This window comes from Priestia sp. TSO9, from assembly GCF_021029645.1.
GTDB lineage: Bacteria > Bacillota > Bacilli > Bacillales > Bacillaceae_H > Priestia > Priestia megaterium_E.
Map to the genome: position 1 here is coordinate 865072 of NZ_JAJEKD010000009.1, position 57671 is coordinate 922742.

At 38.0% G+C, this 57671-nt stretch carries 56 protein-coding genes and 1 pseudogene (2 of these 57 only partly in view); 42 read left to right on the top strand and 15 right to left on the bottom strand.

Annotation, left to right across the window (positions count from 1 at the left end; all coding sequences use genetic code 11):
- Window positions 1–1349, top strand: the final stretch of a protein-coding gene (locus tag LJC66_RS07105) for a bifunctional diguanylate cyclase/phosphodiesterase (RefSeq protein WP_230932119.1). It extends 1420 nt beyond the left edge of the window; only the last 1349 of its 2769 coding nucleotides appear in the window; the start codon falls outside the window, past its left edge; the stop codon is at window positions 1347–1349.
- Window positions 1350–1387: 38 nt separating this feature from the next.
- On the opposite strand, the gene LJC66_RS07110 is transcribed toward LJC66_RS07105, so the two are convergent.
- A complete protein-coding gene (locus tag LJC66_RS07110) occupies window positions 1388–2224 on the bottom strand; it encodes a TIGR03943 family putative permease subunit (protein WP_230932120.1) in 837 nt (278 codons plus the stop codon).
- Between the two features lie 16 nt (window positions 2225–2240).
- Window positions 2241–3111: pseudogene (locus LJC66_RS07115) on the bottom strand (permease).
- A 259-nt stretch (window positions 3112–3370) separates the two neighbouring features.
- Here LJC66_RS07115 and LJC66_RS07120 point away from each other — a divergent pair.
- The 4 genes from LJC66_RS07120 to LJC66_RS07135 all read left to right on the top strand — a co-directional run bounded on the left by LJC66_RS07120 (window position 3371) and on the right by LJC66_RS07135 (window position 7200).
- Window positions 3371–4321 (top strand): ABC transporter substrate-binding protein, encoded by a 951-nt coding sequence (locus tag LJC66_RS07120; protein WP_195694968.1) that lies wholly within the window; start codon window positions 3371–3373, stop codon window positions 4319–4321.
- A 90-nt stretch (window positions 4322–4411) separates the two neighbouring features.
- A complete protein-coding gene (locus LJC66_RS07125; protein ID WP_195694967.1) occupies window positions 4412–5419 on the top strand; it encodes a FecCD family ABC transporter permease in 1008 nt (335 codons plus the stop codon).
- Window positions 5416–6396, top strand: coding sequence for a FecCD family ABC transporter permease (locus LJC66_RS07130; protein ID WP_230932121.1), 981 nt, complete (start codon window positions 5416–5418; stop codon window positions 6394–6396). The genes LJC66_RS07125 and LJC66_RS07130 overlap by 4 nt, the downstream gene beginning before the upstream one ends.
- Before the next feature lie 18 nt (window positions 6397–6414).
- Entirely contained in the window at window positions 6415–7200 is a 786-nt protein-coding gene (locus LJC66_RS07135) for an ABC transporter ATP-binding protein (protein WP_230932122.1), read from the top strand.
- Window positions 7201–7222: 22 nt separating this feature from the next.
- On the opposite strand, the gene LJC66_RS07140 is transcribed toward LJC66_RS07135, so the two are convergent.
- On the bottom strand, window positions 7223–7528 hold the full coding sequence (locus LJC66_RS07140; RefSeq protein ID WP_195694964.1) for a transposase: 306 nt from the start codon (window positions 7526–7528) through the stop codon (window positions 7223–7225).
- An 88-nt stretch (window positions 7529–7616) separates the two neighbouring features.
- Complete coding sequence (locus LJC66_RS07145) at window positions 7617–8168, bottom strand: TVP38/TMEM64 family protein (protein WP_195694963.1); 552 nt, start codon at window positions 8166–8168, stop codon at window positions 7617–7619.
- A 494-nt stretch (window positions 8169–8662) separates the two neighbouring features.
- On the opposite strand from LJC66_RS07145, the gene LJC66_RS07150 reads away from it, so the two are divergent.
- Both LJC66_RS07150 and LJC66_RS07155 read left to right on the top strand, forming a co-directional pair.
- Window positions 8663–8980 (top strand): hypothetical protein, encoded by a 318-nt coding sequence (locus tag LJC66_RS07150; protein WP_013056195.1) that lies wholly within the window; start codon window positions 8663–8665, stop codon window positions 8978–8980.
- Between the two features lie 339 nt (window positions 8981–9319).
- A complete protein-coding gene (locus tag LJC66_RS07155) occupies window positions 9320–9844 on the top strand; it encodes a cupin domain-containing protein (RefSeq protein ID WP_050690762.1) in 525 nt (174 codons plus the stop codon).
- A gap of 33 nt (window positions 9845–9877) precedes the next feature.
- Here the strand turns inward: LJC66_RS07155 and LJC66_RS07160 are convergent, their stop codons facing one another.
- The 3 genes from LJC66_RS07160 to desA all read right to left on the bottom strand — a co-directional run bounded on the left by LJC66_RS07160 (window position 9878) and on the right by desA (window position 12785).
- Complete coding sequence (locus LJC66_RS07160) at window positions 9878–10480, bottom strand: response regulator transcription factor (protein WP_013056197.1); 603 nt, start codon at window positions 10478–10480, stop codon at window positions 9878–9880.
- A complete protein-coding gene (locus LJC66_RS07165) occupies window positions 10477–11619 on the bottom strand; it encodes a sensor histidine kinase (protein WP_025749309.1) in 1143 nt (380 codons plus the stop codon). Before LJC66_RS07165 ends, LJC66_RS07160 begins: the two co-directional genes overlap by 4 nt.
- 122 nt (window positions 11620–11741) lie before the next feature.
- Window positions 11742–12785 carry a Delta(5) desaturase DesA gene (desA, locus tag LJC66_RS07170; RefSeq protein ID WP_195694961.1) on the bottom strand — a complete coding sequence of 348 codons (1044 nt, stop codon included), beginning with the start codon at window positions 12783–12785 and terminating at the stop codon, window positions 11742–11744.
- A gap of 223 nt (window positions 12786–13008) precedes the next feature.
- Here desA and LJC66_RS07175 point away from each other — a divergent pair, with 223 nt between their 5' ends.
- From LJC66_RS07175 to LJC66_RS07215, 9 genes are all read left to right on the top strand, one after another.
- Window positions 13009–13404: a ribosomal maturation YjgA family protein gene (locus LJC66_RS07175; RefSeq protein WP_195694960.1), complete on the top strand. Its 396-nt coding sequence runs from the start codon at window positions 13009–13011 to the stop codon at window positions 13402–13404.
- Between the two features lie 157 nt (window positions 13405–13561).
- A complete protein-coding gene (locus tag LJC66_RS07180; protein WP_230932123.1) occupies window positions 13562–14116 on the top strand; it encodes a hypothetical protein in 555 nt (184 codons plus the stop codon).
- A gap of 257 nt (window positions 14117–14373) precedes the next feature.
- Complete coding sequence (gene cls / locus LJC66_RS07185) at window positions 14374–15876, top strand: cardiolipin synthase (protein WP_013056202.1); 1503 nt, start codon at window positions 14374–14376, stop codon at window positions 15874–15876.
- Between the two features lie 35 nt (window positions 15877–15911).
- On the top strand, window positions 15912–16766 hold the full coding sequence (locus LJC66_RS07190) for a DUF1206 domain-containing protein (RefSeq protein WP_195694958.1): 855 nt from the start codon (window positions 15912–15914) through the stop codon (window positions 16764–16766).
- A gap of 84 nt (window positions 16767–16850) precedes the next feature.
- Window positions 16851–17072 carry a spore germination protein gene (locus LJC66_RS07195; protein WP_045294391.1) on the top strand — a complete coding sequence of 74 codons (222 nt, stop codon included), beginning with the start codon at window positions 16851–16853 and terminating at the stop codon, window positions 17070–17072.
- A 217-nt stretch (window positions 17073–17289) separates the two neighbouring features.
- Entirely contained in the window at window positions 17290–18735 is a 1446-nt protein-coding gene (locus LJC66_RS07200) for a glycosyl hydrolase family 18 protein (protein WP_195694957.1), read from the top strand.
- 289 nt (window positions 18736–19024) lie between these two features.
- Window positions 19025–20227 carry a macrolide family glycosyltransferase gene (locus LJC66_RS07205; RefSeq protein WP_230932124.1) on the top strand — a complete coding sequence of 401 codons (1203 nt, stop codon included), beginning with the start codon at window positions 19025–19027 and terminating at the stop codon, window positions 20225–20227.
- A gap of 44 nt (window positions 20228–20271) precedes the next feature.
- Entirely contained in the window at window positions 20272–21180 is a 909-nt protein-coding gene (galU, locus tag LJC66_RS07210) for a UTP--glucose-1-phosphate uridylyltransferase GalU (RefSeq protein WP_230932125.1), read from the top strand.
- A 103-nt stretch (window positions 21181–21283) separates the two neighbouring features.
- Window positions 21284–22498 (top strand): sugar efflux transporter, encoded by a 1215-nt coding sequence (locus tag LJC66_RS07215; protein ID WP_230932126.1) that lies wholly within the window; start codon window positions 21284–21286, stop codon window positions 22496–22498.
- 279 nt (window positions 22499–22777) lie between these two features.
- Here LJC66_RS07215 and LJC66_RS07220 read toward each other — a convergent pair whose 3' ends face one another.
- On the bottom strand, window positions 22778–24001 hold the full coding sequence (locus tag LJC66_RS07220) for an MFS transporter (RefSeq protein WP_116737193.1): 1224 nt from the start codon (window positions 23999–24001) through the stop codon (window positions 22778–22780).
- A gap of 419 nt (window positions 24002–24420) precedes the next feature.
- On the opposite strand from LJC66_RS07220, the gene LJC66_RS07225 reads away from it, so the two are divergent.
- The 6 genes from LJC66_RS07225 (at window position 24421) to LJC66_RS07250 (ending at window position 29955) form a co-directional block, all read left to right on the top strand.
- The gene (locus LJC66_RS07225; protein ID WP_014460871.1) at window positions 24421–24792 is read left to right on the top strand and encodes a thiol-disulfide oxidoreductase DCC family protein; all 372 of its coding nucleotides are present in this window, start codon (window positions 24421–24423) and stop codon (window positions 24790–24792) included.
- A gap of 183 nt (window positions 24793–24975) precedes the next feature.
- Window positions 24976–25893, top strand: a complete 918-nt coding sequence (locus LJC66_RS07230; RefSeq protein ID WP_195694952.1) for an oxidoreductase — start codon at window positions 24976–24978, stop codon at window positions 25891–25893.
- Between the two features lie 180 nt (window positions 25894–26073).
- Window positions 26074–27054 (top strand): DUF3231 family protein, encoded by a 981-nt coding sequence (locus LJC66_RS07235; protein WP_116737189.1) that lies wholly within the window; start codon window positions 26074–26076, stop codon window positions 27052–27054.
- Window positions 27055–27254: 200 nt separating this feature from the next.
- The gene (locus LJC66_RS07240; RefSeq protein WP_230932127.1) at window positions 27255–27995 is read left to right on the top strand and encodes a DsbA family oxidoreductase; all 741 of its coding nucleotides are present in this window, start codon (window positions 27255–27257) and stop codon (window positions 27993–27995) included.
- A 200-nt stretch (window positions 27996–28195) separates the two neighbouring features.
- Window positions 28196–29155 carry a S8 family peptidase gene (locus LJC66_RS07245; RefSeq protein WP_230932128.1) on the top strand — a complete coding sequence of 320 codons (960 nt, stop codon included), beginning with the start codon at window positions 28196–28198 and terminating at the stop codon, window positions 29153–29155.
- On the top strand, window positions 29152–29955 hold the full coding sequence (locus tag LJC66_RS07250; RefSeq protein ID WP_230932129.1) for an endonuclease I family protein: 804 nt from the start codon (window positions 29152–29154) through the stop codon (window positions 29953–29955). Before LJC66_RS07245 ends, LJC66_RS07250 begins: the two co-directional genes overlap by 4 nt.
- A gap of 49 nt (window positions 29956–30004) precedes the next feature.
- On the opposite strand, the gene LJC66_RS07255 is transcribed toward LJC66_RS07250, so the two are convergent.
- Entirely contained in the window at window positions 30005–30466 is a 462-nt protein-coding gene (locus tag LJC66_RS07255; protein ID WP_050690712.1) for a MarR family winged helix-turn-helix transcriptional regulator, read from the bottom strand.
- A gap of 279 nt (window positions 30467–30745) precedes the next feature.
- Here LJC66_RS07255 and LJC66_RS07260 point away from each other — a divergent pair, with 279 nt between their 5' ends.
- The 4 genes from LJC66_RS07260 (at window position 30746) to LJC66_RS07275 (ending at window position 33776) form a co-directional block, all read left to right on the top strand.
- The gene (locus LJC66_RS07260; protein ID WP_114894667.1) at window positions 30746–31384 is read left to right on the top strand and encodes a biotin/lipoyl-containing protein; all 639 of its coding nucleotides are present in this window, start codon (window positions 30746–30748) and stop codon (window positions 31382–31384) included.
- A 33-nt stretch (window positions 31385–31417) separates the two neighbouring features.
- On the top strand, window positions 31418–33043 hold the full coding sequence (locus LJC66_RS07265) for a DHA2 family efflux MFS transporter permease subunit (protein ID WP_050690710.1): 1626 nt from the start codon (window positions 31418–31420) through the stop codon (window positions 33041–33043).
- A gap of 61 nt (window positions 33044–33104) precedes the next feature.
- The gene (locus tag LJC66_RS07270) at window positions 33105–33533 is read left to right on the top strand and encodes a MarR family winged helix-turn-helix transcriptional regulator (RefSeq protein WP_114894668.1); all 429 of its coding nucleotides are present in this window, start codon (window positions 33105–33107) and stop codon (window positions 33531–33533) included.
- Window positions 33534–33578: 45 nt separating this feature from the next.
- Window positions 33579–33776 (top strand): helix-turn-helix domain-containing protein, encoded by a 198-nt coding sequence (locus LJC66_RS07275; RefSeq protein WP_230932130.1) that lies wholly within the window; start codon window positions 33579–33581, stop codon window positions 33774–33776.
- A 29-nt stretch (window positions 33777–33805) separates the two neighbouring features.
- On the opposite strand, the gene ytzI is transcribed toward LJC66_RS07275, so the two are convergent.
- The gene (gene ytzI, locus LJC66_RS07280; RefSeq protein WP_082178527.1) at window positions 33806–33940 is read right to left on the bottom strand and encodes a YtzI protein; all 135 of its coding nucleotides are present in this window, start codon (window positions 33938–33940) and stop codon (window positions 33806–33808) included.
- A 128-nt stretch (window positions 33941–34068) separates the two neighbouring features.
- On the opposite strand from ytzI, the gene LJC66_RS07285 reads away from it, so the two are divergent.
- Window positions 34069–34236 (top strand): YfhD family protein, encoded by a 168-nt coding sequence (locus LJC66_RS07285; RefSeq protein WP_114894669.1) that lies wholly within the window; start codon window positions 34069–34071, stop codon window positions 34234–34236.
- A 165-nt stretch (window positions 34237–34401) separates the two neighbouring features.
- Here the strand turns inward: LJC66_RS07285 and LJC66_RS07290 are convergent, their stop codons facing one another.
- From LJC66_RS07290 to LJC66_RS07305, 4 genes are all read right to left on the bottom strand, one after another.
- The gene (locus tag LJC66_RS07290) at window positions 34402–35409 is read right to left on the bottom strand and encodes a FecCD family ABC transporter permease (protein ID WP_230932131.1); all 1008 of its coding nucleotides are present in this window, start codon (window positions 35407–35409) and stop codon (window positions 34402–34404) included.
- Complete coding sequence (locus LJC66_RS07295; protein ID WP_230932132.1) at window positions 35406–36416, bottom strand: FecCD family ABC transporter permease; 1011 nt, start codon at window positions 36414–36416, stop codon at window positions 35406–35408. The genes LJC66_RS07290 and LJC66_RS07295 overlap by 4 nt, the downstream gene beginning before the upstream one ends.
- 81 nt (window positions 36417–36497) lie before the next feature.
- Window positions 36498–37421 (bottom strand): iron-hydroxamate ABC transporter substrate-binding protein, encoded by a 924-nt coding sequence (locus LJC66_RS07300; RefSeq protein WP_230932133.1) that lies wholly within the window; start codon window positions 37419–37421, stop codon window positions 36498–36500.
- Entirely contained in the window at window positions 37422–38216 is a 795-nt protein-coding gene (locus LJC66_RS07305; protein ID WP_230932134.1) for an ABC transporter ATP-binding protein, read from the bottom strand. It lies immediately after the preceding gene.
- 189 nt (window positions 38217–38405) lie between these two features.
- Between LJC66_RS07305 and LJC66_RS07310 the strand changes: the two genes are divergently transcribed.
- The 6 genes from LJC66_RS07310 to LJC66_RS07335 all read left to right on the top strand — a co-directional run bounded on the left by LJC66_RS07310 (window position 38406) and on the right by LJC66_RS07335 (window position 44129).
- Window positions 38406–39455, top strand: a complete 1050-nt coding sequence (locus LJC66_RS07310; protein WP_230932135.1) for an NAD(P)/FAD-dependent oxidoreductase — start codon at window positions 38406–38408, stop codon at window positions 39453–39455.
- Window positions 39456–39611: 156 nt separating this feature from the next.
- Window positions 39612–40799: a methionine gamma-lyase gene (gene megL / locus LJC66_RS07315; protein ID WP_230932136.1), complete on the top strand. Its 1188-nt coding sequence runs from the start codon at window positions 39612–39614 to the stop codon at window positions 40797–40799.
- Between the two features lie 213 nt (window positions 40800–41012).
- Window positions 41013–42257, top strand: a complete 1245-nt coding sequence (locus LJC66_RS07320) for a Bcr/CflA family efflux MFS transporter (RefSeq protein ID WP_230932137.1) — start codon at window positions 41013–41015, stop codon at window positions 42255–42257.
- A gap of 117 nt (window positions 42258–42374) precedes the next feature.
- Window positions 42375–43217, top strand: coding sequence for an aldo/keto reductase (locus LJC66_RS07325; RefSeq protein ID WP_230932138.1), 843 nt, complete (start codon window positions 42375–42377; stop codon window positions 43215–43217).
- A 139-nt stretch (window positions 43218–43356) separates the two neighbouring features.
- Window positions 43357–43842: a PaaI family thioesterase gene (locus tag LJC66_RS07330; RefSeq protein ID WP_230932139.1), complete on the top strand. Its 486-nt coding sequence runs from the start codon at window positions 43357–43359 to the stop codon at window positions 43840–43842.
- 38 nt (window positions 43843–43880) lie between these two features.
- A complete protein-coding gene (locus LJC66_RS07335) occupies window positions 43881–44129 on the top strand; it encodes a hypothetical protein (RefSeq protein WP_028408089.1) in 249 nt (82 codons plus the stop codon).
- Window positions 44130–44551: 422 nt separating this feature from the next.
- Here LJC66_RS07335 and zwf read toward each other — a convergent pair whose 3' ends face one another.
- Entirely contained in the window at window positions 44552–46066 is a 1515-nt protein-coding gene (gene zwf / locus LJC66_RS07340) for a glucose-6-phosphate dehydrogenase (RefSeq protein WP_230932140.1), read from the bottom strand.
- 164 nt (window positions 46067–46230) lie between these two features.
- Here zwf and hxlR point away from each other — a divergent pair, with 164 nt between their 5' ends.
- The 9 genes from hxlR to LJC66_RS07385 form a co-directional block, all read left to right on the top strand.
- Window positions 46231–46596, top strand: a complete 366-nt coding sequence (hxlR, locus tag LJC66_RS07345) for a transcriptional activator HxlR (RefSeq protein ID WP_028408091.1) — start codon at window positions 46231–46233, stop codon at window positions 46594–46596.
- A gap of 198 nt (window positions 46597–46794) precedes the next feature.
- Window positions 46795–47436, top strand: a complete 642-nt coding sequence (gene hxlA / locus LJC66_RS07350) for a 3-hexulose-6-phosphate synthase (protein WP_013056245.1) — start codon at window positions 46795–46797, stop codon at window positions 47434–47436.
- Window positions 47437–47811: 375 nt separating this feature from the next.
- A complete protein-coding gene (locus LJC66_RS07355; protein WP_230932177.1) occupies window positions 47812–50235 on the top strand; it encodes a GcvT family protein in 2424 nt (807 codons plus the stop codon).
- A 30-nt stretch (window positions 50236–50265) separates the two neighbouring features.
- The gene (gene solA / locus LJC66_RS07360) at window positions 50266–51426 is read left to right on the top strand and encodes an N-methyl-L-tryptophan oxidase (RefSeq protein WP_230932141.1); all 1161 of its coding nucleotides are present in this window, start codon (window positions 50266–50268) and stop codon (window positions 51424–51426) included.
- Between the two features lie 66 nt (window positions 51427–51492).
- The gene (locus LJC66_RS07365) at window positions 51493–52641 is read left to right on the top strand and encodes an aromatic ring-hydroxylating oxygenase subunit alpha (protein WP_230932142.1); all 1149 of its coding nucleotides are present in this window, start codon (window positions 51493–51495) and stop codon (window positions 52639–52641) included.
- A gap of 80 nt (window positions 52642–52721) precedes the next feature.
- Window positions 52722–53975 carry a quaternary amine ABC transporter ATP-binding protein gene (locus tag LJC66_RS07370; protein WP_230932143.1) on the top strand — a complete coding sequence of 418 codons (1254 nt, stop codon included), beginning with the start codon at window positions 52722–52724 and terminating at the stop codon, window positions 53973–53975.
- Window positions 53976–53977: 2 nt separating this feature from the next.
- Window positions 53978–54841 carry an ABC transporter permease gene (locus LJC66_RS07375; RefSeq protein WP_028408096.1) on the top strand — a complete coding sequence of 288 codons (864 nt, stop codon included), beginning with the start codon at window positions 53978–53980 and terminating at the stop codon, window positions 54839–54841.
- A gap of 21 nt (window positions 54842–54862) precedes the next feature.
- Window positions 54863–55744 carry a glycine betaine ABC transporter substrate-binding protein gene (locus tag LJC66_RS07380; RefSeq protein ID WP_230932144.1) on the top strand — a complete coding sequence of 294 codons (882 nt, stop codon included), beginning with the start codon at window positions 54863–54865 and terminating at the stop codon, window positions 55742–55744.
- A gap of 619 nt (window positions 55745–56363) precedes the next feature.
- Window positions 56364–57671, top strand: partial view of a CHASE3 domain-containing protein gene (locus tag LJC66_RS07385; protein WP_195694899.1) — the 5' portion only. 1458 nt of this gene lie beyond the right edge of the window; 1308 of the gene's 2766 nt are visible here — the first part of the coding sequence; the start codon lies at window positions 56364–56366; its stop codon lies off the right edge, out of view.

Sequence of the window (57671 nt, forward strand, 5' to 3'; positions counted from 1 at the left end):
GAGATGTAACGGAACAGAAAAAAGCTCAAGAATCGCTTCAATATATGGCTTTTCACGATATGCTAACAGATTTACCAAACCGCAGTATGTTTTCAAACATTGTAGAGAAATCTATTGATTCAGCAGCTGCTTCAGGAAAAAAGCTTCATTTCTTATTTTTAGACCTAGATCGTTTCAAACAGGTAAATGACACGCTTGGTCATCATGCTGGAGATCAGCTTATGCTTCAGGTTGTCGATCGAATGAAGAGCTGCCTAAGAAACCAAGATGTGCTTTCGCGTTTTGGAGGAGATGAGTTTTTAGTTTTACTGCATGATAGGACGGATGAAGAAGTGAAAAAAATCTGTCAATCATTAAATGACTGCTTATCCACTCCTTTTGTAGTGCTATCGAGAGATGTTTATTTAGGGGTAAGCATCGGAGTTAGTTTATTTCCTAAAGATGGAAATTTACTTGAAGTGCTAGTTCGCCATGCGGATTTAGCGATGTACGAAGTCAAAAAACAAGGGCGTAATCATTATCTGTTTTATCAAAAAGAAATGCAGGTTCATACTACGCGACGAATGAGAATTGAAGATGGTTTACGCAAGGCTTTTGAGCTGGGCGAAATGGAGCTTCACTATCAGCCGAAAGTCAATATTCAAAGTGGCCATATTGTTGGAGTGGAGGCTTTAATCCGGTGGACTCATGCCGAGATGGGCGTCATTTCTCCCGCGGAATTTATTCCGATTGCTGAAGAAACAGGCGTTATTGTTACACTGACGAAATGGGTATTAAAAAAAGCGTGCCATCAAAATAAGTATTGGCAGCTTCAAGGACTTCCTCCCTTAAAAATGAGTGTGAACATATCAAGCGTGGATTTTGGTACAATTGATTTTGTTGATTATGTGTTAGGTGTCTTGCGTGAAGTAGAGTTAGAATCACGATATTTAGAGCTTGAAATTACAGAAAGTGTTACGATGAAGCATGTTGAGCAAACAATCGAAAAGCTACAAATCTTAAAAGATGCAGGAGTATTTATTTCGATTGATGATTTTGGCTCAGGATACTCCTCGTTCAGCTATATTCAGAAGTTGCCTATTCATACGCTGAAAATTGATCGGTCTTTTATTAAAGATTTAGATCCTAATACAACGGAAGTGTCGATTGTCAGAGCCATTATTACACTAGCCAAAAGTTTACAGCTATCCGTCGTAGCAGAAGGTGTAGAAGAAGTTGAACAAGTAGAACTTCTTCATAAAGAAAAATGTGATGAAGTGCAGGGATACTATTTCTCCAAACCGATTTCAGCGGAGGAATTTTATGAGAAATTTCATAAAATCGAAGAAAAAATGGAATTTGTTCATTAATGTAAAAAGCCGTTCTTATTTAAAAGAACGGCTTTTAATTATTGGTTATTTCGATATACATAAGGGTCCTTTGGAGCCTGCTCACGCTTTACTTTTGTTACTTTCACAACAGGGATGGTTTTTTTGAACGGCTGGTAATACATTGTACTAATTTTTCCTGTAACCGTTGCCCAGTCATCATTTTTAAAAGTAATATCATCTGGAAACTCAATAAGCATTCCAAACACCCCTGAATCTGCAATACAATGAATAATACCAAAGCGAAAGAGAAAATACTGATTCTTTTTTAGCTCCTTCGTTTGATACATAAATCCTTTAAAAGAAATGGTTTTGCCACTGAATTGACCAGGATATCGGTAAATAGTCTCCATTGCATTAAAAAATTCCTCATCTTCTAAGTTGATATTTTCTCCTTTAGAAAACTTTTTAAGATCACGATGAATCATTTTATCATAGGCTTCTTCTCCGTAAAAAGAACTTGTGTCAGGCTGTAAAAATTGATGAGAAGAATAAGGATCTTTTTTGTCATAAATAGGAAAATGGAACCCTTTAGCTTCAACAATATTAGAATCAAGGGTTGCGACAGGTAAAAATAAGACAGTGAATACAGGTAAAATATAAATTGGGTACCATGCTCTTCGTTTCCATTTGCCATCTTGATGATTATGGGCGCATCCGCAGCTACAATCATCATCATGTTTTTTAGGGCCTATCATGTAAAAGATTAATTCTGCAATAGTCAAGAACCAAAGGACAAAGATGGTGCAAAATGAAATCCAGGAATATTTCATATTGATATATTTTGAGATATCCCCAGTTGCATGAAGGTGCATGAAGATGAACGTAAACCCTATTAAAATTAAAATACGAATCATGCCAAATTCATCCTTACTAATGAACAATTAAAATCGAAACAATAAGTACTAAAATGAAGACATACGCCAAAAGCGTAAAGACAAATTTAGTCTTAAACTGGCTTAGCCATCATCAGCGTATTCTTGATATCAAACATTGGACCGAATACCAAGAATGAAACAATAGCACTATCTGTAAACATACTGCGAAACGAGGAAGCGATAAACGCATCTGCAGAGGAACAAAGCGATAATACGTAGGCAAGTCCCATCATTACCGTATTTGATGAAACATTTCCTTGTCCCAATGAAAGTAAAGTAGAGGTCTTCACGAACGTTTGCATGCCGGCAGCAATTAATCCGCCAATAATTAAAAATTTCCCAACAGAAAAAAACTCATCAATAGTATGACGAATCGATTGTGAAACTTTCTCACTCATTTTCTTGGGGGAAGTATGCAAATGAACCTCACATTTTGTCTGAGGTGCTTTGAATTGAACACTTAAAATAAGACCTACAAGTAAGGAAACAATAAAAGCTACTCCTGCCCGATAAAACACTATTTTCCAATCGTTTCCGAAAGCTACAAAGGTAGAAAATAAAACAACTGGATTAATAATAGGGCCTGTTAACATAAAAGGAATGGCAGCATAAAGAGGAACCCCTTTTGCCATTAAACGTCTAGTAATAGGCACAATTCCACATTCACAGGCTGGAAAAAGAGCTCCAATCACACTAGCTAATATGACAGCACCTATTTTATTTTGAGGAATAACTCGAGCCATCATTTCATCCGTTACAAAAATTTGAATAATTCCTGAAATGATTACGCCTAGTAATACAAAAGGAAGAGCTTCAATAAGAATACTAATAAATATAGTATTCATTTGTAATAGAGACGAATTCATTATTTTCACTCCAAAATTAAGTTTATCTAAAATGTATTAGTGCAATAAAGTTGGATTTGGTCAACTTGTACATAGTGTATCGTAAAAAGGGGAGGGAATAAAGCTTTTTCAAAAAGCAGTGAAAGGATTTTTTTGTTATTTATTCAAAATATGTCCCGTATTACGAGAAAACTATTGACTCATCTTGAATTAACAGATAACATTGATGATAATGATTATCAGCGTCAAAAAGAGTATATACATAGGAGGAAGCATTAAAATGAAGCAAGTTAAAAAGATTAGACTTCTCAGTATAGCTGCTATTGTTGCTATTTTATTTGTTCTAGCAGGATGCGGGTCAAATCAAAATTCGTCGAAAGAAAATTCAGATAATAACCAAAAGGTGTCTGTTCAGCATGAGCTTGGAAAAACGAAAGTTCCTAAAAATCCTAAAAAAGTAGTTGTTCTTGAACTATCCTTTGTGGATGCTCTGCAAGGTTTAGGAATGAAGCCAGTAGGAATTGCAGATGACAACAAAAAAGATATGATTAAAAAACTTGTAGGTGGAAAGATTGACTACACTTCAGTAGGAACACGTCAACAGCCGAATTTAGAAGTAATTAGTTCCCTGCAGCCGGACTTAATTATCGCCGATGTGCAGCGTCATAAAGCAATTTATAAAGAATTAAACAAAATTGCGCCTACAATCGAATTAAAAAGCCGTGAATCTACATATGAAGAAAATATAGACTCATTTAAAACAATTGCAAAAGCAGTAGGAAAAGAAAAAAAGGCAGAGCAGCGATTAAATGAGCATGAAGAAACAATTTCAAAATTAAAAAATGAGTTAAAAGAAGAAAGTGGTCAGACAGTCTTACCAGCAGTTGTCAGAGATACTTCTTTCCAAGCGCATACGTCTTCTTCTTATGACGGAGAATTTCTTGAAAAGCTAGGGTTGAAGAACGCTGTGCAGAACAAAGAAGCATATGCTGAAATGAATTTAGAGCAGCTGTCAGACATTAATCCAGATATTTTAATCCTAGCAAATAATGAAGGCAAACTTGTAACGGATGAATGGAAAAAAAATCCTCTTTGGGAAAATTTAGAAGCTGTTAAAAATGATAAAGTGTTTGTAGTAGACCGTGATTTATGGACAAGATTCCGAGGGGTGATTTCAGCTGAGGCAATTGGAAAAGATACGGTTAAGTTACTAAACAATAAGCAGCAGTAATATAGCGGAATCTGACAAAGAGGCGAGAATAGTTATTCTATTCTTGCTTCTATTTGTTTAGAAAAGAAAACTGTAGAAAGTGTGTTGGAAATGACAAACCTTGTCCAAAAGCAAAAAATAAATAAATACATTGTGTTGGTAGCTAGTGTTTGCTTGTTAATCATCGGAATGATTTTGCATGTCGCTGTGGGATCCTCTGCAGTTAGTTTTACAGAAGTAATTAAAGCAATTTTTGCTCCTGATGACTCTAAGCAGACAACGATCGTACAGACGCTCAGGTTGCCAAGAGCCGTGCTGGCAGCTCTTATTGGAGCCAGCTTGGCAGTTGCTGGAGCATTGATGCAAGCTATTACACGAAATTCGCTTGCTTCACCCCAAGTGTTTGGGGTGAACGCAGGTGCTTCGTTAGCGATTGTAATAGCTTTTATTCTATTTCCTGACCTTACCTCTCAATCAACTGTTTATATTGCCTTTTTAGGAGCAGCTTTAGGAGGAATAACGGTTTATTTGTTCGCATCGGGCGGAAAGACAACTCATGTGAAACTAGCACTTGCCGGAATGGCCGTGCATTTATTTTTATCGTCGCTTACTCAAGGAGTGATTGTGTTAAATGAACAAGCTACGGACGTTTTGTATTGGCTTGTAGGTTCTATTAACGGGAAAGACTGGACTCATGTGAAAATTTTGTTACCTTGGTCATTTCTAGGTCTTCTTCTAGCTTTTGTATCATCTCGTTCTATATCGATCCTAGTGTTAGGAGAGAATATGGCAACGGGTTTAGGTGAAAAGGTAAAATGGATTCGCTTTTTTGCAGGTATACTAGTCATTATGCTTGCAGGTGCATCTGTTGCCGTTGCGGGGCCAATTGGATTTGTAGGTCTCATTGTACCTCACATAGCTAGAAAATTAGTAGGAGGAGACTATCAGCGGATCCTGCCATTTTCAGCTCTATTAGGAGCTATCTTGCTTGTTTATGCCGATGTACTGTCTCGTTTCATTGCATATCCTTTTGAATCGCCAGTAGGTATCGTAACAGCTCTTATCGGAGCTCCTTTCTTTTTATATCTTGCTAGAAAAGGGAGGAATATTAAGCAATGAAAAGAAAACACCCTTATCAAATATTAAGTATCTTATTATTATGTTTAATCTTCACGGTTGTAATTAGCTTAGGAGTAGGAGCCGTTTATATTTCCCCTGCAGAAATCTTTCAGCAAATAGTAGGTAGTTCCCAAGGTAGTTCCTTTATTTTAACAAATTATCGCATTCCACGTACCCTCATTGCTATTGTGGTCGGTGCGGCTTTAGCGGTAGCAGGAGCTATTTTGCAAGGGATATTAAAAAACCCGCTTGCTTCTCCTGATGTTATCGGTGTAACAAAAGGAGCAGGGCTATTCGCCGTTTTTATCTTAATTGTATTTCCAGCTGCTTCTATGCTTCTGCTGCCGCTTTCAGCTTTTTTAGGAGCATCAGTCATCGCTGTTATACTTATGGTGTTTTCCTATTCTCAAGGAGCTAAAACTCATACGCTGGCTTTAGTGGGTGTAGCTTTAGGAGCTATTTGCCAGGCTGGAATTCAGTATTTTATGATTAAGTTTCCGGATGACGTGAATACAACTCTTCTTTGGCTTACAGGAAGCTTATGGGGAAGAGGCTGGAGTGAGCTTTTGATGTTAATTCCTTGCGTCGTACTTGTGCCTTTTATTATTATATTTGCATCTAAGCTCGATATTTTAAACTTAGGAGATGAGATTGCAGTTGGCCTAGGAGAGCGAACAAAGTACGTTCGTTATACACTATTGAGTATGGCTGTGATATTGACAGGATTATCTGTAGCTGTGGTTGGGTCAATTGGTTTTATTGGTTTAATTGCTCCTCATATTGGTAGGAGGCTAGTAGGAAGCCGTTCGAAGTTCTTGTTACCAGTTTCAGCAGCAGTAGGTGCTTTATTCCTGCTAATTGCTGACAGTTTAGGAAGAGGGGTTATGCCGCCCGTTGAGATTCCAGCTGGAATTGTAACATCTGTTATTGGTGCCCCTTATTTTCTATATTTACTGCGGCGTGAACAGAAAAAATAGGAGAAAGGAGGAAGAGTAATGACAAAGTTAACTGCGGAAAAACTTTCGCTATCATATGATTCAACTTCAGTTATTCGCGATATTGACCTTCACATTCCAGAAGGAAAGATAAGCATAATCATTGGATCGAATGGCTGCGGAAAATCAACAATCCTTCGTTCATTGGCGCGTTTATTGAAGCCAACAGAAGGAAGTATATATTTAAATGGAAAAGATATTCATCGTCATTCATCAAAAGAAGTAGCAAAAAAACTGGCTATTTTGCCTCAAGCTCCTGAAGCTCCTGAAGATTTAACAGTAAAAGAGCTGTGCTATTACGGTCGTCACCCTCATAAGGGCTTATTTGCTCGCTATTCTGCTGAAGATCATCAAATTGTAGAAGAGGCTTTACAGGCAACTAAACTGTCTAATTTAAGTCACCGCACACTGGATGCGCTCTCTGGAGGACAGCGTCAAAGGGCCTGGATTGCAATGGCATTAGCACAGGGTACGGAGCTTCTGCTTTTGGATGAGCCTACCACATATTTAGATTTAGCTCATCAGATTGAGGTGCTTGAACTTCTTCGTTCTTTAAACCAAAAGAGAAATTGTACAATTGTGATGGTCTTGCACGATTTAAACCAAGCAGCTCGCTATGCAGATCATTTAATCAGTATTTCAAACGGTCAGATTTACAAAGAAGGTTCTCCTGCTCAAGTATTTACAGAAGAAATGATAAGAGATGTGTTTAATTTATCATCAACTATCATTCAAAATCCGGTTGATGGTTCACCTCTATGTATACCAACTGGAATCATAAAATAAACTGCACTTAAAAAACAGCGTACTATTTTCCCATAGTACGCTGTTTTACATTTAAGGTCAGAGCTAACAGTTTATACAGTGCATAGATTCCAAGGTACGCTCCGGTTAATAAAAAAGCTGAATTTAAAAAGATTGCATGAATGCTCGTCATAAAAACAGTATGGTTTTTTAAGATACGATAGATAGAAGCAGCGGCTATATTTCCAAATACTAGCGCTGAAAGAAGGGCTAGCGTATTAAAAACTAGTTCTGCTCCTTTCCACTTTAGTGAGAAAAAAAGCATGATAATAGGAATAATGATACTTCCAGAAACCAATAGAAAAATCAATGGACCATCTCCAATACGTTATCTTATTACAGTTACATAAGATAATGTTTTTGCTTATTTTTAGATAGTCTTCCCTTTTTATAGTCTGTTAAGCTTTTTTCTTCCATTTTTTACTTATATAAAAAAGCAAAAAAATGGATAAAACCACTAAAATGATTTTGCCTTGCATAGATCCGTGTGAAATATGATAAACCGAATAAACTTCAATAAAAAGCGCTGGAATTTTTCCAAGTGCGCTAGCAGAAATGAATACCGCAAAGGAGCCTTTTCCTACAGCGCTGAAGAATGTAATGAGGCCTGATGGAACAAAGGGAAGTAATCGCAAAGAAAGAATTAATATAAAACTCTCTTTCCCTTGTACGCGCAGCAGCTTTAGCCACTTGGAGTGAGAAGGTGTTTTGGTATGAACAAGTGTGCGGAACCCTTTCCGATACAGCCAAAAAGAGAGAGCTACACCTAAAACTTCTCCAATAAAAGAAAGTAAAAATCCGTTCCAAAAACCAAATAATTTTACGTTTACGAACGTAAGGGGTGCGCTTGGAAATACGCCCGTAATGCTGATAAGAATGTTCAAGAGAATGCTTATAAACCCAGCTGCTTCTAAATATTCAAGCAGAAATGTTTGAAGATAGTCAGTCATGGTTATACTCCTATTTATGTTTTACCTGTAGGGCTATTTTAGGTGATTTTCTACTATTATATAATTTTCGGCATGAAATAAGTAGGTAGGCAGTTTATAAAAAACAAAACAGGGTAACTACTTACTAATGAAAGATGACTTACTGATTTGAAGGGATGGACAACTCATGTTGAAATTTTTGCTTGTTATTGTAGTTATATTATTAATTATTATGATTTTTAAACGCTTTATCCGAAAATAAAAATGCTAACTAAGCAGCTCGTGAGATCTTTCTCACGAGCTCTTTTGCGGAGCTATTCAGTAGTTCAACAATACACTTTTTACCTGTGATGAATATCACTGCAGCTAGAGAAATGAAGGGGTAAGATAGAAATGGGAGGGAGGTATATGGAATTATTAGTCTATCTCAGCACTTATTTATCAGGAGGAGCTATCGCATTATGGCTAATTAATGCAGCATTTAATGGATTATTAAAATAACAGAGGGAGAGAAAATGAACGATTCTAAAGGTATATTTAACGATAAAGAAAGAAAGCTTGCTCGCTATTTGGAGACGTACACAACTGAGCAGATTTTAACTGAAGCAGGCATGTCTTCGTCTGCTGCGCTATATGAGTTGAAAAAAATAAGATTACCGCGGGCAGTTGCTAATACGATTGTTTATTACGTACTGGCAACAAATAATCAAAAGCTGGTTATGTACAAACTGCTCATGTTAGCTGGCGTTTGTAAAAAGCTTGGCATTCAAGATGCACAGGCAGCCCTCACTTTTATCAAAAAATATTACGTTTGTCATCAGCATTTACACTAAAAAGTACATCTGTCTGAGGGGGGAAAGAGATGAATATTGTCCCGTTTAAGCAGCGTTCATCTGAAAAAAATGATCAAGGCAGAGAACAGCCGTTTCAATGTTTCATTGAGGGAGATCGATTTCAGTTAGATTTGTATATGACATATTTATTTCATCGCTGCCATTCTTGCAGGTATAGATATAGCCGTGCTAACAGAAAGGGTAGGATGTAATGATAAGATACCAGTGGTAAGCGGCTTCATTTTTCCTGATGGAATAATGAAGCCGTTTGTTGTGTTAGAAAGAATGATTTATTATGATGTAGTTAATGATAAAAGAAAAAGGAAGGGAAGGAACGTAATGGATTTACATAAGTGGGAATATTGGATTTCAAAGCTCGAGCTTCAGCCTCATCCAGAAGGAGGGTTTTATAAACAAACCTATCGCTCCAATGATGAAATTTCTGATAAAGAAGTGTCATCGGAGTTTGATGATAAACGATTTCTATATACGAGTATTTACTTTTTATTAAGGTCTCAAGATGTATCGCATTTCCACCGGCTTCAATCAGATGAACTATGGTACTATCATGGGGGAAGCCCTTTAACCATTCATATTATTTACCGCGACGGAACTTATCAAGAAGTAAAACTAGGTACAAACTTAGAAAATGGAGAAGTTCCTCAATTTTTAGTTCCAAGAGATACGATTTTTGGTTCCTCTGTGGCAAATGAGAATACGTTTTCTCTCGTTGGATGCATGGTCGCACCAGGTTTTGATTTCCGTGACTTTGAATTATTCACAAAACAGCAGCTGCTTGATGAATTCCCCGAGCATGTTGTGATCATCGACAAATTAGGGTACGATAAATTGCCAAATGATTAAAAAGCATGCATCTCGGTTTGATGCATGCTTTTTTCATTTGAACCAGCCTTTTTCCTTAAAGCGAGTAATGGCTTCAATGCGGTTCTTTACTTCGAGTTTGTCCAGAATGGTAGAAATATAATTGCGCACCGTTCCAGTCTTAATAGATAGTTCGTCAGCAATTTCTTTTGTGTTTTTTCCATCAGCTACTAGAGCTAATACTTCTTTCTCTCTAGCTGTAAGAGGACTAGTAGATTCACTATATAAGTCATCCACTAATTCTGGAGCATAGAGGCGTCTGCCTGCCATCACGCTTCGAATGGAATTTGCGAGTTCTTCACTCGGGCTATCTTTTAGCAAGTATCCGCTTACGCCGGCTTTCAAAGCTCTTTGAAAATAGCCGGAGCGAGCGAACGTTGTCAAAATGATGACTTTGCAGTTTAAATCTTTCAGTTCCTCTGCAGCTTCAAGCCCAGTTTTAAGAGGCATCTCGATATCCATTACGCATATATCTGGCTGGTGCTGCTTAGCAAGTGATACCGCTTGTTCCCCATTTGAAGCTTTTCCGACAACTTCCATGTCATCTTCTAAATTTAACAAAGAGCCTAAAGCCCCTAACATCATTTGCTGATCTTCGGCAATAACAATTCGAATCATAATTGTTCCTCCTTAATATGTTTAACGATGTTTGGAACTGTAATATGAATAATCGTCCCCCCTTGACTGGAGATATCAAGATGGCCGTTTACAAACTCCAGCCGTTCTTTCATTCCTAAAAGACCGTTTCCTTTCCAGCAGGTTTTCTTCGTATTAATACCAACTCCATTGTCTTCTACCGTTATGCCTACTTCTTTTGCAGACTGATGTAAAGTAATCGTGCAAACGGTGGCTTGACTATGTTTGACCACATTGGTTACTGCTTCTTTTAAGCACATGCTAAGAATATTTTCAATTAGCAACGACACATTCTCTAATGAAATGGCCTCTTCTCCTACAAACTTAATTTCGGCAGCTTCTAAAAGCTCTTGAACGCGTTTTAGTTCTTCACTAAGGCGGATTCCACGCATTTGAGAAACCATGTTTCTCACTTCATTAAGAGCCGTGCGCGCTGTTTGCTGGACATCTTTTAATTCTGATTTTGCTTTTTCAGGATCTTTTGTAATAAGTTTTCTTGCTAAATCACTTTTTAGACCGATAAGAGACAGCTTTTGTCCTAACGTATCGTGCAGATCGCGAGCTATCCGCTGGCGTTCTTCCTGTTTTACAAGCTCAGAAATACGTTTATTTGCATCTTCAAGCTGTTCTTCCAGCCGGTCTCGCTTCTTCCGATTATAAATGCTAAATGGCAGTACAATCACACTGATGGAAATTACAAAAATGAAAGGCAGCTGTTTTAAAAAGATCTCTTCTTGCATAACAACGTTAAAGTTTACCGAAATAACGGTGCTAATTAAATGAACAGCATACAAAGTGAAGAAAGCGAGCCGTTTTTGGATATTTCCAATAAAATAAGCGATAAAAAAAGCAAAGTAAAAGGCAAAGTAAATATAATTAAAAATAGTTGTCAGGGCTAAGGAAATAACGATTAACAAAGCCGTCCATACGTAAACGGACTTGCCTGTTGAAACAAACGCAAAACGATAGAAAATAAAAAATAAGATGGTGAGTAACGAACCAACAATAATGTGATTCATAGATGAAGACTGTAAAATAAAATAAAATGGTAGAATGACAAATACCGTCCATATGTAAGGAGATAGCCCAGTGATTTTTTGGAAAAACGTATATTTTTTCATAAAGAACCTCGTTTACTTGTTAAAATACACTATTAGTTTACCACAAAGTAGAACGAAATAAGTTTAGAGAGATAGATAAAACAGTCAAGCTTTTGAAAGCTTGACTGTTTTGTTTTATTTTATTAAAGTTCCGCTTTTGTTTGAGATGAAATTCTGCTTGCTTTTGGTGCAGCTGAGCGTTTTTTAATTTCTTTAAAGCTCACAAACTTTTTGTTTTCTTCATCCCATAGACGGAATCGAAGAGAGCGAAGACTTGTTGCGAGTGTAATGGTTGGTACATTTTGAAGAGGCTGTGTGTGTTGATGAACAGCTTCAAGCTTATAGTTGGGCACTCTTGGACTTAAATGATGTACATGGTGAAACCCAATATTGCCTGTTAGCCATTGCAATAGTTTTGGAAGCTTGTAAAATGAACTTCCTTCAACGGCTGCTTTTACATAATCCCAGTGCTCATCTTCTTCAAAATAGGAATCTTCAAACTGATGCTGTACATAAAACAGCCAAATTCCAATGGAACCTGAAATGAAGAAAATCGGTCCTTGAATTAATAGGAACGCCTGCCAACCTACCAACCAGCAGGTCGCTGCTGCTAATGCAACGATCAATACATTTGTAAGATACGTATTCATTCTTTCTTGTTTCTTCGCATTTTTTTGATTGAATCGGTTTGTAATCAAAAATACATATATAGGTCCCACGCCGAACATAATGAACGGGTTACGATAGATACGGTAAGCGATTTTTTTCCAAATAGAAGCTTCTTTATATTCTGTTACGGTTAACACCCAAATGTCACCCGTACCTCTTTTATCTAAGTTGCTGCTTGTTGCATGGTGAATTGCATGGCTATGTCCCCATTGACTGTAAGGGAACATCGTTAAGACACCGGTAATGGTTCCGAGAATTTTATTGTGTTGTCTACTTTTAAAGAAAGAGTAGTGACAACAGTCATGAAAAATAATGAATATTCTCACTAAAAATCCTGCTGCGATAACAGTTAGCGGAAATGCTAAAAAATAAGAAATTGAAAGGCTCTCATAAGCGAGAAACCACAGTGTGAAAAAAGGTAAAAAAGTATTAATCAATTGTCTTATGCTGTCTTTCATTACTGCTTTTTCAAAAGGTGCAACTTGTTTTCGTAAATTCTTTTGTTTTTGTATAGTCATATGAAATTCCTTTCATCACCGTATATTACCCTCAGTATAAAGAGATTTTTCTGACTATTTAAGACATACGTGTCATATAGAAACTATGACAGTTGTCATATATACGTAGGGGGAAGCTGTAAAAAATGAAAAAAAGCGGTATATAACAGTCTGCGGTTCTGATAAAATTATACAGTGAAGGCTTATTGCTACGGAGTATTTAAGAAGAAAAAAGGAGTTTGAAATGAATAAAAGAAATAGATGGGTATATCTTCTTCTAGCTTTTGTTATCATGGGAGCAGGGCTTTTATCAAGAAAACTTACCGCGTATCTTCCTCACATCGTAAATATATATGCGGGAGATTCGTTATGGGCCTTAATGATTTTTGTCAGCGCGGGTTTTTTGTTTCCTACATGGAGGATAAAAATGATTGGTATGTTTGCTATAGTGTTTTGTTACTTCATTGAATTTACACAGCTGTATCACACTCGGTGGATTGATGACATAAGAAAGACTGCGCTAGGAGGGCTCACTCTGGGGTATGGCTTCTTATGGAGCGATATACTAGCTTATTCGATTGGAGTCGGGGCAGGAATGAGCTGGGAATATTATAGATATCGATTTAAAAGATCCGCCTAGCAAATACGGTTCAACGAATCTTAGAACTCAGCTGAGGATGGAATAAGCCGTAAGGTTATGAAGCAGGATGTATATACGTAAAAATAAACTTATGCATAAAAATTTTCACTTAAAACCAATTTTCTATTCGTTGAACGAGAGGAAGAGAGGGGATTATTTGAACTTAATAGCCTGGATGATTATTGCATGTGAAATCGCTTTTTGGATAGTCATCATTTTAGGATTAGCAGCAAGGTATATGTTTAAAAAACAAAAGCTTAGTTTTTTTATTTTAGCTCTAACACCTGTTGTTGATTTTGTTCTTCTGATTGTGACGAGCGTAGACCTTTACGGAGGTGCTACAGCGACCTATGCTCACGCTATTGCAGCCGTGTATATTGGAATTTCGATCGCTTTTGGGAAAAGTATGATTCAATGGGCAGACGAACGCTTTCAATATCATGTGATGAAAAGCGGAGAAAAACCTCGTAGGCGCTATGGAAAAGAATATGCAAAGCATTATTTTAAGTCATGGATACAGCATCTTGTTGCTTACGCTATTGGAGCAGCTCTTTTAGCAGCGATGATGTATATAGTACCAAATGGAAAAACCAACGTGCTGCAAAATGTAGTGGAATTTTGGACAGTTATTGTAGGAATTGATTTCTTATTATCTCTTTCTAATTTTGTTTGGCCTAAAAAAGAAAAAGAGTCCGGTTATACCAACTCATAAAAAGACATCGTCATGCGTGTAAAACAAAAAACCTCCCCGTAAGGAGGTTTTTTTTTTTACCATCCAGGGTATAGGTATATGAATGATGCTTGTCTGAGATAGTTCAGTTTAGTTGCTTAAGCGGCTAAACTGCTTTTTGTGCAAATATATGTACATTTTATGTAGCGTGCATGATAAGAATTCTGTGTATTCCATATACTACCTCATATGAAAGATAGACAAGTGATACAATACAGTTTGTTTTTAGGGGAGCTTTTATGAAAAAACGCCGGTTGGACTTTATTTTTTTATTTATTATTTTACTTTCCATTTATGCTTTCTTTTTTACCTCTATTGATGTTCATTGGAAGTATGCCTTAGTTGGATTATATGGTGTCATCATTTTCATTTGTATGTATTCACTTATGCTTGAAAATCGAACGCCTGAAAGTACGTTGGTTTGGATGTATGTCCTCTTTTTCTTCCCTGTTGCAGGTTTTTTCTTTTATTTGTATTCAGGACAGCTCTATTTAAAGGGGCATATGTTCAAAAAAAAGCGTATGCATAACCGAGAGATGCTTAGAAAGATGGCAGATAAAGAAACGACCCCTGATCTATCGCCGCTTCAATCGCATCAGCGTTACTTTGCTCAGTATCTTCAATGTGTATCTTTGACGAAGATGAATGTTCATACAAAAACCTACGTCCTTAAGAACGGGCAAGAAACGTTTAATGAAATCAAAAAGCATTTGCAATCAGCAAAACAGTTTATTCATATGGAATACTATATGTTTCACTCAGATTCTCTAGGAAAAGAAATCATTGATATTTTAATAAAAAAAGCAAGCGAAGGTATAGAAGTGCGCTTTACATTCGATACAATGGGAAGTTTTACACTATCGGGTTCAGATATTAAACGAATGAAAAAAGCGAATATTAAAGTGCATCCTTTCTTACCTATTAAGTATGGATTTTTCAATCAAAAATTTAACTTTCGAAACCACCGTAAAATAGTCGTAATTGACGGGGAAGTAGGTTTTGTAGGGGGATTGAATGTTGGGGATGAGTATCTAGGAAAAAACAAAAAAATTGGTTTTTGGAGAGATACTCATCTGATGCTAAAAGGAGAATCTGTTCAAACCTTGCATTCGATCTTTATGTTCGATTGGGAATACGTTTCTGGAGAATGCTTAATTAACAATGAAGCGTATACAAAGCCTCATCCTGTCGAAGGAGAAGGCTTTGTGCAAGTGGTGGCGACAGGGCCTGATACGCAGGAAAATATGAGTGATTATTACTATACTATGATTACAAGCGCGACGAAATCAATCTGGATTTCAACTCCTTATTTTGTTCCAAATGAAGCCATAAGAACCGCCCTTCGTATTGCGGCTAGAAAAGGTGTAGAGGTACGGATTATGGTACCCGAAATTAATGATGGCTTTCTGACTCAATATGGAACGAGGTCATATTTTGCTGAACTTCTTCGATGTGGAATTGAAGTATATTCGTATAGAAAAGGGTTTTTGCATCAAAAAATTGTGATTATAGACGGAGATATGGCTTCGGTCGGTACTGCAAATATGGATATGAGAAGTTTTCATCTGAACTTTGAAGTTAATGCATTTTTAATTGAAGGAGAGACGATTCAAACGCTCATCAAAAATTACGAAGAAGATATTGAAGACAGTCATTTGATCAAACCAGTAGCATTTTACAAGCGAAGCTTAGTAGAACGTTCGAAAGAGTCATTTGCACGCTTATTTTCAGGTGTTTTATAAAATAAAGTTTGTTTTCAAAAAGCAGGAGGAAACGTATGGGTGAATCTCCATTTGTTAAAAAAGATACGTTGGGCCGAAAGTTACATCGCTTAAAAGAACGTACTAAGCCATTTGTCGTGCGTTTTTCACGGTTTGGTCATGTGGCTCAAGGTGTGGTCTATTTTATCATCGGTATATTAGCGATTCAGACAGCTTTCGGATTAAAAGGCGATTTAGTTACTTCTCAAGGAGCCCTACACACAATTGCAAAGCAGCCGTTTGGATTTTTAATTTTAATTGTTTTGGCAGTAGGTTTAAGTGGATATGCGTTTTGGCAAATCATTTCTGCTATTTTTGATCCTCACCACGTTGGACATGGAGGAAAAGGCGTTTTTACTCGTTTAGGCTATTTAGTTGTCGCCACGTTTTATATTAGTCTTTGTGTGAGTTCGGTGAAAATTTTGCTTCATGCTCACGTTCATACGTCAGGTAAGCATTATCAGACGGTGTCAGCCAAGTTGTTATCTTATCCCTTTGGGCAAACCATCATTGCGCTTACAGGTATCGGTATCATTATCTTTGGTATAGGACAAGTATACTGGGCTCTTTCAGGACGCTTCCTAAAAAAACTAAAGAAAAACGAAATGTCAAAAGAAGAGTGGCGATGGAGCGGGCATATCGGAAAAGCAGGTATTATTGCCCGAAGTATCGTCTTTGGCATTATTGGTTTCTTTCTTATTCGCACGGCTCTTCAAGCGGATCCAGACGAAACGAAAGGGTTAGATGGAGCACTTGCTGAAGTAGCACAGCGTCCTTTTGGGTCTGTACTGCTGGCTATCGTATCAATCGGGCTTATGGCATACGGAGTATATATGTTTGCAGAATCAAGGTATAAACGAATTGATCCTTAATAAAATTAAAAAGATGAAAAAGCTACTTTTTGGCCTTCTGCTCATATCCTATAGCAGATAGATATTGAACAGGAGGAGAGGCAGATGCCATCGGTAGTAGGAGCCGTAAATATCTCGAATGTATTGGTTTCATCTTCAGTGGAGTTTGGTGATTGTCTAGCTATTAAGCCAAAAAGCACAGCTTTTACAACAGTCGGTTCTGGCAGCGGGAACACAGGGAATTTTATGAATATTACAAGCAGTGCCAGTACCGCTAATACAATTGATATGGATATTAAAGATCAAAATGTAGTGGGAAATGCATAAGAAACGAAAGCTTATCGTCATCGGACGGTAAGCTTTTTTATTTGAATTTTACGTATACCCAGACGTCGCTTTACCACAATGTACCTCTAGGATTCTATCTTATAGGAGTAGTAAACTAGACAGGTGATGTCAAAAAGTGGGGAGGCGAAATTATAAAATGAAGAAAATATGTATGAGCCTGATCGTTCTCTGTCTTTTCAGCGGAGGATTGGCCCCGATGAGTAAAGGAGCCGCTGCTTCTTCAGTGGGCACTGTCAAAGGTGACAACGTAAACGTATATCGTTCTCCTTCTTTACATTCTTCTGTTATGCAGACAGTGAAAAAAGGAGAAGAATTTCCTGTCATTTCATCTGAAGCTGGAGATGCAGCTCAGGTTGCTACTCATACGGTAGTGCCGGGAAATACACTATGGCTACTAGCTAAGCAATACGGTGTAACAGTCAGTGATCTAATAAAACAAAATCAGCTGAAAAAGACGGAGCTGATTCCAGGGCAAACGCTGAAAATACCGCCAAAAGGCTTGTTACATAAAGTAGTATCAGGAGATACGCTTTGGAAAATCTCCGTAAAGTACGGTGTAAAAGCAAATGAATTAACAAAGTTAAATCAGCTATCCTCAACAAACATTAAGCCCGGACAAATGCTTATTATTCCTGATTACTATGTACAAGTACAGCTTTTGGAAGGAAAAAAGGGCTGGATCAAAAAATCTGATTTAGCGCAAAAGAAGCATCAGCCTGTAGTTATGGGTTGGAGCTTTAATGAAAAAACAGCAGGCTACACAGAATCGATGAAACAAAAGAATTTAGACGTTGTTTCACCTCGTTGGTTTACGCTAACGTCGAATGACAAAGTTGTTTCATCTTCTATAAATGAATCATATGTTCAAACGGCTCATAAAAACGGCAAAAAAGTCTGGCCGCTCATCGGTAACAATTTCGATGATGTGCTTACAAGCGATGTGCTAAGTAACAAAGCAAAGCGGCAAAAGCTTGTATCGTCAGTAGAAAGTTCGCTAGTAAAAACAAACAGCGATGGGATCAATGTTGACTTTGAAAATATTAATATCAAAAACAAACAAGATTTTGTTTTATTTATTAAAGAATTAAAAGCAGCGTTAAAGCCTCATGGTATGACCGTTTCAGTAGATGTCACACGAGAAAATAATGATCCGTTTTGGTCAGGAAGCTTTGATCGAAAACAGATTGGTCAAGTGGCAGATTACGTCATTATGATGGGTTATGAAGAACACTGGGGAGGAAGTCAGGTTCCAGGGTCTGTGGCTTCGCTGCCTTGGGTGAAAGAAGGAACAGAACTTCTTATGAAAGATGTACCTGCACATAAAATCCTGCTGGGAGTTCCTTTTTATACGCGAGAATGGAAAACGAATCTATCGACCAAAAAAGTTGTCACAAAAGACTTAACGATGAAAGAAGCTGAATCTGTTATCTCTTCTAAAAAGCTGACCAAGAAATGGGACAGCCAAGCCTCTCAGTACTATGTAGAATACACCGAAAATGGTACGAAGCATCAAATATGGCTCGAGGACAAAGCATCTATGCAGCGCCGGGTTAATTTGATTAATGACTATCATTTAGGCGGAGCGGCAGCTTGGTATATTGGTTCAGAAACATCAGATATATGGGAGTTATACAACTTCTAAACGAACAACACACCTCATGCTTAATGTAGCGGGGTGTGTTTTTTTATTCGAATCAGGTGTAAAGCGTATACATCTATTTACAAACAAGATAAATTTTACAATATTTGTTTTTCTTGAGTTAATTTATAACTATATTCCAAAATGAGCCTATTTAACCTTTTTTTAGTTGAAAACGCTTAATGACTTTACGGTAAAGATAATTTATAGTAAATTCAGTTTCTATACAATAGATTTACTAAATGAATAATTAAGTCATTTAATCATTAACTAAGTGAAAGGAATGGATGTTATGGGAAATGTATTAGTAATAGGCTTTCCAGGTGAAGGGCATGTGAATCCTTCTTTAGGAATTGTAAAAGAATTGATGGCTCAAGGGGAGAAGGTCGTCTATTACGGCATTGAAGACTACGCTGAAAAAATTCAAAAATCAGGCGCGACATTTCGTGAATACGAAGATTTTCGTCCAAGTCTTGATATGAGCAATCGAATGACCAAAGAAGAGTCTTATGATCGCTATGAAGTAATGAATTTGTTTTTAAATGAATCTGAGAATATTATTACTAAAATCATGAGTGAAACAAAGCATGAAACATATGATTATGTACTTTATGATTATCACCTTTTAGCAGGTTCCACTGTGGCCGACCTTCTTCAGCTTCCGAAGGTTTCTCTTTGTACGACATTTGCGTTAAATAAGGAGTTAGCAACTTGTATGATGCCAAGTGGTCAAACAGAGCCTGAACAATCTTCCTTTTATCCTCAATTCGAAAAATCATTAAATAAGTTCAACAACCAATATAATACTGAGTTAAAAGATTCCATGGACATTATGTCGAATCCAGGGGATATTACGTTAGTATTTACGTCAGAATTCTTTCAGCCACACGTATCTGAATTTACGAATGAGTACAAGTTTATTGGTCCTTCAATTGTTAAACGACTAGATATTGAAGATCCTTCTTACTTACAAAATGAAAATGAAAAAATTATTTTTGTTTCTATGGGAACTATTTTTAATCAGCAGCTAGAAGTCTATAACTTATGTATAGAAGCATTAAAAGATTTTAAGGGTAAAGTTATTTTATCTATTGGTAAAAATACAAAACCTGAAGAATTAGCACACATTCCAGAAAACTTCATTGTGAAACAGTACGTACCGCAGCTAGAAATTTTAAAACGTGCGGATTTATTTATTACTCACGGCGGAATGAACAGCAGCAGTGAAGGTTTATACTACGATACGCCGCTTGTCGTTATTCCAATGGCCGTGGATCAATTTATGGTTGGAGATCGTGTGCAGGAGTTAGGAGCAGGTGTAAAATTAGATAAAAATAATGTATCTGCTGAGCTAATCAAAAATACAGTTAACGACGTTTTAACTACTCCCACATATAAACAGCATGCACAACAAATTGGAGAATCACTTCGCTCAGCGGGAGGATACAAACAAGGAGTGAAAGAAATTTTCAAGATGGTGCCTGTTAAAGCGTAATAGATGTAAGGCAGCTAGATAACTAACAGAGAGGAGTAAATAATATGAAGACTATAAAAAAAGCAGTTATACCGGCAGCAGGGTTAGGTACTCGTTTTTTACCCGTTACAAAATCTATTCCAAAAGAAATGCTTCCAATTGTAAATAAGCCCGTAATTCAATTTATTGTAGAAGAAGCCTTAAAATCAGGAATCGAAGATATTTTAATTGTTACAGGAAACGGGAAACAAGCAATTGAAAATCATTTTGATCATAATGTTCAACTAGAACACTTGCTTGATCAAAAAGGAAAAACTGAACTATTAGAAGAAATGGAGCATATCTCTGAACTAGCGAATATTCATTACGTGCGTCAAAAAGAAATGAAGGGTCTTGGCCATGCGATTAACTGCGCTCGACAGTTTATTGGAAACGAACCGTTTGCAGTTTTACTTGGAGATGACTTAACAGACCCAGACCAGCCTTGTTTAAAACAGCTGATTGACCAGTATAACCAAACGGGATCGTCGGTTATCGGCGTACAGCGCGTAGAGGAAGAATCCGTTCACCGTTACGGGATTATAGATCCAAAAGCAAATAAAAAACGGTTATACGAAGTGAATGGTTTTGTAGAAAAACCGTCAGTCGAAGAAGCTCCGTCTAATTTAGGAATTATTGGACGGTATGTATTTACACCTGACATTTTTGATTATCTTGAAACGCAAGAAGCTGGAAAAGGCGGGGAAATTCAGCTAACGGATGCTATTCAGCGTATGAATATAGACCGTTCTATTTATGCTTACGAATTCGAAGGCAAACGTTATGATGCAGGGGAAAAATTAGATTTTATTTTTACGACTCTTGCTTTTGCATTAAAAGATGAAGAATTAAAAGCACCTCTTTTGAGCAAATTCAAAGAACTTATTAGCAAAGAAGAACAAAAAGAAAAAATCGCTGTGCAAATTGGAAAATAAGCTTTATTTACACACCTTTCTTCTACTTTTTCTTGAAGAAAGGTGCATTTTTTTGCGGAAATGGAACGTTTAACAGCTGGATAGAAAGGGTTGAAATGAGTTTATGTCGAAAGCAGAAAATTCGTTTGTATCAGGCATAAAGATTGTATTTACAGACCGGGATTTTCGAACGATTTTTATTTCATTATTTATTATCGGATTGTCTGTTGGCGGCTTTATGCCTTATTTAACGGTTTGGGCAACAAATACATTGCATGCCACTTCTTTTCAAGCAGGGTTTTTATTTGTGCCAATGAGCATTATTGGTTTAATCGTATCGTTTTATTTAGCTTCGTTATCAGACAAATGGGGGAAACGAAAGCCATTTATTATTTGGGCGTTACTGATTGGAACCATTTCAAGAGTGCCATTAGCGTTTACGCATTCTTATACAATAGCACTCATTTTACTTGCTATAGGAGGGTTTAATGCGTTTTCTTTTTTCTTTGCCCTGCTGAATGATTTTATTGTTAAAAAGCAAGAAAGCAAATCGCAGGCAGGTACGATTACTGGTACCGTGCGAATGGCTTTTTCACAAGGCTATATTTTTGGGCCTATGCTTGGTGCTTTAATCATTGACCACGGAGGGTATACTCTTTTATTTTTATTATCAGGGTTGTTATCCCTAGCAACTTTAGTGTGGGTTCTTTTTGCGCTTAAAGAAGAAAGCAGTATACCTCAAACTTCAGCTCATGCATCTTCAAAAGCGCCAGCTCGTATACCTTCTGTATTGATAGCTGTATTCGTAGCAGCTCTTTTCATTTTTGCGGGGGACTCCGGTCGTTCTATGTATTTGCCGCTGTATGTAACAGATACCTTAAAGCAATCCGTTTCGATTGTAGGTATTCTCTTTACCGTAACATCTGTTTTTGAGCTAGTATTTATGCCATTAGGAGGCTATTTTTCTGATAAGATTGGCGTTAAACGATTCTTTGTTATTGGAATAGCTTGCCAAGTGCTTTATTTTATTTTAACGAGTCTTCATCTACCGCTGAGTGGATTAATTGCGCTTCAAGTATTTTATGCTTTTATTCTATCCGCTACAATGGGAGTAGGAATGGTGTATGCTCAGTCACTAGCCCCGCGTCAAATTGGACTAGCCACAACGGCATATATGATGGCTATACAAACTTCAGCAGTTGTCAGCAGCTTAGCTATGGGGTCACTAGTTAACGTGATTCCGTTGCCTTCTACCTTTTACATTTTAGCTGTTTTTGCGGTTATTTCAGGTGTGATGTTTCTATTTATGAAGCAAAAATCAGCTGAGGAAATGACTTAAAAAGTTAAGAAGAAGTTGAGGTTTTACTAAATTAATCCAATATAAAGACGAACAAATAGTATGCATGAGCTGGACTGCTTGTGACACCGCAGTTGATTTCCGTGCAAGTCTTCGCTTTCCGCGGATGGCCGATGAGCCTCCTCGTCGCTTGCGCTCCAATCAACTGCTAGAAGGACCTAAACAAATGACCCATACGTTCACCATAATAAAAAAACGAACCATTAATCAATGGTTCGTTTTTTTACTTTCTCTAAAATACTTTTGCCCCAGCCTCTTTATTTATGATGCTGTTTCTTGTATTTGTTCGCTGCGATTTTTATTTAAAATTTTTCGGTAGCGGTAATTAACAAAAGCCGCTGCCGCCATACCTACTACTGAAAGCATCGCATCAAAAATAAAGATGATCGAAATATGTCCTGTTTTAGACATGAGCCCTGTTGCTAAAGGCAATAAAATTGCAGCTAATCCAGCAGCGGTCGCTACAATTCCCGTAACCGTTCCTTTTTTGTTCCAGAAAAGCTCGGTCATAACGGTAATCGCTAATTGAAAGACCCCAGCCGTAGAAAATCCCATCAAAAAAGCAGCTGCAATCGCGATAGCAGGTACTTTAACAAACAGCAGGGTAAGTACAGCGATAAGAGTAATCATCGGGTAAACAAGGATAACCGTTACAGGGCGAAGCACTTTGCTTAATAATACGGCTAATACTAAAACAGAGATTAAAGCTCCGATGCTATAGTAGCTTAAAAGGCGAACCGAGCTGCTTTCAGCCATACCTAATACTTGTTGACCATAAGTAGGAAGCCAAATTTGAGCCACTGTAAAAAGCGCTGTAGAAGTAAATCCAATCACAATAAGAGCAATTCCTTCTTGCTTCATCTTAGGAGGAGAGACGAATTTATTTTCTGCCGCACTTTCTTGTTGAACTGTATTCTGTTCGCGTTTATGATTGGGAAAAGGCAGTTTGAACATAAAGATCATATTTAGTAAATAAATAAGAGCCGGAAGGAAAAAAGCATACCCATAAAACAAATCACGATCTGCAAAAAAGGCAATCATAAACGGAAGAAGTGCCGCTCCAGCTGATATAAATGCTTTTACAAGAACACTGGCTGAACCTGAAGATTTAGGGAAAACTTCAATTAAAGCAGGGTATGTTCCAGCGTCCATAGCAGAGTTTGCAATACCAGCAATAATGGCAAAGATAAAGGCTGTTGGATAATTTGGCGATAATGGAATGCCGATTAAGAAAATAGCCATCGTCAGAGACGAAACAAGAATCAAAGGTTTTCGTCCGACTTTATCAGACAAGATGCCTGATAGAGAATACGAAAGCAATTTTCCAATTCCGATAGCCGAAATAATATAGCTGATTCCAGCACCGTCGGTATTTAATTGTTTTGTCAAAAATGACATATTTGATGCAAGCATGATATTGACCATGCCAAGTAGAAAATAGTTAATATACATACCTGAAGCTGACAGCATGTACTTATTTTTCATCGTTTACACATCCTTACGTAAAAAAGCTTATATGAAATGGATAAAAGTAATCATCCGTTCCTCCTTTTTTCTTCGTTATTTATAAACCTACTTCCATGATAAGTTTATGAAGACATTACCTTTACCTTTTATCATTGGATTTATTCAGTTCTTTTTAGTATGCGACTGAATGGGTGTGTCTAGTGCTTCAAATCAATATGAAATCTATTCTAACATGTTTTTAGCGCTTTAAACCAAAAAAGTGATATTTTATAAAAAAATCCTGCCTTCTTTCACGGCTTCACAAAAGAAACCCCACAAAAAATGTTCGCTTTAAAGCCAGGCTATACAAGAAATGCCTCCTAATGATGATTATTAAAAATGAGAAAAGGGTATTTATAAACTAAGGAAAAAGAAATAAGGGAAGAAAGGTGGAAACAATGAAGCACAAAGTATTTTTTGATGCGGAATGTCCTTTATGTTACAACGTAAAAAAAATAATTAAAGCGCTAGACTGGACGAACCAAATCCAGTGGATTCCAGTTCAATACATTGAACGAACGGAGTATAGCTATTTAAAAGAAGAAGGAAGAGACTTATATGATCAAATTCATATGGTCACCAAAAAAGGGGAAGTATTAGCAGGATTTGAAACGGTCAGAAGGCTTTTAGCTGTTTTGCCTCTTACATTCCCAATAGGTGTGCTTCTGCATTTACCATTGATGAAAAAAGCGTTTAGTCCGCTATATAAATGGATCTCCACAAACAGGTACGACTGGTTTGGACGCTACGATTCACCGCGGACCACATGAACATATAAAAGGGACGAGCTGTGAAAAAGCTTGTTCCTTTTGTTTTGAAGACATTATACTTTATACATATCTTGATTTTTAAAAAAGAACACAAGAAGGTTTCAGATAAAAAAACGTAAAATTTAGTGTGACTGAGACGCGTAAATTCTAGAAAAAAGCTATAGCTGAAAGGGAGAAATTTATATGACAACAAAATGGACAGCTGAACGAATGCCTGATATAACGGGAAAAACAGCCCTTATAACGGGAGGAAACAGTGGTATTGGCTTTGAAGCTGCAAAGGCTCTAGCAGCTCGCGGAGCAGAAATCATTCTTGCTGTGCGTAATGAGGAAAAAGGGAAAGAAGCTAAGAAGAGAATTAAAGCAGATAACGGGAATGCTAAAGTGACTATTATGTCATTAGATCTCAGTGACTTGAGCTCTATTCGGGATTTTGCCAATCAATTTCTTCAACAATACTTGTCTTTGGATCTTCTCATTAATAATGCAGGCGTGATGGTGCCGCCTCACAGCAAAACGAAAGACGGATTTGAACTGCAGTTTGGCTGTAATCATTTAGGGCATTTTGCACTTACGGGTTTGCTGCTTCCTTTACTAATGGCCACTCCACATTCACGTGTCGTAACGGTAAGCAGTATAGCCGCTAATTCTGGAGAAATCTATTTTGATAATCTAGACGGAGAAAAAGGCTACAGTCCAATGAAGTTCTATAGACAAAGCAAACTCGCCAACCTATTGTTTGCCAAAGAATTGCAAACTCGCTTAGAAGCAGCCGGATCAACGACAATTAGTGCCGCTGTACATCCAGGTATTTCTAATACAAACCTATTATCACGCGGTTCAGGTAAAGAACCAAACGGCTTGTTGAAATTTTTAGTCAAGCTATTTAGTCAATCTGCAGAAATGGGCGCGCTGCCTACTCTTTATGCAGCTACTGAACCAATAGAAGGCGGTACATATATTGGGCCAGACGGAAAAGATGCTAAAAAAGGATATCCTGTAAAAGATATGATGGGAGACGTTTTATTTAAACCGGACGTAGCGGAAAAACTATGGAGCGTATCTGAGGACTTAACAGGTGTTGAGTACTCGTTTCGTTAAGATAAAAAACAGTTCTGTAAGTGCGGAGCTGTTTTTTTGTTGCTCAAAAGCTATAGGTCAGCGGGTTAAATAAAAAAAAGAATGTTGGATAGCATAATGATAAGTAAACGTACAATGAGTATGTTCTCTTTTGAGAGATAAAAGCACTCAACAAAGCTGAAGAAGCGGAGGGAAGTAACAGTGCCTGATAAACCTAGTATTACCTCAAGTGAAATTGGAACGCTGTGGATGACATATCAGCAGAAAACGTTAATCATTTGCTTGTTGGATTATATGATTGAACATGCAGACGATGAAGATGCTAAAACAATCATGACGGACTTGCGTGAACAGCTTATTATATACATACGAAAGATAAAAACAATATTTGAAAAAGAAGGAGCCGTAGTGCCAACGGGGCTTTCATCTCAAGACGTAAACGTACAGGCTCCAAAACTATTTACTAATGGATTTGATATTATGTTTCTTCGTGTTATTAAAGAAATTAGTATGGGGATGTATACATTAAGTTTAGGTAAGGCCTACAGAGAAGATGTGGTGAAATTTTATCAAGATTTAACAAAGATTACGCAAGGTTGCTACGATTCCTGTACGCAGTATTTACTGAAAAAAGGGATTTTATCACGCCCACCCTATATTCCGATGCCAACTAGCGTTGAGTTTGTTTCGGATAGAAAATATCTAAGCGGCTTAAATGTATTTGCGGATAAAAGAGTATTAAATACGATGGAGCTAGCTCAGCTTTATCATGGGGTCGAAACAAACATTGTCGGGATGAAGTTAATGAAGGCTTTTTCTCAAACGGCTAAAGATACTGAAGTCAAAAAGCATTTTTTGAAAGGAAAAGAGCTCAGTAAAAAGATTATTACGCGTCTAGAAGAAGTAATTATACAAGACGATATTTCACCTTCTGTTGCCTCAACAGGAAGCATAACGACTTCTGAGACGCCTGCTTTTTCTGATCGTTTGATGCTGACATGCGATATTTTACTTAGTAATTTTAGTATTGGAAGTCAGGCATTTGGAGCAGCCTTTAGTTTTAGAAGAGATATTGTAGCTAAAATGATGCTGATAGGAGAAGATGCGTTTCAATATGCAAGCGAAGCAACAGAAATTATGATCAAAAAAGGCTGGCTTGAAGTTCCCCCAAGCATTAATTAGCTAATATGAAAATACGTATTTACATGATGCTCTTCTAAAAGCAATGAATTTAAAATAAGTGAGATAAAAACACCGTGTTGATTGAATACACTTAGTATGTAAATCAACACCGTGTTTTTGCTTTGTTTGAGCAAGTTATGATGGAAATTCTTCAAAGGTATGCTACGATAAGAATTATCTTGAATTGAAGAGGTGTCACGATGAAAATAGAAGTTTGGTCAGATTTTGTCTGTCCTTTTTGTTATATTGGAAAGCGTCGATTAGAGCAAGCGCTTCAGCAATTTGCACACAAAGATGATGTGCAGGTTGAATTTAAAAGCTTCGAGCTAGATCCAAATGCCCCAGTTAATACTGGTAAAACGATTAATGAAGCTCTTGCTGCTAAGTATGGAATGACCATTGAACAAGCAAAGCAAGCAAATGAAGGTATCGGACAGCAGGCAGCTGGTGTGGGATTATCCTTTAATTTTGACGATATGAAGCCAACTAATACATTTGACGCTCATCGTTTAGCTAAATTTGCAAAAGCTCAAGGAAAAGAAGCAGCCATGACAGAAAAGCTTCTTTATGCATATTTTACTGAGTCAAAACATTTAGGTGAAGAAGAGACGCTGGTTGCTGTTGCAGAAGATGCCGGTCTTGACCGAGAAGAAGCACGTCAAATTCTTACGGATAAAAACGCATATGCAAATGAAGTGCGCAGTGATGAAGCAACGGCTCAGCAATATGGTATTAGCGGTGTTCCATATTTTGTTGTTAATCAAAAATATGCGATTTCAGGTGCACAGCCAGTCGAAACATTCGTAGGGGCTCTCCAACAAGTATGGGAAGAAGAAAATCCGACTCCCACTTTGAAGAGTCTTTCTCCAGAAGGCGCAGATGATGCCTTTTGTGCAGATGGGCAATGTGCCGTTCCTGATTCCTCTAAAAACCAACAATAAACAAAAAGCAGAGGCGGAAATTCCGCCTCTGCTTTTTGTTTATTTGCAAAAAAATTCACAAAAACACAAACATGCGTTCTGTTTTTATGTTATAATAAGTTTAGAAGCAACAAACCTCGATGAGTAAGCTCCAAAAATAAGCGATTAAAAGTGATCCCACCATGAACTAGCTTCCATTTAATCCTGCAGGGGGAATCTGAATGAAGAGAAAAGTGCGCATTATCCCATTTCAAGTAGTTGAACAATGGAATCAATTTAATGAAGTCCCAGAAGGAGTCGCTCTAATTGGAGCAGAGCAAGTATGGAAGCAAACAAAGGGACGGGGAATAACCATAGCAGTTTTGGATACTGGCTGTGATGTTACACATCCAGATTTGCAGGAACGAATTATTGGAGGAAGAAATTTCACACACGATGATCAACAAAATCCAGATATTTTTCAAGATTATAATGGTCACGGTACTCACGTAGCAGGCACAATTGCAGCAGCTCATAATGGTACAGGTGTTGTAGGAGTGGCTCCCGAAGTGAATTTACTTATTCTGAAAGTACTTGATGAAAATGGTTCAGGTCAATATGAGTGGATTATTGAAGGTATTACCTACGCCATTAAGCAAAAAGTAGATATCATTTCGATGTCGCTTGGAGGTCCGGCCGATGTACCTGAGCTACATGGAGCGATTCAAGATGCTGTTGAACAGAATATTTTAGTTGTCTGCGCAGCGGGAAATGAAGGAGATGGAGAAGGCTCCACAGATGAGTTTGCGTACCCAGGGTCATATAATGAAGTGATTAGCGTAGGAGCTGTTGATTTAGAGAAACGATCTTCGGTATTTTCTAACTCAAACAACGAAGTAGATGTAGTGGCTCCGGGAGAGAAGATTGTATCAACTTACTTGAACGGAAAGTATGCCGCACTGAGCGGAACCTCTATGGCAACACCTCACGTAGCAGGGGCCTTAGCATTGATAAAAGTTCTTTCAAATGAAACGTTTGGAAGGACACTTACGGAACCAGAGCTTTATGCACAGTTAATCAGAAGAACACTTCCATTAAATGAATCACCAAGAGAAGTAGGAAACGGATTTGTGCACTTGACCGTCGTTGAAAAGCTGTTGCGTGAAATTCAACGTCAAATGACTTCAGAGGTGATCGGATGAGAAGCAGTTTAGATATGTTAATGATGGAAAAGCAGCAGGCAAAAGCTCTTTATCACGAATACGTAAACAATCGAAGTTATTATGATGAAAAGACGGATGAAGAAAATAAAAATCTTTATTATCAAGATACGCTCTTTGAAAGAGAAGCCATGCAAACTTTGTTAACGGAAACACATCAGCATTTGCTAAGTTATTCGCCCCATAAATATGTATATCCATGGGTGGATCTACAGGAGAATGGGGAGCTGAAAAGTCTATACTCAGGGAAAGGGATGGATCCGTTAGAAACTATACAGCAAGATATTGATCAACTTCAGGCGCTTAGTAAATCATCTTTTTCAAGCAATGATATACTGCTAAACTGTGAGCACGTTGTCCCGCAATCTTGGTTTGGGAAACAAGAGCCTATGAGAGGCGACCTGCATCATTTATTTGCGTGTGAACCTTCTTGTAACAGTAGAAGAGGTAATTCTTCTTATATTGACTTCCCGGATTATACGCCGGAAGTAAAGCAATCAGATGTGAAAGAAGGATGTGGCAAAGCAGAAAAAGGTAAGTTTGAACCTGAATATGGCAAAGGAATTGTGGCTCGGGCTACGCTTTATTTTTTAATTCGCTATCATAATAAAATTGACTCTTCGCGAGTAGATCTTCCTCTTTTACTAAAATGGCATGAAGAATTTACTGTTTCACTTTATGAAAAACATCGCAATGCAGCAATCTTTGAGTTGCAAGGCAACCGAAATCCTTTTATCGATTTTCCTGACAAAGCAGGTGCGTTAATGAGTTCTGCTTTCTAAAATAGCGAAGAGCTCCGCTTCGAATTGAAGCGGAGCTCTTTTGGATAATCTAATATGAAAATCCATATTTATCACTTAAAAGGGCATCCATTTTATTTAATAAGCGAAAATATTCTTCCTGTTCTTCTACAGTTAGAGCTGCTAGCATATCTTTTAAAAATCCATTTCGCTTCTCTGTAATCATTAAAACAAGTTTCTTTGATTCATCGGTCAGTGAAACCCATACGACTCTCCGGTCTTTTTCGTCTCGCACGCGCTGAATGAGAGATTCTTCTTCCAATTGATTTAATAAGCTAGTTGTAGCGCCCGAGGTTAAGTGAAGTTTATTTGAAATATCTGCTACCATATACTTTGTGCCGCTGGCAATGTAGTTTAAGATATAAAATTTAGTGGGTGTTAAGTGATAAGGCTGTGTTTTTAATGTTTCTTCGACTAAATGTCGCATATATTGAAAAAAAGATGTGTTAATTTGATAAAGGTGTTCAATTTTTGAATCTAAATTGTTATCCATGCTAGCTTCCATCTCCTTGTACACTACGGACATATATAAACTAACTCTAAAATAAAATGAAACAATTGTAAAGGATGGCAATGATTATCTTTAACCATCATTATTATTTTTAAATTAATATCTTTACGAAAAAATATCTTTATGATAAAGTTATTTAGGTAGTTAACCAAATAGATGATTATAAAGAAACATATCTCATAATAGATGGGGATAATACCTTTATGAAAAAGCTATATAAAAAAGTAATTTTATTAATGAATTATTAAGGAGGAGTAATGAATGTCTAGAAGTCGCTTAATGGTAACAAATTTTATTGGAATTATCGTTATTTTAGCTTTATTAATTGGAGGAGGATATTATTACGTTCAAAAATCGAACTATATTACAACGGATAACGCTAAAGTATCTGGAGATGTATACAATGTAGTTGCACCTGCAGCAGGTAAAGTAGCAAGCTGGACAGTAGAAGAAGGAAATGATGTATCAAAAGATGCTGAAATTGCTAAAATACAAGCTGAAAAAGGGTCTGTAGCTGCTAAAGTACCAGCCGATGGAAAAATTATTCAAACAAACGTAAAAGAAAATCAAATGGTTCAAGCTGGACAGCAAATTGCAACGGAAGTAGATATGAAAGATCTATTTATCGTAGCGAATATCAAAGAGGATCAGCTTAAGGATATTAAAGAAGGCGACGATGTAGATGTAACGGTAGACGGAGATAGCAGTACAAAAATTGACGGTAAAGTTGAAGAAGTGGGATATGCAACCAATTCACTTTCATCTTTAACATCGAACTCAAGCTCGGATGGAAACTACACAAAAGTATCTCAAACGGTTCCTGTGAAAATTTCTATTTCGAATTATTCAGAGCATGTGTTACCAGGAATGAACGCTGAAGTAAAAATTTCAAAAGACTAATTCATACTACAAAAGTTTAAGAAGGGAGGAAATATGATGACAGCCAGTATAGAGAACACAAGTGATGGATCCATCAAAAAGCATATTCCGCTATTGATTGTGTTAATGCTTGGTTTGTTTCTTGCGATATTAAACCAAACGTTACTGAACGTAGCCATCCCGCATTTGATTACTGAGTTTGGCGTAACGGCAAATACAGCTCAGTGGTTGTTAACGGGATATATGCTTGTGAACGGGGCATTAATTCCGCTTTCAGCTTTTTTAATTGAACGATTTGGTGTGCGTCGCTTGTTCTTATTTGCAATGGTTTGTTTTACAGTAGGGTCATTGATTTGTGGAATTGCACCTACGTTTTCGATTATGCTTACCGGCCGTTTAATTCAAGCTATTGGCGGAGGTGTCTTATCGCCTCTTGTTATGACCATTATTGTGTTTATTTTTCCTCCTCACATGCGAGGAAAAGGGATGGGGATTTTTGGTTTAGCCATGATGTTCGCACCGGCTATTGGACCAACGTTATCTGGATGGGTTATTCAAAACTATGATTGGCACATCCTTTTTAACGGCATGGTGCCATTAGGTGCCATTGTATTAATTATTGCTTTCTTTCAATTAAAAGACATTCAGCCTCCAAAGGATGTAAAAGTTCACATGCCTTCTGTTGTGACATCACTTGCAGGTATGGGATTATTGCTTTATGGATTCAGTGAAGCTGGAAATGACGGCTGGACGGATTCAGTTGTTCTTTCTACAATCATTGGCGGGGCAGTTCTTTTAATTATATTTGTTCTTCAACAAATTAAATCTGAAAAGCCGCTATTGGATATGCGTGTGTTTAAATATAATATTTTTTCTCTATCAAATATTATTAGTATTGCGATTACAATCAGTATGTACGCAGGTATGTTCTTGCTTCCAATTTACTTGCAAAATATCCGCGGATATTCTGCTTTTGATTCAGGACTGCTCTTGCTTCCTGGCGCACTTGTTATGCTGGTTATGTCGCCGATTTCAGGTACATTGTTTGATAAGGTGGGACCTCGTCCGCTAGCAATCGTTGGTATGCTCATTACATCTATTTCAACGTTTGAATTTACGAAGCTGACGATGGATACACCGTTTAATCATATTTTAGCGATTTATATTATCCGCTCGTTCGGTATGTCACTGTTAATGATGCCAATTATGACAGCGGGTTTGAATCAGCTTCCGCAGCGACTAAGCAGTCACGGAACATCAATGTCTAATACGCTTCGTCAAGTAAGTGGTTCAATTGGTATTAGTTTAATGACGACCATTTTTACGAACCGTACAACGTATCATGTAAATGAAATCAGCAGTTCTATGAATACGTCTGATCCATTCTTTATGAACAGCTTTCATTTATTTGTCCAAAAAGTAGCTGCTACTTTGCATTTATCACAAGATCAGGCTCAGCAGCAAGCGCTGAAGGTTTTATCTGGAAAAATGACGCAGCAAGGTACGATTCAAGGTATTAACGATGCCTTTTACTGGGCAACAGCAATTTCTGTTATTGGTTTAATTTTAAGTTTCTTCCTTCGTGACGTACGTAAAGATAAAGTAGTCGAAGAAAAGAAATCAAAAGCTCAAGAGGAAGATATTCGTATGCTTCCAGCTCCAAAAAGTATAAATTCATAAGGAGCTATAGAAATCTAAAGTTCATCATAAAAATGTTGGAGAGAAAGGGGCAGTGAGGCGGATGGATCCATTGATATTTGGTGAAGAAATTCAAAGAATTTCAATATCTTTAAACAAAAAAGTAATGACAAATGTAAAAAGCCTTTTACAGCATTACGGAATTACCCCTTTTCAATATCATATTTTACTGATTGTTGAACGTGCAGATACAATGCCTGTCACCAAAGTGGCAGACGAGATAAAGGCGAGCCCAAGCGTTATTACAGCATCGATTACACGTTTGTATGAACTGAATCTCGTGGAGCGCTACCATTCAAAAAGAGATCGGCGTAAAGTTATGGTCGAGCTTACAAACAAAGGGAAACAAGTGATTCAAGCTGCTGAGAAAGACATGCAGCAAGGGGTTAAAAAACTGTTTGCTTGCTATAAAGAAGAAGAACAGCAGCAATTTCTCACGCTCTGTCGACAGCTAGATGAACATGTGACTTGAACTTGAGTAGAAAAAAGTATATTGAGTTAAGCGGAGTGAGTGGAAATGAATAAAGAAACGGTAAAAAACATTCGGAAAAACTACAATATGAATCAGCGAAACTTCGCTCAAGCAGTAAACTGCAGTTTTTCTTTAATTGCACTGGTTGAAGTGGGGAAGCGAAGAGTAACAAAAAACTTGGAAGACAAAATTAAGCAAGCATTTCAATTGAGCGATCATGATTTAAAAACACTGCAAGGGTAATACAAAAAGTAGGTGTGAAACGAGCGCACCTACTTTTTTTCGTCTTGTTTTTTTGTAAGCGGATCTACCGTATGTTTGTAATCATAAGCTTTCGAAGTGGTAACTACGCACAGCAGTAAAATAACAAATACAATGATAATAGAGAGCGTAATAATGATGATCATATAAAACATCCTTTCTTTTTCTTATTACGTATGCCTTCGGTCTTATTGGTAAAATTCCTTCTTTCTCCACATAGTGCAGAAACGACAAACGCATACTAGTAACAGTCTAGAATAAAGGAGTGTTCATAATGAATGAAAAAGAGTTGAAAAAACAATTAAAAAAGGTAGCGGATTATCCTGTATCTAAAGCAGATGGAGTAGACGAAGAGTTTTCTCGTGAATTAGCAGACCAAGAGGACTTAGAAGCACAGGCTAGAGCGAACGCTGCAGATGAAAGACAAAAAAAGCAAAACTAAAGCTGAGATAAAAGTATTTTAGCCCAAGTAAAAAACGAACCACTAATCGAAATGTTTGATTAGCGGTTCGTTTTTTTTGTTATGGTGTAACGAGCGGTTCAGCTCATACATTCAATTGGTTTGTCTTTAGATTGGATTGATGTTGTTATTTCTCAGCCTCGTTTATTATTTTTTCAAAAGTAAATAAACAAAGTAAGGAGCACCGATTACGGCGGAAATAATTCCTGCTGGTACACCGTTAGGATCGGCAATGTTATGTCCTATTGTATCTGCAATCAGCAAGAGCCAGCCGCCAAGTAAAATGGCAACGGGAATAAAAAGCTGGTTTCTCGGTCCGACTAAGCCTTTGGCAATATGAGGAGCAAGAAGCCCAATGAAAGCCACGCCGCCTGTAACTGAAACTGCGGCTGCCGCTAATGCAACCGCGGCTAGAAGCAATGTTACACGCTCTTTCTCCATAGAGATACCTACTCCAATAGCTGCAGCTTCATTTAAGTTAAAAATATTTAATGAATTCGCTTTATACAATATAAAAGGAATTAATACAAGAAGCCAAGGTAGAAGAGCCCATATAAAAGGCCAGTCTGTTCCCCAAATGTTTCCTGCAATCCATTTAGCAATAAAATCAACTTTGGCACGATCAGCTGATGACATAACCACAACCATCATTCCAGAAAGAGCCATGGAAAAACCTACGCCTGTTAAAATAAGCTTTACAGGCTGCAGCCCTTGGCTTTTACTATATGCACAAAGGTAGATAAGACCAGCTGTAAATAAGGCGCCAATGAATCCTACTAACGGAAGGGCATAGACGAAAGAGCCAGCTTCAATTGGGAAAAATAAAAAGAATACAGCAATTGCGACACCTGCCCCTGAATTAATTCCTATAATTCCAGGTTCCGCTAAATCATTGCGCGTAACACCTTGTAAGATAGCCCCTGACAAAGCAAGAGCCATCCCGGCTAAAAGGGTAATGAGAATTCGCGGAAGTCGAACTGAAAAAAGGACGAACTCATCTGTAAAATTCCCTTTGCCAAAAAGAGTAGGAAACACTTTATTATAAGCAAGCGGTGCATCACCGAGCCCCATTCCTATCAAAATCGTTCCAAGAATCAGCGCAGTGAGCAGCGTCATAATTATTCGTTGTTTTCTAATAAGCGCTGGGTGAATCATGAGAATGCTTTTCCTCCTTTACGAACAATGACTAAAAAGAAAGGTAAACCAATCATCGATACAATTGCTGCTATTGGTGTTTCATAAGGAGCACTTACTGTTCGGGCCAATGTATCCGCCAGCAGCATGAACGCTGCGCCAGTGATAGCGGACATAGGGATAATATAACGATAGTCGGTTCCTACTACTCCTCGTACAATATGAGGAATCATCAAGCCGATAAATACCATGTTTCCGACCAGGGCGACAGAAGCGCCGGCAAGAAGAATCATGACAATAAATAAAATGGTTTTGACTTTGGTCGTTTGCTGCCCTAATCCTACAGCGACTTCTTCATTTAAGCTTAAAATAGTAAGCTGCCGAGAAAGCAAAAGGGCAATGAATATACCTCCAACAATAAAAGGAACAATGATTTGAAGCTGTTCCCAAGAAGTGCCTACAATTCCGCCAGCTGTCCACATTGATACATCTTTTGAAATTTTAAAATAAATACCGACGCCTTCTCCAATCGCATAAAGAAATGCTGAAACGGCAGCCCCGGCTAGTACAATTCGAAGCGGAGAAAAACCGCCTCTTTTTATAGCAGCAATCCCAAACACCAGGATTGCTCCAACTGCAGCTCCGATAAAGCAAGCAACGGTAATACCTAAGTAATTTGTAGAAGGGATAAAGGCAATTGTCACAGCTAAAGCTGCATTTGCGCCAGAAGTTAAGCCTAAGAGTCCTGGATCTGCAAGAGGGTTTCTTGTCATACCTTGCATAATTGCTCCTGATACCGATAAAGCAGCACCGACAAAAACAGCGGCGATTTCACGAGGTAAACGAATATCCCGGATGATCGAAATTTGTTCGTTTACAGTGTTTGATGAAAGTGCTAACCACACATCTTTTATAGATATGTCAGCAGCGCCAAAAACCATTGAAAGAACAAACATTGTGATAAATACGAGCAGCATACCTATTAATTTATATAAAAAAGGAATGAAACGCTGATTGTCTTTTTTCATATAACACCCATCTTTTCATGTAAGAATAAATTTAGTAAAACAAAGCAAGAGGAATTCTAAAAAGAATTCCTCTTGAATGAATTACTTACCAAGAAATTTTTGAGTAAAGAAATCTAATTGATAATCTAATGTGATTGGATCATTAAAATAAAATTCTTTTGCATTCGCTTCAAATACGTGATTATTCTTTACAGCAGGAATATTTTTGTACGTATTTGTTTTCTCAAATGATGTATCTCCATCTTGGTTTTTGCTAAAGATTAAATAATCTCCGGCATATTCAGGAAGAACCTCCGGTGAAATCGCATAGTACCCATCTTTCAAAGCCATTTCCTTTACTTTCTCCGGCATCTTTAATTTCATTTCTTGATAAAGAATTTCAGTTCCGCGTCCCCAGTTATCGCCAAACACATAAAGCTGCTTGTCAAAGTTCTCAATAACCGAAACCGTGGTATCTTCGCCAATTTTAGCTTTGATGTCAGATCCAGCTTTTGCCGCACGCTTTTTAAAGTCGTCTACCCATGATTGTGCTTCTTTTTCTTTATTTAATAGCTTTCCGATTTCTACATGCTGAGTAAGGTAATCTACTTTATTGTATGTATACGTCACAGTAGGGGCAATTTTTTTCAATTTATCAATGTTTTTTGTATTGGATAAGCCAATAATTAAGTCAGGCTTTAATTCAATGATCTTTTCTAAATTTTCGTCTGATACTTCTTCAACGCCTTTTAATTTTTTTTCAAAGCGGGGATTCATTTTAGACCATGAGTCCACTCCGACAATGTTAACACCTAAAGAAAGTACGTTACCTGCATAGGAACCTAATACAACAACACGTTTCGGATTAGCCGGAACTTTTACAGGGCCGTCTTCAGATTGATATGTAATCGTCTTGGATTCGCTGTTTCTTTTACTAGAATCGTTTTTGCTTTCAGTTGAACCGTTGCCGCAGGCACTGATAAGTAGTACGAATATGAGCATGAAGGGAAGTAGTAGTTTTTTCATTTAGTTATCTCCTCTTAATAAATTATACGTGATACACATCGGTTTATTTGTTCTCGGATCTCGTCCAATTTCAGCATCGATATGAAACACTTTTTTTAGAACGTCATGTGTGATCACTTCTTCGCAATTTCCGGCTTTGACAATTTCGCCATCTTTCAAAGCGATAACATAATCAGCGAAGCGAGCGGCTTGGTTCAAATCATGAAGAACCATTACAACTGTACGTTCTTGCTCTTTGTTTAGTTTTTGAAGCAGCTCAAGAACTTCTAACTGATGGGCCATATCTAAGTAGGTAGTTGGCTCGTCGAGGAATATAATATCGGTTTCTTGAGCTAAAGCCATTGCAATCCACACTCGCTGACGCTGACCGCCTGAAAGAGAGTCAACGAGACGAAACTTGTAGTCTTTTATGCCGGTGACTTCAAGCGCCCAGTCAATCGTTTGATAGTCTTCTTTTGATAGACGCCCAAACCCTTTTTGATAGGGAAAGCGCCCATAAGACACGAGCTCGCCAACAGTCAACCCACTCGCACTTTCCGGTGTTTGAGGGAGAATGGCCATTTTTTTAGCGAGTGATTTTGTATGTTCTTTTGAAATGTTTTCCCCATCTAAAATAACGGAACCAGATTGATGAGAAATAATGCGGGTAATGGCTTTTAAAAGCGTTGATTTGCCGCATCCGTTGGAACCAATAATCGTTGTAATCTTTTTGTCTGGAATGTTAACGCTTAAATCTTTTACTATTAGACGTTCACCATAACTAATATGTAATTCTTCTGTATATAGGCGAACCATATCTGAACCTCCGTTTATGTTTAATACAACAAATATATGATAATGATTATCAATATCGTTTTCTTTACATACTATAATTCGAACGTTTTCGTATGTCAATAGTTATTTTTATTGTCAAAACGTTGAAGAAGATGTATATTTAAATGAGAATGATAATCAATAACGATTGATTATAAGGAGTGAACGTGCATGACACAACATGAACTTTTTGATGTGACAATTATCGGCGGGGGACCGGCTGGCCTTTACTCGGCCTTTTACAGTGGACTAAGAGAAATGAAAACAAAGCTGATTGAATACCAGCCAAAGCTAGGCGGGAAGCTTCACGTTTATCCTGAAAAAATGATTTGGGATGTGGGCGGACAAACTCCTGTGGCTGGTGCAAAGCTTATTGAACAGCTTGTTGAACAAGGGCTGACGTTTGATCCAACTGTTGTTTTAAATGAGAAGATTGAATTAATTTCTCGCTTAGAAGATGGTATTTTCCAGCTAACGAGTTCTTCAGGTGAACATCATTACTCTAAAACTATTATCCTTGCTGTCGGAGGAGGTATTTTAAACCCGCAAAAGCTCAAAATTGAAGGAGCAGAACGATTTGAAGTAACAAACTTAAACTATACAGTTAAATCTCTGCAGCATTTTAAAAATAAAACGGTGATTGTTTCCGGCGGAGGCAATTCAGCCATTGATTGGGCAAATGAGCTAGAGCCCGTTGCTAAAAAAGTGTATATTACGTACCGAAACAGCGAACTAAATGGTCATGAAGCACAAGTGAGGCAATTAACGAACAGTTCAGCGCAGTGTCTGCTTAATACATCTATTACAAAATTAGTGGCTGATGCTACGCATGAATTTATAGAAAAAGTTGAACTGACTAATCATCAAACCGGTGAAATTGCTTACTTGCCGATTGACGAAGTTATTATTAATCACGGCTATGAAAGAGACACAGAGCTGTTAAAGGGCAGTGAACTACATATCAAAACTATTGATGACTATTACATTGCAGGTAATGCAGCAAGCGAAACGTCTGTAGAAGGCGTGTATGCAGCGGGAGATATTCTCATGCACGAAGGAAAAGTCCATTTGATTACAGGTGCTTTTCAAGACGCTGCTAATGCCGTAAACAAAGCAAAAAAATTCGTTCAGCCCTCCGCTGCTAAGGCGGCTATGGTTTCTTCTCATAATGAAGTATTCAAAAAACGTAATTCAGCACTAATTAAACAAATGATAAAGTAAAGCGAGGTGCAGGGTGCATGTCGCTTCTTTTTCTAGGATGGAATTATCTAAGCAAGTAGGCAGGGAACGAAAAAAGAAAAGAGAAATATAATAAAAGAAAACGCTTACATTTTTAAAAAAATGACATAGTGCTTGTGTGCATAAGGGGGAAGCCGTATGAACGAAAAAGAGAAATATCAGTTTGAAACAAAAGCCATTCACGCAGGGTATGAATCAAAACATCATTTTGATAGCTTAGCTCCGCCTATTTATCAAACGTCTACATTTACATTCTCATCTCTAGAACAAGGTGCAAACCGATTTAGCGGAGCAGAAGATGGTTATGTATATTCCCGGTTATCGAATCCAACGGTCACCATTTTAGAAGAGCGTATGGCACAGCTTGAAGAAGGAGAAGCAGCTTTGGCATTTGGATCGGGAATGGCTGCAGTATCGGCTGTATTGATTGGACTTACAAAAGCAGGCGATCATATTTTGTGTTCTAAAGGAGTGTATGGATGCACGTTTGGTCTCTTAGAAATGCTTGAGGAAAAATATCAAATCCATCATTCTTTCTCCAACTTGGAAACTGAAGAAGAAATTCTTGCTGCTATCAGAAAAGATACAGCATGTATTTATATTGAAACACCGATTAACCCGACTATGACTTTAGTAGATTTAGAGTTAGTTGCTTCTATCGCCAAACAAAAAGGAATTCCTGTGGTAGTAGACAATACCTTTTCAACTCCTTATTTGCAGCAGCCGCTGAAGCTTGGATGCGACTTAGTCATTCATAGCGCAACAAAATTTATTAGTGGACACGGAGATGTTGTTGCAGGAATTGTAGTAGGGAACAAAGAGGTTATTTCCGTACTGCGCAAAACGACGCAAAAAGATATCGGAGGCATTCTTTCCCCGTTTGATGCGTGGCTGTTACTTCGCGGGTTAAAAACACTGGCCGTTCGGATGGATCGTCACTGTGAAAATGCTGAACACATCGCAAAACAATTAAGTCTCCACCCCAAGGTGAAAGCCGTTTATTATCCAGGTGATAAAAAGAGCACTGCTTATTCTCTCATGCAAAAGCAAATGAAAAAGGGAGGGGGGCTTCTCTCTTTTGAAGTGGAAGGCGGTTATGAAGAAACCGTAAAAGTGGTTAATCAGCTTAAGCTCATTTCCATTGCGGTGAGTCTTGGAGATGCTGAAACACTTATTCAGCATCCTGCCTCGATGACGCACGCAGTCGTGCCGGAAGAAGCTCGAAAAGAAATGGGAATCTCAAATGAACTCCTTCGCTTATCAGTTGGGCTGGAAGCATGGGAAGATATTATGAGAGATTTACAGCAGGCATTAGATAGTATATAACAAACGCTCAAACAACGCTTGAAGTATCTTAAGGATATTTCAAGCGTTGTTTTTTGAATATCAACTGCATGTCATCACTCATAGATCTTTTTTTGCGAGTGGAACTTTACCTACATCTTTAGACAAATGTCCTAGACAGAAGAGATGCCTTTCAATAGACTAAGTGTTATCTGTAAAAATACAATATTTAGGTAAGGAAGGTGCTCTGCTATTATGCTTCATAATCCAACTGGAAAAAAACGTCTAGGATTGGCGTTTCTCCTCAGCACGCTTGCGATATTAGGTCCGCTTAATATCGATATGTATTTGCCAAGTTTCCCTGCTATTGCTGATCATTTAGATGCGCGAGCTTCACTTGTACAGCTTAGTTTAACATCGTGTTTACTAGGCCTTGCCATTGGTCAAATCGTGATCGGTCCAATCAGTGATGCGAAGGGACGAAAACGACCTTTACTCATTTCCATCTCTTTATTTATGATATCGTCATTGCTCTGTGCTTTGGCTCCTACTATTACAGCTTTAGTCATCGCACGCTTTTTACAAGGGTTTACCGCTTCGGCAGGAGTTGTTCTTTCTCGCGCGATTGTCAGAGACGTTTTTAGTGGAAGAGAGCTTACGAAGTTTTTTGCTCTGTTAATGGTTATTAATGCCTTTGCACCAATGATAGCACCAATGGCCGGAGGTGCTATTTTACTTCTTCCTTTTGCAAGCTGGCATACTATTTTCTTGTTTTTAAGCTTAATAGGCCTTTTAATTGTTTTAACAATTTCAATGCGTTTAAAAGAAACTTTGCCAATTGAAAATAGAACGCCAAGTTCAATTGGTCATTCCATTCGCACGATGGGCAGTTTATTACAAGACCGTTCTTTTATTGGGTATGCCTTAATTGTCGGACTGGTCCACGGAGGAAGCTTTGCTTATGTATCAGGCACTCCATTTGTCTATCAAGGGATCTACCATGTTTCTCCGCAAGTTTTTAGCATTTTGTTTGGCATTAACGGCTTGGCCATTGTGACTGGAAGCTTTATTATTGGGCGCTTTAGCGGAATTCTTCATGAAAGAAGCCTGCTTCGCATTGCCGTGATTACGGCTGTAAGTGCTACTAGCGTACTTCTTATCATGACCATGCTTAAAGGGCCGCTTGCTACGCTTGTAATTCCCATTTTTATTTACATGATCTCTATAGGAATGACGATCACAGGCTCGGTGACATTGGCAATGAAAAATCAAGGACATAGAGCGGGAAGTGCGAGTGCCGTATTAGGGATGCTTCCACTAACTTTAGGATCAATTGTTTCTCCTTTAGTAGGTATTAACGAAACAACAGCGATTCCGATGGCTGCCATTTTATTTAGTACGGCACTTTTAGGTTTTGTAGCTTTCTTTACGTTAACTAAAAACAAGAAAGAAACAGAAAAGTGCGAAGTTAATGAGTTTAAAACGGAGGTTTCTCCGTAATCACTTTTTTGACTTGTTGAAAGCACTGCTCTTTTTAAAAAAGGGAAGGTGCAAATTTATTCAAGTATTGGATAATATATGCTAACCTTAAGGCATGATCGAAAGGAGTGGATAATAATGAGTAAAGTAATTCCTGAAATAACCCTTAATGACGGGGTAACCTTGCCTGCTATAGGTTTTGGTACATACAAGCTTAACGGAAATGAAGGAGTCAACGCTATAACGAGTGCGATTGATGTAGGGTATCGTCTAATTGATACGGCTTATAATTACGAAAATGAAGGCACCGTGGGTCAAGCTCTTCGAAGAACACCGGTTTCTAGACAAGAACTATTTGTTACGTCTAAACTCCCAGGGCGATACCATACGTATGACAAAGCAATTCCTACTATCCAAGAATCTTTATATCGCGCGAATTTAGACTATTACGATTTGTATCTTATTCATTGGCCTAATCCTAAACAAGATCATTATGTAGAAGCTTGGCAAGCATTGATTGATGCGAAGCGCTGGGGCTTAATCCGTTCAATTGGTGTTTGTAATTTTCTTCCTGAGCATATTGAGCGCTTGGAAAAAGAGACCGGCATTTTACCAAGTATCAATCAAATAGAACTGCATCCTTTTTTTAATCAACATCAATATCGAAATTGGTATCAGGAGAAAAACATTCAAATTGAATCTTGGAGTCCACTAGGGCGTGCAAGTGCTGTTTTAGAAAATGAAACAATTAAACAAATTGCCGACCATCATAATAAGACAGTTTCACAAGTAATTTTGCGATGGCATTATCAGCTAGGGGCGATTTCAATTCCAAAATCGTCATCTCGCAAGCGGCAGCTTGAGAACATATCCATTTTTTCATTTTCTTTAGATGAAACTGAGATGAATATGATTTCAGAATTGAACCGCGAGGATGGAAGGCTTAATAATCAAGACCCCGCTGCTTATGAAGAATTTTAACTATAAAGCCTCACTTATTTTTTAAGTGAGGCTTTTCTTCTATGATTTTTCATTATGTAAGACTGAAAATAGTCCGTTTAGTTCTAACGATTGTAGGAGAAAATGTGTTAAAATATTCCGAAAAAAGGAGTGGTGAACCATGGGAAAAGTAGTGAAAGCGATTCAAGACGAATATCCGGATGATTTTGCATGGTGTTATGGCTGCGGCCGATTAAATCAGGACGGCTATCATTTTCGGACAGGATGGCTAGGAGAAAAAACCATTACCCTTTATACACCTAAGGCTGAACATACAGCCATACCAGGATTTGTTTATGGCGGACTTCTTGCATCACTGATTGATTGCCATGGAACAGGCTCTGCATCTCTTGCTCTATATCGTAAAAATGGCTACGAAATAGGAGATTCAGCAGAGCCGCCTCGGTTTGTTACCGGTTCTCTCCATGTAGATTTTAAAAAACCAACGCCACAGGGTGAAGTATTAAAAGCAATAGGAACGGTTGAAGAAATTCACCCGAAGAAATGGAGAGTTAAAACAGAAGTATACGCGAGTGACATCATTGTTGCGACCGGAGAAGTTGTGGCAGTTGTTATGCCAAGTACGTTTAAACGCAAAGAAGACTAAAAAATGCAAAACAGTTACATAAAAAGGGAGGAAAAGGTATGGGTAAATGTAATTTAGACCACTCGGTAGAAGATGTACAGCAAAAGTTTAACTCGCAGTCACAATGGCTGCCAGAAGATATTCGCTCGTTATTTCATGAGTTTCTCGTACGAAACCCTTCGCAAACAACATTAAACGAGATGTTTCATTTGCTGAAGAAATATGATTTGGTTGATGAACAAGAAAGAAAAGAGCGAGATCGAAAAATCAAATGGCTGATATTAAATAAAGAAGATACGAAGGCTTAATTTTTTAAGTGACATAGATTTAGCCAATTGAAGGTATTTGAAACATTGATAAACGAGATTAAGATATAACTACATTAACCCAATCTAAAGACGAACAAATTGAATACATGAGCTAGTATCGACTGCTTGTTACACCGAAGTTGATTTCCGTGCAAGACTTCGCTTTCCGCGGGCGGCCGGTAAGCCTCCTCGTCGCATACGCTCCTGCGGGGTCTCACCTGTTCCGCTTTCCCGCAGGAGTCTTCGTCTTGCCCTCCAATCAACAACTAGAAGCAGCTACATACAGTAAACCTACGTTTACGACCACAATGAAAAAATCCGAACGAGGTCGATTCTCCATCAAGAATCTCGCTTCATCGTTCGGATCTTTCTTCAAATAAAATACTTTTACCCCAGCCTCTTTTTAACGAGGTTAAAAGTAATCACCACCACTTAAACCCATCGTCTTCTAACAAATGATTTGAAGCTGCTGGTCCCATTGTACCCGCAGGATAAAAATGAAGAGGAAAGCGTTCATCATTAAAAACTTCTAAAATAGGTTGCACCCATTTCCAAGATAATTCAACTTCTTCCCAATGAGCAAAAAATGTGGAGTCTCCCTGTAAAGCATCAACTAACAGCAGTTCATAAGCTTCGGGTACTTCTTTTTGATTTGTTGAGAAATTGATAAAAATAGGTTCGATTTTATTGTCATTCAAAGGGTTTTTGCTGTTTAATTGCAGTGATATACCTTCATTTGGGCTTATTTCGACAACCAAAAGGTTGGGAATAACTTCTTCATCTGTATAAACATCCTTTAAAGGATGTTTAAATTCAATGACGATACGCGTGCATTTTTTACTCATTCTTTTTCCTGTGCGAAGATAGAAAGGTACTCCTTTCCAAAGCTCATGATCAATCCATACCCGCACTGCTATAAATGTGTCATTAACGGAAGCAGCATTGATGCCGCGCTCATCTTTATATCCTATAACGGAACGATTTTGGATTTTTCCCGCTTCGTATTGACCTCTTATAACGTTCGAATGGATAAACTCTTTTTGTAGAGGGCGAAGGCTTTTCATAATTTTTATCTTTTGTTGGCGAGTCTTTGCGATGTTAAGTGTCTTTGGCAGCTGCATGGCAGTCATCATAAGCATTTGAAGCATATGGTTTTGGAACATATCCCTAATTGCACCGGACTGATCATAGTAAGGCGCTCTTTCTTCCACACCAACTGTTTCACTAGCTGTAATTTGAACATTTGCAACGTAGTGATGATTCCATAGTGCTTGTAAAATAGGGTTTGCAGATGCTAGAGCCTCCAAATTTTGAATCATGGGTTTTCCCAGATAGTGGTCGATACGATAAATCTCTTCTTCATTGAACGTTTCAGTAAGCTTTTGATTTAACACTTGAGCAGATTGTATATCGTGTCCGAAAGGCTTTTCGATAATAAGACGTTTCCAGCCTTTTGTAGATCCCAATCCGCCGCTATTTATATTTGAAGCAATAACGTCTACAAATTCAGGAGCCACTGATAAATAGAAAAGACGATTTTCAGGAATATTTAATTCTGCTTCGCCTTCTTGAATAGCATGCAGCAACTGTTCATATCCATCACTATTGGTAACATCCATTTTATGATAGCGAACTGTCTTAAGAAATTCTCTTATCCTGGATTCACCTTGTCTAAAGCGCCTTGAAAAAGTCTTTGCTGATTCTTCTACATATATTTGAAAGGCATCATCAGACCAGTTGCTTCTATCCGTACCAACAATAGAAAAGGAAGAAGGAAGCTTTTTATCTAAAAATAAATTATATAACGCAGGAAAAATTTTTCTTTTAGCTAAATCTCCTGTTGCTCCAAATAAGATAAAGGTCATGGAATCCACTTCTAACGCTTGTGGTGAATGAGACTTGAGACAATTATCACGTGAAAGAGCTACACTGCCCAATTGATCTCCTCCTTTATTTTAACGGTCTAGTGCAGTGAATATAGTCTTTTATCACCTTTACAGATTACAGTATAGCAGGTACAATTTTCCTTTATAAGTAGACACTTTATTTTCATATAGTGTCTAAAACTATACTATTACGCATAAAAAGGGAGGAAAAACGATTGAGCAGACTTTTTAGCAAAACGTTTAACTGTGAAAAGGAATTAACGTTAACGATTATTGGAGGCAAGTGGAAAATGTTGATTATGTGGCACCTAGGAAAAGAAGGAACGAAACGATTTGGGGAGTTAAAGTCCATGATGCCGGGAATTACTCAGCGAATGTTAGTAAGTCAGCTGCGAGAATTAGAAGAAGATCAAATCGTTCACCGAAAAGTCTATCCGGTTGTCCCTCCAAAAGTCGAATATTCCTTGACTGAACACGGGAGAAGCTTGATGCCTATCCTTAAGAGCATGGATGAGTGGGGAAAAAATTATATGGAAACCGTTATAGAGCCTGAAATGAACAATTCCAGCCATATGGGTTAAAATCTTTTGTTCAAAAGGATAAAACCACCCTTATTATTCAGAATTTTCTATAAATAAAAATGATACGCTGCATTGAAGCGTCCATAGTATATTTTTAGTGACTATATGTTTTAAAAGTGCCTACTTTTTTTTTGAAAGTAACGGTTTTACAATGAATTCATGCTAGACAACCCCATTTAATGAAGGAGTGAAGTCAGTATGGAACTTCAATTAGCATTGGATCTTGTAAATATTTCAGAGGCAAAAGAAGTAGTGCAGGAGGTTCAAGAGTATATCGATATTGTAGAAATTGGAACTCCAGTTGTGATTAACGAAGGGTTAAAAGCAGTCAAAGAAATCAAGGAAGCCTTTCCGTCTTTAAAGGTATTAGCTGATTTGAAAATTATGGATGCAGGTGCTTATGAAGTAATGAAAGCTTCTGAAGCGGGAGCTAGTATTATTACCATTCTTGGCGCTACTGATGATTCGACTATAAAAGGCGCTGTAGAAGAGGCCAAAAAACAAGGAACACAAATTCTTGTTGATATGATTAATGTAAAAAACCTTGAACAACGTGCAAAAGAAGTCGATGCACTCGGTGTTGACTATATTTGTGTACACACAGGGTATGATCTTCAAGCTGAAGGAGAAACCCCGTTCGAGCAGCTTCAAACGATTAAACGAGTTGTGAAAAATGCAAAAACAGCGGTGGCAGGGGGCATTAAACTGAATACACTTCCTGAAGTTGTGCAGTCACAGCCGGATCTTGTGATTGTAGGCGGGGGGATTACAAGTGAAAAAGACAAAAGAAACGTTGCAGAAGAAATGAAAAAAGTAGTCAAACAAGCAACTTTGGTCTAAAAATAAGCAAAAGTATTTAGACCTTCAAAATTAATTAATCGGTAAATGGTTGAAAAAGAAGATAGCTAAGTTATTTTAGCTATCTTCTTTCCGTCATTTTTAGTATAACCATCCATTGATAAGAGTCATTTTGATAGATAGATAGATAGATAGATAGTTTCTTTAAAATTCGTTATTCGAAAGAAAAAGACGACGGTTTATCTGGGGTTTTAAAGTTAAGAAAGCGTTATCCGAACATTAGCGAAAGAAAGTGCAAAAAAAATCTATGTCACACTTTTTAACAAAATACTTTGAAAATTATGAATATTAAAAATATAATTAACTATCGACAATATTTAACATCTTTAAACCAAAAAAGGAGGGAGATATAAAGTGATGGAACATAAGAGGATAGTAGTGATAGGAGCTGGAATTGTCGGGTGCAGCATTGCCTACTATTTAAGTAAAATGGGACAAAGAAACATAACAGTGATTGAGCAAGGCCCTTTGTTTGAAACGGGAGGATCTACTTCTCACGCTCCGGGGCTTGTATTTCAGCTTAGCTTTTCAAAAATCCTTACAACACTAGCTTCTCAAACAGTCGAGACCTTTAAAGAGTTGAGTACAGATGAACAGCGCTCGTTTTATCCTGTCGGCAGTTTAGAAGTTGCCCGTACATCCGAGCGATTAGAAGACCTAAAGAGAAAGGCTGGTGTTGCTAGCACATGGGGAATCGAAGCTTTTCTTCTTTCACCGCAAGAATGCGCAGAAAAAAATTCGCTGATTTGTCCTGAGCGTATTTGCGGAGGTCTCTATGTTCCGTCAGACGGTATTGCCAAACCTTTGCATGCCGTTGATAAAATGACTCGTTTTTCTAAGGAGTGCGGAGTAGAATTTTACGGTCATACAGAAGTGACGAATATCGAAGTGACAAATGGTCAAGTAAAAGCAGTGTACACGAGCGCTGGAAAATTTGAAGCAGATGTAATCTTGTGCTGTGCCGGATTTTGGGGACCTCGCATCGGAGAAATGGTCGGTGTAACGATTCCTCTTCAGCCAATGGCTCATCAATATGTGTTTACAAATGATTTACTTGAATTAAACGGAGAAACGGAAGAAGCGGCGACTCCTCTTATTCGAGATCAGGATAATGCAATTTATTTTCGTCAGGTAGAGAAAGGGCTTGGGATTGGATCATATCAGCATGAGCCGTTTCCAATCGAACTCAGTGACATTACAAAATACGGAGAAACAAAAGAAATGCCTTCTGTTAAACCTTTTACACCAAAAGATTTTGAAAAACCGTGGGAAGATTCAATGGAACTAATTCCGGCATTAAAACAAGGGGGGATAAAAAAAGGAATAAACGGCATTTTTTCCTTCACACCTGATGGAATGCCGCTGCTTGGCGAATCACAAGCAGTAGGGGGATTTTGGGTAGCCGAAGCCATATGGGTAACGCACTCTGCAGGTGTCGCTAGGCAAATGGCTGAATGGATGATGAATGGTGCACCGACTGTGGATTTGGAGCTATGCGATATTAATCGTTTCGATACGTATGCATGCAGCCCTGTTTATTACAAACAGCGGTCTATTGAAGAGTATGAAGAGGTTTATAGCATTCATCATCCATTTATGCAGCGAAAAGTATCGCGAAACATGCGCGTAAGTCCATTTTATATGCGTCAGCAAGAACTAAAAGCGTATTTTAACGAAAAAGCAGGGTGGGAGCAGCCGCAGTGGTATGAAGCTAACTATCCGCTTATATCTACGTATGAAAAGAAGATGGTAATAAGAAAGGGGTGGTCCGCTGAATATTGGTCACCGATTATCGAGGCTGAACAGTTGCATACTCGTCAGTACGCAGCGATTTACGATACAACGGCAGCAAAGAAAAGGTTGGAAATTAAAGGGGAAGGAGCTCTCCAGTTTTTACAGAAGCTAACGACAGGAAATATAGACATTACAGTAGGGCAAAGCATACGTACGTGTATGTTGCATGAGCGAGGCGGCATAAAAGATCAAATAACGGTTATTCGCAAAAATATATCCACTTTCTTGATTGTTTGTACGGGAGCCGTAGAAGCAAGCTGGATTCAAAAACACGTGCCTCAAAACGGTCAAGTTGTTTTTCAAGATGTAACGTCAGGGACATGCAGTATAGCATTAATTGGTCCTAAAGCTACAGGAGTAATGAAGTCCGTGGTTCAACGCTCAGACCTTAGCAGCACTTGGATTGAAGGACAAGCGAAAACGATGTTTATCGAAAATATTTTAGTTCTTGCTCTGCGTGATTCCTACGGGGGAATGGAGAGCTGGGAGTTGATTACGACTTCTGATCAAGGCCTGAATTTATGGGATTTATTAATTGAACAAGGACAGCCTTATCAGCTGATTGCCGCGGGAGACCGTGCTCTTGAAAATCTTCGAATTGAATCTTTTTCGTTAAAAAGCGGGAAAGACTTTTGGAGCGAGCATCATCCATATGAAGTTAACCTTCATAAAATGGTTGATTTAACAAAACCATTTTTTATTGGAAAAGAGGCATTGCTTGATCGTCAGCGAAAAGATTCTGAAACAGTATTAGCGACGCTCATATTAGATGATCCTTCAGCGATAGTAATGGGATATGAACCGGTCTTTTATGGAGAAACAGCCCTCGGATTTGTGACAAGTGCCGGCTATTCATACAGCTTAGGAAAAGGAATTGTACACACTTTATTATCTCGAGCTGTACATGAAGAGATGGTTTTAGAAGTCGAATACTTTGGTCAGCGTTATAAAGCAACAATGATGACACACTCCCCGGCAGTAGTTTAATTGATCAATCGAAAGACAGGAGGAATGCAGATGTCAACACATTATGATGTCATTATTATCGGATTAGGAGCTATGGGGAGTACGGCTGCTTATCAGCTCGCCAAAAAAGGTCAGCGGGTATTGGGGTTAGAACAATACGGTCCCGCTCATGACCTAGGATCGAGTCACGGCGGTTCTAGAATCATTCGACAGTCGTATTTTGAAGACCCTGCTTACGTTCCATTATTGCTTCGCGCCTACGAATTATGGAATGAAATTGAAAGAGAAAGCGGTCAAGAAATTTTTACGGTTACCGGTGGACTTATGATGGGACCTCCTGATAGCTTGACGGTTTCTGGAAGCATCGAAAGCTCTAAACAGTGGAATCTTGCGTATGAGATTCTAGAAGCAAAGGATATTTACAAACGGTTTCCGGCGTTTACACCTTCACCTGCTACGGTTGCTCTATACGAAGAAAGAGCTGGATTCGTTAGGCCGGAAGCGAGCGTATATACTCACCTTCTTCAAGCAGAAAAGTACGGAGCTGAGCTTCATTTTTTTGAGGAAGTGGTGTCGTGGGAAGCTCATCCTTCTGGTGAAGGCGTGCGCGTTGTAACAGCTAATGGAATATATGAAGCTGGAAAAATCATTATTTCTGCAGGCGCCTGGGCACCTGATTTATTACGGGATTTAGGTGTTAGCTTACAAGTAGAGCGTCATGTGCAAATGTTTTTTGAACCAACACAAGGAATAGATATTTTTTCAGTGGGAAAACAGCCGATTTATATTTGGGAAGCAGATGATTATGTACAGTTGTATGGTTTCCCTTCGTTTGGATTAAAGGCTGAAGGAGCAAAAGTGGCGTTTTTCCGAAAAGGAACAGCGTGTACGCCGGAAACGATTGATCGAAATATATATGAAGACGAAGTGAACATGATGCGGCACTACCTAGCTCAAGGTATTCCGCAGCTTAACGGTCGATTTTTACAAGGGAAAACGTGCATGTATACCAATACACCAGATGAACATTTTGTCATTTCACTGCATCCTGAATATCCTCAAGTTTCGATTGCAGCGGGATTTTCTGGGCATGGATTTAAGTTTGCAAGCGTAGTAGGAGAGATTTTAGCAGATTTAGTGATAGAGGGAAAAACTAATCACCCAATTGATTTGTTTACTCCACAGCGATTTGCGGCGAATAAAATAGTATAAATCGTCGTTAGCTCTTGCGAATGGTTCTATTTAAATGTTTCTAAAGAAGCGAAGGAGGAATAGTAGATGGTTATGGAACATGGTTTAGTGAATGATAATGGGAGACTTGAGCCCACGTTGAAAGGAGAGCTGTATACATCTTCGGACATTTTTAAGTTAGAAAAAGATCATATATTTTCTAAATCATGGAGTTTAGTTGCATTTGAATACGAAATAGCAGAGCCGGGACAATATATTACGACGAGAGTTGAAGACGAAAATATTTTAATTACTAGAGGAAAAGATCACGTGCTGCGTGGATTCTTGAACGTATGTCGGCATCGAGGAGCTAAGCTGTGCAGCCAAGCATCCGGTAAAGCAGGTGTGATTCGCTGTCCATATCATTCGTGGAGCTATAGCTTAGATGGTGATCTAGTAGGTGTTCCTAACACAAGCCACTGTCGAGAGGAACTCGTGCATAATGAAAATTATGCACTAACATCCGTTCACATTGAAGTGTGGCACGGCATGGTTTGGGTTAATTTATCTGACAATCCTATGTCTGTTGAATACCAGCTAGACGCACAAATTTTTGATCGTTTTGGAGAACTTTATACGTTTACTAGATATGAAATTCAAAACTTGAAATCTGCTCACCGTGAAGAATATGAAGTTGAGGCAAACTGGAAGCTTATTGTAGAAAACTTTCAAGAGTGTTATCACTGTTCCTCTATTCACCCTGAACTTACGGCAACGCTGCCTGAATTTCGTTCGGGAGTCGGCACTCAAAGTTCCGTGGGAGGCGGAGCTAAGTTTGGGGATGAATTAGAAGCTTTTTCAATCAGCGGGAAAGGAAGCCGCCCTATGTTAAAAGGATTGCTTCCTGAAGATGACCGCACGTATTTTGGCATTACCGTTCTGCCGCTTGTATTTATCAATTTAACACCGGATCACGTTATTATTCATCGTATTATTCCAATTAGTGCGGAAAAGTCTAAAGTGATTTGTGAATGGTTATTCGACCCGGAGGAAATGGCTAAGCCTGATTTTGACCCAAAAGATGCTGTGGAATTATTTCACCGCGTGAATTTACAAGACTTTGAAGCGTGTGAGTGGTGTCAAGAAAATATGAGCTCAAAATCTTACAAAGAAGGAGGTATTTTAGTACCTATCGAACAGCACGTTTCTCATTTTTACAATTATGTATTGGAAGCAATCGGTATGAAGGTCGAATAGTAAGTAGAAGTGGTCTGACACGTTACTTTGAGGTGTCAGACCACCTCTAACAATCTACTTTAAAATAAGGGGGAAATAAATTGAGTACAAGCTCTAAACTAACAGAACCCATTATCCGAGTTACCGATGTTTCAAAAGTATTTGGTCGCCAAAAAGAACAGGCTCTTAAGCTACGAGAAGCTGGACAAAGTAAATATGAAGTCGAACAAGCTACTAAGACAACCGTTGCTATTTACAATGCTCATTTCGAAGTGAAAAAGGGAGAAACCTTTGTGTTAATTGGATTATCAGGAAGCGGGAAATCTACTTTACTTCGATGCTTGAACGGGCTTGTAGAACCGACAGAAGGGACGGTATATCTAGAAAACACAGATATTTCTCATATGCCAAAAAGACAGCTTCAGGAAGTCCGGAGAAATAAAATTGGGATGGTCTTTCAAAATGTGGGCCTCCTTCCAAACCGCACTGTGATTGACAACATTACGTTTGGTCTAGAGATACAAGGTGTATCAGCAAACGAAAGAGAAAAGCGAGGGAAAAAGGCGCTTGAAATGGTGGGCTTAAATGGACAAGCTTATAAAAGAATTTATGAATTATCAGGAGGTATGCAGCAGCGGGTTGGACTAGCAAGAGCTCTTGCTTCTGAACAGGAGATTTTGCTGATGGATGAGCCTTTTTCAGCTTTAGATCCTCTTATTCGAAGAGATATGCAAAAGCTATTTCTTGATATTCAGGGAGAAGTACAAAAAACAGTTATTTTTGTGACGCATGATTTGGATAAAGCATTAACTTTAGGCCACCGGGCTGCCGTGGTGAAAGACGGGGAAATTGTACAGCTTGGAACCGCTGAAGATATTTTAAGTCAACCGGCAACTGATTATGTAAAGCTGCTTGTTCAAGACGTTAATTACGGCAAAATTCGCCTTGCTAAAGACGCGGTGATTCCGGTAGAAACGGCTGCCTATGAGTATGAATCACCGCAAGTCGTATTAAGAAGAATGAGAACCAATCATTTATCTACTATTTTTGTTCTTGATAGCGCTGATCGCTTATTGGGCTTAATGAGCATTTATACGGTGATGGAGCTGATAGAAGCTCATAAGCATGATTTAAAAGGAAAAGAAATGACACAGCCGCATTGTGTTAATCCTGATATGTCTTTACAAGAAATGATTCCTCTATTTACAGACAGTCATTCGCCTGTAGTCATTGTTGATAACTATCATCGCCTACAAGGTATGATTTCCCCAAGCACTCTTATTGCAAATCTCACTGAACGTACTTCAGTGACCGAGCAACAAGAAGTTAAGTCATATCAAATGGAGGTCCGATAAATATGATGGTAAATTCCGCGACGATTCCTCGCATCCCTTTAGATAAATGGGCAAATTCGTTTGTTGATTACATGATTGATAGTTTTTCAGGTGTATTTACTGGAATTAACCAGATAATGACCAGCTTAATAAGCAGTCTCGAATGGGCATTGACGGCTTCTCCTCCACTAGTAACGGTCGTTGTTTTTGTTCTATTAGCGCTATGGTTAACAGATTGGAAGATAGCTGTATTTACATGTTTTGGTTTACTTCTTATTATTAGCTTGAATTTATGGGAAGCATCGATGCTGACCTTATCTCTCGTTTTAGCTTCTACTATTATCTCACTTCTATTTGGCGTTCCTTTAGGCATATTATCACACCGCTTTAACAAAGTTGGAGCAGTGATAAAGCCCATTCTTGATATTATGCAAACAATGCCTGCTTTTGTTTACTTAATTCCGTCCGTACTTTTATTTGGATTAGGGAATGTTACAGCTCTTATTGCTACTTTTATTTTCGCAATGCCGCCTGCGGTTCGTCTGACGCTGCTTGGACTTCAGCAAGTTCCCCAAACCACTTTAGAAGCAGCAGAAGCTTTTGGAGCGACGGAATGGCAAAAATTAATTAAAGTCCAGCTGCCGCTCGCTTTGCCTATGATTATGTCGGGTGTAAACCAGGTTATTATGCTATCTCTTTCGATGGTTGTTATTTCTTCAATGGTCGGTGCAGGTGGCTTGGGTGCTGAGGTATTAAGAAGCATCAGTATGTTGGATGTAGGCTTAGGATTTATCGGTGGGATTGCGGTTGTCATTATTGCCGTTATTTTAGATCGTCTGACGCACCTTTCTACTCAAAAAAGAAAAGGTATTCAATCAAGTAAATAAAATGAATAAAGGTGGGAGTATATGAAACAATCAAAAAAATTTTCTTTTATTATGCTAACAATCGTCATTATGCTGCTTGTCTCCGCATGTGGCAATAGCAATACAGCAAGCGGCACGACGACTAAAAAAGAAATTACAATTGGATACATACCATGGGACGAAGCCGTAGCTGTTACGTTTCTATGGAAGGAATTATTAGAGGGAAAAGGTTATAAAGTTAAAGCAGTTCAAAGCGACGTAGCTCCGCTTTTCTCAGGAGTTGCTCAAGGAAACATTGATTTATTTTTGGATGTATGGATGCCGACCATCCATAGTGCTTATATGAAAAGGTTTGGAAAACAAGTTGACGTGCTCGGTACTTGGTATGATCAAGCAGATAGCGGATTGGCCGTTCCCGACTACGTAGACGCGCAGTCACTAGCTGATTTAAAAAATAAGAAAGATGAGTTTAACGGAAAGATTATTAGTATTGAACCAGGATCTGGAATAAACGGCCTTACTAAAGATCATGCGATGCCAAGCTATGGGTTAACAGACTGGAATTTAGTAGAAAGCAGCACAGCCGCCATGTTATCGGAGTTAGATAAAGCCATTGCTAATAAAGAACCCATTGTTGTTACGTTATGGCGCCCCCACTGGGCTTTTGAAAAGTATAATCTCAGATACTTAAAAGATCCCAAAAATACGATGAATCCAACTGGACCTGAAAAAATACAGTCGATTAGCAAAAAGGGATTTAAAGAAGATTATCCAGAAGCAGCAAAGTGGCTGAAAGATTTTTCTATTAGTGCCGATCAACTAGCATCTTTAGAATCAGAAATTAACAGTGCAAAAGACGAAACAAAAGGTGTGAAAAACTGGATTTCTAAAAATAAAAAAGTGACGGAAAGCTGGGTAAAATAATAGATGGAAAAGAAAAGGTTGTCTCATAAGTGAAGCTATTGACTTAGAGACTGTTTTTTTGGGGGAGAACTTTTTATCTGCAGTTTTGCTAACGGATTAAGTTCGGTAAAATCTCAATAAATGAAAGTTTTTTAACCTGATATGTAAATTAAAAAAATATATTTAAATTAAAAAAAGTGGCATTGCTTTCTATTATCCAAGTACAATTTAAATAATGAATGCTTTACGTTTCGCATGTAAGTATTTATTTATACCTATGTTGTCATAATTTATGTGATTCCCCAAAGCATAAATTACTTTTCATTACCTTATTGTGTACAAAAATATTGTAAGATAGGCTCATGCTTTTAACAGCATGGGCCTATTTTTATAGACAGCTTGAAAATAGGTATTTGCAAACTGGAAAATTAATCTTTCCCTCTTGTACAATAAATATTCTTCTGTACAAAAATAGAGTGTATAATAGGAATGTTGACTTGATAGGAAAAAGAGAGAGCCTTATCAAACAAAGGAAAATGGAGTGGAGAGAGTGTACCAAACGTAAAATGGTACAGCAGCAAAAATAAACATGTTTTTCGAATGCTTCTAGAAGAATATCTAGAATGAAAGTAGGAACATTATGGAAAAGAAAACGAGGTTTGGCATCAAATCCAAAATTATTATTGGATATTTAATTGTTATTGTCTGTTTATTTATTGCATTTATTGTTTTAAACAGTCAAATTTCATCTTTGCAAAAAGAACGAAATTTTATCATTGATCATGATATTGAAGTGCATGATCTGACCAATCGAATTGAAAAACACCTGCTCGATATGGAAACCGGACAAAGGGGCTATATTATTACAGGAGAAGCGAGTTACTTAGAGCCTTATAACAGTGCAGCATCAAGTTGGGAAAAAGATTATAATGCGCTGTATCAGCTTCTAAATAATAATCCAAATCAGCAGGAGAAACTGGAGAAGATTAAAGGAAGCATTCAAGACTGGATTGAAGCTGCTGGTGAACCGACCATTGCATTTAAAAAAGAAAATAATACAAAAGAGCTTCAGCAGTTTTTTGAGAAAGATCCTGGGCGCCAGTATATGGATGATATACGCAGCCAGTTTACTTCTTTTAGAAATGTAGAGAAAAAATCGACTGAAACAAGAGCAACAGAGTTAGACGAGAAAAATCAAAAAATTAAAATTGGACTTTACGGTTTGCTGTTATTTGTTACGCTTGTTTCACTTGCTATCGCTATTGTTTTGTCCAATTCCATTGTGAATACGATTAAAGAAGTTACGCAAACGATCAAACGAATTACGGCTTCAAAAGGCGAGTTAAAAGGAAGAATTAAAGTTCGATCTAATGATGAAATTAAAGATTTAGGGATAGCTACGAACGCGTTGTTAGAAAATATTGAAGAGCGAAACTGGCTTCAAACGAACATTGCTCATGCTGTAACGATGTACCAAGGTATAGCATCTGTAGACAAGCTTGCGGAAAAATTTCTCTTTACGGTTTCAGAAATGACAGGAGCTTCTTTCGGAGCATTTTATGTTCGAGAGGAAAATGATAAAGGAGATCTATTCGTCAAACAAGCTGCTTTTGCAGATAGAAAAGGCGACGCGGGAAGAGAGAGCTTTTTGATAGGCCAAGGGCTTATTGGACAAGCTGCTTTAGAAAAAAGAACCCTTGTCATAAACGATGTACCTGACACGTACCAGCTCATTGCTTCAGGATTAGGAGACGTAAAACCTAAGAGTATTTTTATTGTGCCCGTCTTATTTGAAGATGAAGTAATTGCAGTTATCGAGCTGGCATCGCTGCACGAATTTACAGTTTTAGAGCAAGAACTTATTAGTCAAGTGATTGAAACGTTTGGTCTCACTATCAATGGTGTAATCAGACGAATGGAAATTGCCCGTCTATTAAAAGAATCTCAG

What these genes read in the sequence shown, in the direction of transcription:
- galU (WP_230932125.1), top strand. Translation starts at nt 20,272, where the DNA reads ATGAAGACTATAAAAAAAGCAGTTATACCGGCAGCAGGGTTAGGTACT.
- LJC66_RS07160 (WP_013056197.1), bottom strand. Translation starts at nt 10,480, where the DNA reads ATGATTCGAATTGTTATTGCCGAAGATCAGCAAATGATGTTAGGGGCT.
- LJC66_RS07135 (WP_230932122.1), top strand. Translation starts at nt 6,415, where the DNA reads ATGACAAAGTTAACTGCGGAAAAACTTTCGCTATCATATGATTCAACT.
- LJC66_RS07310 (WP_230932135.1), top strand. Translation starts at nt 38,406, where the DNA reads ATGACACAACATGAACTTTTTGATGTGACAATTATCGGCGGGGGACCG.
- megL (WP_230932136.1), top strand. Translation starts at nt 39,612, where the DNA reads ATGAACGAAAAAGAGAAATATCAGTTTGAAACAAAAGCCATTCACGCA.
- LJC66_RS07275 (WP_230932130.1), top strand. Translation starts at nt 33,579, where the DNA reads ATGAATAAAGAAACGGTAAAAAACATTCGGAAAAACTACAATATGAAT.
- LJC66_RS07380 (WP_230932144.1), top strand. Translation starts at nt 54,863, where the DNA reads ATGAAACAATCAAAAAAATTTTCTTTTATTATGCTAACAATCGTCATT.
- LJC66_RS07290 (WP_230932131.1), bottom strand. Translation starts at nt 35,409, where the DNA reads ATGATTCACCCAGCGCTTATTAGAAAACAACGAATAATTATGACGCTG.
- LJC66_RS07125 (WP_195694967.1), top strand. Translation starts at nt 4,412, where the DNA reads ATGACAAACCTTGTCCAAAAGCAAAAAATAAATAAATACATTGTGTTG.
- LJC66_RS07175 (WP_195694960.1), top strand. Translation starts at nt 13,009, where the DNA reads ATGAATAAAAGAAATAGATGGGTATATCTTCTTCTAGCTTTTGTTATC.
- desA (WP_195694961.1), bottom strand. Translation starts at nt 12,785, where the DNA reads ATGACTATACAAAAACAAAAGAATTTACGAAAACAAGTTGCACCTTTT.
- solA (WP_230932141.1), top strand. Translation starts at nt 50,266, where the DNA reads ATGTCAACACATTATGATGTCATTATTATCGGATTAGGAGCTATGGGG.
- LJC66_RS07260 (WP_114894667.1), top strand. Translation starts at nt 30,746, where the DNA reads ATGTCTAGAAGTCGCTTAATGGTAACAAATTTTATTGGAATTATCGTT.
- LJC66_RS07165 (WP_025749309.1), bottom strand. Translation starts at nt 11,619, where the DNA reads ATGAAAAAATATACGTTTTTCCAAAAAATCACTGGGCTATCTCCTTAC.
- LJC66_RS07145 (WP_195694963.1), bottom strand. Translation starts at nt 8,168, where the DNA reads ATGACTGACTATCTTCAAACATTTCTGCTTGAATATTTAGAAGCAGCT.
- LJC66_RS07300 (WP_230932133.1), bottom strand. Translation starts at nt 37,421, where the DNA reads ATGAAAAAACTACTACTTCCCTTCATGCTCATATTCGTACTACTTATC.
- LJC66_RS07285 (WP_114894669.1), top strand. Translation starts at nt 34,069, where the DNA reads ATGAATGAAAAAGAGTTGAAAAAACAATTAAAAAAGGTAGCGGATTAT.
- LJC66_RS07330 (WP_230932139.1), top strand. Translation starts at nt 43,357, where the DNA reads ATGGGAAAAGTAGTGAAAGCGATTCAAGACGAATATCCGGATGATTTT.
- LJC66_RS07225 (WP_014460871.1), top strand. Translation starts at nt 24,421, where the DNA reads ATGAAGCACAAAGTATTTTTTGATGCGGAATGTCCTTTATGTTACAAC.
- LJC66_RS07195 (WP_045294391.1), top strand. Translation starts at nt 16,851, where the DNA reads ATGCCATCGGTAGTAGGAGCCGTAAATATCTCGAATGTATTGGTTTCA.
- cls (WP_013056202.1), top strand. Translation starts at nt 14,374, where the DNA reads ATGAAAAAACGCCGGTTGGACTTTATTTTTTTATTTATTATTTTACTT.
- LJC66_RS07355 (WP_230932177.1), top strand. Translation starts at nt 47,812, where the DNA reads ATGGAACATAAGAGGATAGTAGTGATAGGAGCTGGAATTGTCGGGTGC.
- LJC66_RS07215 (WP_230932126.1), top strand. Translation starts at nt 21,284, where the DNA reads ATGTCGAAAGCAGAAAATTCGTTTGTATCAGGCATAAAGATTGTATTT.
- LJC66_RS07250 (WP_230932129.1), top strand. Translation starts at nt 29,152, where the DNA reads ATGAGAAGCAGTTTAGATATGTTAATGATGGAAAAGCAGCAGGCAAAA.
- LJC66_RS07220 (WP_116737193.1), bottom strand. Translation starts at nt 24,001, where the DNA reads ATGAAAAATAAGTACATGCTGTCAGCTTCAGGTATGTATATTAACTAT.
- LJC66_RS07230 (WP_195694952.1), top strand. Translation starts at nt 24,976, where the DNA reads ATGACAACAAAATGGACAGCTGAACGAATGCCTGATATAACGGGAAAA.
- LJC66_RS07375 (WP_028408096.1), top strand. Translation starts at nt 53,978, where the DNA reads ATGATGGTAAATTCCGCGACGATTCCTCGCATCCCTTTAGATAAATGG.
- LJC66_RS07320 (WP_230932137.1), top strand. Translation starts at nt 41,013, where the DNA reads ATGCTTCATAATCCAACTGGAAAAAAACGTCTAGGATTGGCGTTTCTC.
- LJC66_RS07295 (WP_230932132.1), bottom strand. Translation starts at nt 36,416, where the DNA reads ATGAAAAAAGACAATCAGCGTTTCATTCCTTTTTTATATAAATTAATA.
- LJC66_RS07110 (WP_230932120.1), bottom strand. Translation starts at nt 2,224, where the DNA reads ATGATTCGTATTTTAATTTTAATAGGGTTTACGTTCATCTTCATGCAC.
- LJC66_RS07155 (WP_050690762.1), top strand. Translation starts at nt 9,320, where the DNA reads ATGGATTTACATAAGTGGGAATATTGGATTTCAAAGCTCGAGCTTCAG.
- LJC66_RS07205 (WP_230932124.1), top strand. Translation starts at nt 19,025, where the DNA reads ATGGGAAATGTATTAGTAATAGGCTTTCCAGGTGAAGGGCATGTGAAT.
- LJC66_RS07335 (WP_028408089.1), top strand. Translation starts at nt 43,881, where the DNA reads ATGGGTAAATGTAATTTAGACCACTCGGTAGAAGATGTACAGCAAAAG.
- ytzI (WP_082178527.1), bottom strand. Translation starts at nt 33,940, where the DNA reads ATGATCATCATTATTACGCTCTCTATTATCATTGTATTTGTTATTTTA.
- LJC66_RS07200 (WP_195694957.1), top strand. Translation starts at nt 17,290, where the DNA reads ATGAGTAAAGGAGCCGCTGCTTCTTCAGTGGGCACTGTCAAAGGTGAC.
- hxlA (WP_013056245.1), top strand. Translation starts at nt 46,795, where the DNA reads ATGGAACTTCAATTAGCATTGGATCTTGTAAATATTTCAGAGGCAAAA.
- LJC66_RS07150 (WP_013056195.1), top strand. Translation starts at nt 8,663, where the DNA reads ATGAACGATTCTAAAGGTATATTTAACGATAAAGAAAGAAAGCTTGCT.
- LJC66_RS07325 (WP_230932138.1), top strand. Translation starts at nt 42,375, where the DNA reads ATGAGTAAAGTAATTCCTGAAATAACCCTTAATGACGGGGTAACCTTG.
- LJC66_RS07245 (WP_230932128.1), top strand. Translation starts at nt 28,196, where the DNA reads ATGAAGAGAAAAGTGCGCATTATCCCATTTCAAGTAGTTGAACAATGG.
- LJC66_RS07130 (WP_230932121.1), top strand. Translation starts at nt 5,416, where the DNA reads ATGAAAAGAAAACACCCTTATCAAATATTAAGTATCTTATTATTATGT.
- LJC66_RS07270 (WP_114894668.1), top strand. Translation starts at nt 33,105, where the DNA reads ATGGATCCATTGATATTTGGTGAAGAAATTCAAAGAATTTCAATATCT.
- LJC66_RS07120 (WP_195694968.1), top strand. Translation starts at nt 3,371, where the DNA reads ATGAAGCAAGTTAAAAAGATTAGACTTCTCAGTATAGCTGCTATTGTT.
- LJC66_RS07255 (WP_050690712.1), bottom strand. Translation starts at nt 30,466, where the DNA reads ATGGATAACAATTTAGATTCAAAAATTGAACACCTTTATCAAATTAAC.
- LJC66_RS07265 (WP_050690710.1), top strand. Translation starts at nt 31,418, where the DNA reads ATGATGACAGCCAGTATAGAGAACACAAGTGATGGATCCATCAAAAAG.
- LJC66_RS07240 (WP_230932127.1), top strand. Translation starts at nt 27,255, where the DNA reads ATGAAAATAGAAGTTTGGTCAGATTTTGTCTGTCCTTTTTGTTATATT.
- LJC66_RS07305 (WP_230932134.1), bottom strand. Translation starts at nt 38,216, where the DNA reads ATGGTTCGCCTATATACAGAAGAATTACATATTAGTTATGGTGAACGT.
- LJC66_RS07190 (WP_195694958.1), top strand. Translation starts at nt 15,912, where the DNA reads ATGGGTGAATCTCCATTTGTTAAAAAAGATACGTTGGGCCGAAAGTTA.
- LJC66_RS07365 (WP_230932142.1), top strand. Translation starts at nt 51,493, where the DNA reads ATGGTTATGGAACATGGTTTAGTGAATGATAATGGGAGACTTGAGCCC.